The 50,910-nt window shown below is 71.0% G+C and carries 53 protein-coding genes and 1 pseudogene; 31 read left to right on the forward strand and 23 right to left on the reverse strand.

Annotated elements, in window-relative coordinates; translation table 11 throughout:
* Nucleotides 1-1,017: MBL fold metallo-hydrolase (locus ACFV2J_RS05915; protein ID WP_385437482.1), on the forward strand; the 1,017-nt coding region annotated here is incomplete at its 5' end.
* Between the two features lie 105 nt (nucleotides 1,018-1,122).
* Here ACFV2J_RS05915 and ACFV2J_RS05920 read toward each other — a convergent pair.
* Together ACFV2J_RS05920 and ACFV2J_RS05925 are read right to left on the reverse strand one after the other, a co-directional pair.
* Complete coding sequence (locus ACFV2J_RS05920; protein WP_385083307.1) at nucleotides 1,123-1,797, reverse strand: DedA family protein; 675 nt, start codon at nucleotides 1,795-1,797, stop codon at nucleotides 1,123-1,125.
* Nucleotides 1,798-1,871: 74 nt separating this feature from the next.
* Nucleotides 1,872-2,645 carry an MBL fold metallo-hydrolase gene (locus ACFV2J_RS05925; RefSeq protein WP_385083304.1) on the reverse strand — a complete coding sequence of 258 codons (774 nt, stop codon included), beginning with the start codon at nucleotides 2,643-2,645 and terminating at the stop codon, nucleotides 1,872-1,874.
* A gap of 84 nt (nucleotides 2,646-2,729) precedes the next feature.
* Here ACFV2J_RS05925 and ACFV2J_RS05930 point away from each other — a divergent pair, with 84 nt between their 5' ends.
* The 6 genes from ACFV2J_RS05930 to dnaK all read left to right on the forward strand — a co-directional run bounded on the left by ACFV2J_RS05930 (nucleotide 2,730) and on the right by dnaK (nucleotide 10,841).
* Nucleotides 2,730-3,164, forward strand: coding sequence for a hypothetical protein (locus ACFV2J_RS05930; protein ID WP_385083303.1), 435 nt, complete (start codon nucleotides 2,730-2,732; stop codon nucleotides 3,162-3,164).
* A gap of 123 nt (nucleotides 3,165-3,287) precedes the next feature.
* Nucleotides 3,288-5,351 carry an alkaline phosphatase family protein gene (locus ACFV2J_RS05935; protein WP_385083301.1) on the forward strand — a complete coding sequence of 688 codons (2,064 nt, stop codon included), beginning with the start codon at nucleotides 3,288-3,290 and terminating at the stop codon, nucleotides 5,349-5,351.
* Between the two features lie 96 nt (nucleotides 5,352-5,447).
* Nucleotides 5,448-6,509, forward strand: coding sequence for an ATP-binding protein (locus tag ACFV2J_RS05940; RefSeq protein WP_385083300.1), 1,062 nt, complete (start codon nucleotides 5,448-5,450; stop codon nucleotides 6,507-6,509).
* A complete protein-coding gene (locus ACFV2J_RS05945) occupies nucleotides 6,506-8,308 on the forward strand; it encodes a hypothetical protein (protein WP_385083298.1) in 1,803 nt (600 codons plus the stop codon). The genes ACFV2J_RS05940 and ACFV2J_RS05945 overlap by 4 nt, the downstream gene beginning before the upstream one ends.
* Before the next feature lie 93 nt (nucleotides 8,309-8,401).
* Nucleotides 8,402-8,827 carry an OsmC family protein gene (locus ACFV2J_RS05950; protein ID WP_329320403.1) on the forward strand — a complete coding sequence of 142 codons (426 nt, stop codon included), beginning with the start codon at nucleotides 8,402-8,404 and terminating at the stop codon, nucleotides 8,825-8,827.
* Nucleotides 8,828-8,975: 148 nt separating this feature from the next.
* Nucleotides 8,976-10,841, forward strand: a complete 1,866-nt coding sequence (gene dnaK, locus ACFV2J_RS05955) for a molecular chaperone DnaK (protein ID WP_385083296.1) — start codon at nucleotides 8,976-8,978, stop codon at nucleotides 10,839-10,841.
* 120 nt (nucleotides 10,842-10,961) lie between these two features.
* On the opposite strand, the gene ACFV2J_RS05960 is transcribed toward dnaK, so the two are convergent.
* Genes ACFV2J_RS05960 through ACFV2J_RS05975 form a run of 4 tightly spaced genes read right to left on the reverse strand, consistent with a single transcriptional unit; the run spans nucleotide 10,962 to nucleotide 14,100 of the window.
* Nucleotides 10,962-11,768, reverse strand: coding sequence for an enoyl-CoA hydratase/isomerase family protein (locus tag ACFV2J_RS05960; RefSeq protein ID WP_385083294.1), 807 nt, complete (start codon nucleotides 11,766-11,768; stop codon nucleotides 10,962-10,964).
* On the reverse strand, nucleotides 11,765-12,958 hold the full coding sequence (locus ACFV2J_RS05965) for a beta-ketoacyl synthase N-terminal-like domain-containing protein (protein WP_385083293.1): 1,194 nt from the start codon (nucleotides 12,956-12,958) through the stop codon (nucleotides 11,765-11,767). Before ACFV2J_RS05965 ends, ACFV2J_RS05960 begins: the two co-directional genes overlap by 4 nt.
* Nucleotides 12,955-13,803: a hypothetical protein gene (locus tag ACFV2J_RS05970; RefSeq protein ID WP_385083291.1), complete on the reverse strand. Its 849-nt coding sequence runs from the start codon at nucleotides 13,801-13,803 to the stop codon at nucleotides 12,955-12,957. Before ACFV2J_RS05970 ends, ACFV2J_RS05965 begins: the two co-directional genes overlap by 4 nt.
* Nucleotides 13,804-13,851: 48 nt before the next feature.
* Nucleotides 13,852-14,100, reverse strand: a complete 249-nt coding sequence (locus ACFV2J_RS05975; RefSeq protein ID WP_385083289.1) for an acyl carrier protein — start codon at nucleotides 14,098-14,100, stop codon at nucleotides 13,852-13,854.
* Nucleotides 14,101-14,444: 344 nt separating this feature from the next.
* Between ACFV2J_RS05975 and ACFV2J_RS05980 the strand changes: the two genes are divergently transcribed.
* The 11 genes from ACFV2J_RS05980 (at nucleotide 14,445) to ACFV2J_RS06030 (ending at nucleotide 28,415) form a co-directional block, all read left to right on the forward strand.
* Nucleotides 14,445-15,215, forward strand: coding sequence for a 2OG-Fe dioxygenase family protein (locus ACFV2J_RS05980; RefSeq protein ID WP_385083288.1), 771 nt, complete (start codon nucleotides 14,445-14,447; stop codon nucleotides 15,213-15,215).
* A gap of 12 nt (nucleotides 15,216-15,227) precedes the next feature.
* Nucleotides 15,228-16,358 carry a hypothetical protein gene (locus ACFV2J_RS05985; RefSeq protein WP_385083286.1) on the forward strand — a complete coding sequence of 377 codons (1,131 nt, stop codon included), beginning with the start codon at nucleotides 15,228-15,230 and terminating at the stop codon, nucleotides 16,356-16,358.
* A gap of 5 nt (nucleotides 16,359-16,363) precedes the next feature.
* Nucleotides 16,364-16,615 (forward strand): hypothetical protein, encoded by a 252-nt coding sequence (locus ACFV2J_RS05990; protein ID WP_385083285.1) that lies wholly within the window; start codon nucleotides 16,364-16,366, stop codon nucleotides 16,613-16,615.
* A gap of 52 nt (nucleotides 16,616-16,667) precedes the next feature.
* Nucleotides 16,668-18,074, forward strand: a complete 1,407-nt coding sequence (locus ACFV2J_RS05995; RefSeq protein ID WP_385083283.1) for an MATE family efflux transporter — start codon at nucleotides 16,668-16,670, stop codon at nucleotides 18,072-18,074.
* 30 nt (nucleotides 18,075-18,104) lie between these two features.
* On the forward strand, nucleotides 18,105-19,316 hold the full coding sequence (locus ACFV2J_RS06000; protein WP_385083281.1) for an acetyl-CoA carboxylase biotin carboxylase subunit family protein: 1,212 nt from the start codon (nucleotides 18,105-18,107) through the stop codon (nucleotides 19,314-19,316).
* Nucleotides 19,313-20,593, forward strand: a complete 1,281-nt coding sequence (locus ACFV2J_RS06005) for an aspartate aminotransferase family protein (RefSeq protein ID WP_385083280.1) — start codon at nucleotides 19,313-19,315, stop codon at nucleotides 20,591-20,593. Before ACFV2J_RS06000 ends, ACFV2J_RS06005 begins: the two co-directional genes overlap by 4 nt.
* 317 nt (nucleotides 20,594-20,910) lie before the next feature.
* Entirely contained in the window at nucleotides 20,911-24,807 is a 3,897-nt protein-coding gene (locus ACFV2J_RS06010) for an amino acid adenylation domain-containing protein (protein WP_385083278.1), read from the forward strand.
* A 74-nt stretch (nucleotides 24,808-24,881) separates the two neighbouring features.
* Nucleotides 24,882-25,586: a 3-oxoacyl-ACP reductase FabG gene (fabG, locus tag ACFV2J_RS06015; RefSeq protein WP_385083277.1), complete on the forward strand. Its 705-nt coding sequence runs from the start codon at nucleotides 24,882-24,884 to the stop codon at nucleotides 25,584-25,586.
* Nucleotides 25,587-25,801: 215 nt separating this feature from the next.
* Complete coding sequence (locus ACFV2J_RS06020; RefSeq protein WP_385083275.1) at nucleotides 25,802-26,464, forward strand: 4'-phosphopantetheinyl transferase family protein; 663 nt, start codon at nucleotides 25,802-25,804, stop codon at nucleotides 26,462-26,464.
* Nucleotides 26,461-27,300, forward strand: a complete 840-nt coding sequence (gene ddaH, locus ACFV2J_RS06025; RefSeq protein ID WP_385083274.1) for a dimethylargininase — start codon at nucleotides 26,461-26,463, stop codon at nucleotides 27,298-27,300. The genes ACFV2J_RS06020 and ddaH overlap by 4 nt, the downstream gene beginning before the upstream one ends.
* Nucleotides 27,301-27,305: 5 nt before the next feature.
* Nucleotides 27,306-28,415: a hypothetical protein gene (locus ACFV2J_RS06030; protein WP_385083272.1), complete on the forward strand. Its 1,110-nt coding sequence runs from the start codon at nucleotides 27,306-27,308 to the stop codon at nucleotides 28,413-28,415.
* On the opposite strand, the gene ACFV2J_RS06035 is transcribed toward ACFV2J_RS06030, so the two are convergent.
* The 5 genes from ACFV2J_RS06035 to ACFV2J_RS06055 all read right to left on the reverse strand — a co-directional run bounded on the left by ACFV2J_RS06035 (nucleotide 28,409) and on the right by ACFV2J_RS06055 (nucleotide 32,618).
* A complete protein-coding gene (locus ACFV2J_RS06035) occupies nucleotides 28,409-29,275 on the reverse strand; it encodes a helix-turn-helix domain-containing protein (RefSeq protein ID WP_385083271.1) in 867 nt (288 codons plus the stop codon). The two genes, ACFV2J_RS06030 and ACFV2J_RS06035, sit on opposite strands and share 7 nt — an antisense overlap.
* Nucleotides 29,276-29,386: 111 nt before the next feature.
* Complete coding sequence (locus ACFV2J_RS06040) at nucleotides 29,387-30,226, reverse strand: helix-turn-helix domain-containing protein (RefSeq protein ID WP_385083269.1); 840 nt, start codon at nucleotides 30,224-30,226, stop codon at nucleotides 29,387-29,389.
* A 129-nt stretch (nucleotides 30,227-30,355) separates the two neighbouring features.
* On the reverse strand, nucleotides 30,356-30,532 hold the full coding sequence (locus ACFV2J_RS06045) for a hypothetical protein (RefSeq protein WP_385437493.1): 177 nt from the start codon (nucleotides 30,530-30,532) through the stop codon (nucleotides 30,356-30,358).
* 6 nt (nucleotides 30,533-30,538) lie between these two features.
* Nucleotides 30,539-31,453 carry an NADP-dependent oxidoreductase gene (locus tag ACFV2J_RS06050; protein WP_385437495.1) on the reverse strand — a complete coding sequence of 305 codons (915 nt, stop codon included), beginning with the start codon at nucleotides 31,451-31,453 and terminating at the stop codon, nucleotides 30,539-30,541.
* Nucleotides 31,454-31,553: 100 nt separating this feature from the next.
* Nucleotides 31,554-32,618: an alkene reductase gene (locus ACFV2J_RS06055; protein WP_385083266.1), complete on the reverse strand. Its 1,065-nt coding sequence runs from the start codon at nucleotides 32,616-32,618 to the stop codon at nucleotides 31,554-31,556.
* Between the two features lie 249 nt (nucleotides 32,619-32,867).
* Between ACFV2J_RS06055 and ACFV2J_RS06060 the strand changes: the two genes are divergently transcribed.
* The 7 genes and pseudogenes from ACFV2J_RS06060 to ACFV2J_RS06090 all read left to right on the forward strand — a co-directional run bounded on the left by ACFV2J_RS06060 (nucleotide 32,868) and on the right by ACFV2J_RS06090 (nucleotide 37,726).
* Nucleotides 32,868-33,467 (forward strand): MarR family winged helix-turn-helix transcriptional regulator, encoded by a 600-nt coding sequence (locus ACFV2J_RS06060; protein ID WP_385083265.1) that lies wholly within the window; start codon nucleotides 32,868-32,870, stop codon nucleotides 33,465-33,467.
* Nucleotides 33,468-33,710: 243 nt separating this feature from the next.
* Nucleotides 33,711-34,442: a ferritin-like domain-containing protein gene (locus ACFV2J_RS06065; RefSeq protein WP_385091544.1), complete on the forward strand. Its 732-nt coding sequence runs from the start codon at nucleotides 33,711-33,713 to the stop codon at nucleotides 34,440-34,442.
* A gap of 43 nt (nucleotides 34,443-34,485) precedes the next feature.
* A pseudogene (locus ACFV2J_RS06070) lies at nucleotides 34,486-34,712 on the forward strand (hypothetical protein); the annotation flags it as partial.
* Nucleotides 34,713-34,964: 252 nt separating this feature from the next.
* Nucleotides 34,965-35,711, forward strand: coding sequence for a hypothetical protein (locus tag ACFV2J_RS06075; protein WP_385091547.1), 747 nt, complete (start codon nucleotides 34,965-34,967; stop codon nucleotides 35,709-35,711).
* Complete coding sequence (locus ACFV2J_RS06080) at nucleotides 35,708-36,082, forward strand: winged helix-turn-helix domain-containing protein (RefSeq protein ID WP_385091550.1); 375 nt, start codon at nucleotides 35,708-35,710, stop codon at nucleotides 36,080-36,082. Before ACFV2J_RS06075 ends, ACFV2J_RS06080 begins: the two co-directional genes overlap by 4 nt.
* Before the next feature lie 132 nt (nucleotides 36,083-36,214).
* Nucleotides 36,215-36,481, forward strand: a complete 267-nt coding sequence (locus ACFV2J_RS06085) for a DUF6959 family protein (protein ID WP_385091553.1) — start codon at nucleotides 36,215-36,217, stop codon at nucleotides 36,479-36,481.
* Nucleotides 36,482-37,102: 621 nt separating this feature from the next.
* Entirely contained in the window at nucleotides 37,103-37,726 is a 624-nt protein-coding gene (locus tag ACFV2J_RS06090; RefSeq protein WP_385091555.1) for a DUF6000 family protein, read from the forward strand.
* Nucleotides 37,727-38,039: 313 nt separating this feature from the next.
* Here the strand turns inward: ACFV2J_RS06090 and ACFV2J_RS06095 are convergent, their stop codons facing one another.
* The 6 genes from ACFV2J_RS06095 to ACFV2J_RS06120 all read right to left on the reverse strand — a co-directional run bounded on the left by ACFV2J_RS06095 (nucleotide 38,040) and on the right by ACFV2J_RS06120 (nucleotide 41,389).
* Entirely contained in the window at nucleotides 38,040-38,516 is a 477-nt protein-coding gene (locus tag ACFV2J_RS06095; protein ID WP_385091558.1) for a hypothetical protein, read from the reverse strand.
* A 159-nt stretch (nucleotides 38,517-38,675) separates the two neighbouring features.
* Complete coding sequence (locus ACFV2J_RS06100; RefSeq protein WP_385091561.1) at nucleotides 38,676-38,864, reverse strand: hypothetical protein; 189 nt, start codon at nucleotides 38,862-38,864, stop codon at nucleotides 38,676-38,678.
* Between the two features lie 266 nt (nucleotides 38,865-39,130).
* Entirely contained in the window at nucleotides 39,131-39,355 is a 225-nt protein-coding gene (locus ACFV2J_RS06105; RefSeq protein WP_385091564.1) for a cold-shock protein, read from the reverse strand.
* A 103-nt stretch (nucleotides 39,356-39,458) separates the two neighbouring features.
* Nucleotides 39,459-39,584, reverse strand: coding sequence for a hypothetical protein (locus tag ACFV2J_RS06110; RefSeq protein WP_385091567.1), 126 nt, complete (start codon nucleotides 39,582-39,584; stop codon nucleotides 39,459-39,461).
* 297 nt (nucleotides 39,585-39,881) lie between these two features.
* The gene (locus tag ACFV2J_RS06115; protein WP_385091569.1) at nucleotides 39,882-40,346 is read right to left on the reverse strand and encodes a hypothetical protein; all 465 of its coding nucleotides are present in this window, start codon (nucleotides 40,344-40,346) and stop codon (nucleotides 39,882-39,884) included.
* Nucleotides 40,347-40,642: 296 nt separating this feature from the next.
* Nucleotides 40,643-41,389 (reverse strand): hypothetical protein, encoded by a 747-nt coding sequence (locus ACFV2J_RS06120; protein ID WP_385091572.1) that lies wholly within the window; start codon nucleotides 41,387-41,389, stop codon nucleotides 40,643-40,645.
* 273 nt (nucleotides 41,390-41,662) lie between these two features.
* On the opposite strand from ACFV2J_RS06120, the gene ACFV2J_RS06125 reads away from it, so the two are divergent.
* Nucleotides 41,663-41,803 carry a DUF6959 family protein gene (locus ACFV2J_RS06125; RefSeq protein WP_385091575.1) on the forward strand — a complete coding sequence of 47 codons (141 nt, stop codon included), beginning with the start codon at nucleotides 41,663-41,665 and terminating at the stop codon, nucleotides 41,801-41,803.
* 166 nt (nucleotides 41,804-41,969) lie between these two features.
* On the opposite strand, the gene ACFV2J_RS06130 is transcribed toward ACFV2J_RS06125, so the two are convergent.
* Both ACFV2J_RS06130 and ACFV2J_RS06135 read right to left on the reverse strand, forming a co-directional pair.
* Nucleotides 41,970-42,374: a peptidoglycan-binding domain-containing protein gene (locus tag ACFV2J_RS06130; protein WP_385091578.1), complete on the reverse strand. Its 405-nt coding sequence runs from the start codon at nucleotides 42,372-42,374 to the stop codon at nucleotides 41,970-41,972.
* A 421-nt stretch (nucleotides 42,375-42,795) separates the two neighbouring features.
* The gene (locus ACFV2J_RS06135; protein WP_385091580.1) at nucleotides 42,796-43,734 is read right to left on the reverse strand and encodes an SMI1/KNR4 family protein; all 939 of its coding nucleotides are present in this window, start codon (nucleotides 43,732-43,734) and stop codon (nucleotides 42,796-42,798) included.
* A gap of 246 nt (nucleotides 43,735-43,980) precedes the next feature.
* On the opposite strand from ACFV2J_RS06135, the gene ACFV2J_RS06140 reads away from it, so the two are divergent.
* Together ACFV2J_RS06140 and ACFV2J_RS06145 are read left to right on the forward strand one after the other, a co-directional pair.
* Nucleotides 43,981-44,286, forward strand: a complete 306-nt coding sequence (locus tag ACFV2J_RS06140) for a 4a-hydroxytetrahydrobiopterin dehydratase (RefSeq protein WP_385091583.1) — start codon at nucleotides 43,981-43,983, stop codon at nucleotides 44,284-44,286.
* Nucleotides 44,287-44,291: 5 nt separating this feature from the next.
* Nucleotides 44,292-45,041, forward strand: coding sequence for a class I SAM-dependent methyltransferase (locus ACFV2J_RS06145; protein ID WP_385437503.1), 750 nt, complete (start codon nucleotides 44,292-44,294; stop codon nucleotides 45,039-45,041).
* Here the strand turns inward: ACFV2J_RS06145 and ACFV2J_RS06150 are convergent.
* The gene (locus tag ACFV2J_RS06150) at nucleotides 45,019-45,489 is read right to left on the reverse strand and encodes a hypothetical protein (RefSeq protein WP_385094898.1); all 471 of its coding nucleotides are present in this window, start codon (nucleotides 45,487-45,489) and stop codon (nucleotides 45,019-45,021) included. The genes ACFV2J_RS06145 and ACFV2J_RS06150 overlap by 23 nt on opposite strands.
* Entirely contained in the window at nucleotides 45,486-45,938 is a 453-nt protein-coding gene (locus tag ACFV2J_RS06155; RefSeq protein WP_385094907.1) for a hypothetical protein, read from the reverse strand. Before ACFV2J_RS06155 ends, ACFV2J_RS06150 begins: the two co-directional genes overlap by 4 nt.
* Before the next feature lie 135 nt (nucleotides 45,939-46,073).
* On the opposite strand from ACFV2J_RS06155, the gene ACFV2J_RS06160 reads away from it, so the two are divergent.
* A complete protein-coding gene (locus ACFV2J_RS06160; RefSeq protein WP_385094895.1) occupies nucleotides 46,074-47,018 on the forward strand; it encodes a helix-turn-helix transcriptional regulator in 945 nt (314 codons plus the stop codon).
* Between the two features lie 208 nt (nucleotides 47,019-47,226).
* Here ACFV2J_RS06160 and ACFV2J_RS06165 read toward each other — a convergent pair whose 3' ends face one another.
* On the reverse strand, nucleotides 47,227-47,997 hold the full coding sequence (locus ACFV2J_RS06165; protein ID WP_385094892.1) for a phytanoyl-CoA dioxygenase family protein: 771 nt from the start codon (nucleotides 47,995-47,997) through the stop codon (nucleotides 47,227-47,229).
* A 139-nt stretch (nucleotides 47,998-48,136) separates the two neighbouring features.
* Here ACFV2J_RS06165 and ACFV2J_RS06170 point away from each other — a divergent pair, with 139 nt between their 5' ends.
* Both ACFV2J_RS06170 and ACFV2J_RS06175 read left to right on the forward strand, forming a co-directional pair.
* Nucleotides 48,137-49,048 carry a class I SAM-dependent methyltransferase gene (locus ACFV2J_RS06170; protein WP_385094889.1) on the forward strand — a complete coding sequence of 304 codons (912 nt, stop codon included), beginning with the start codon at nucleotides 48,137-48,139 and terminating at the stop codon, nucleotides 49,046-49,048.
* A gap of 164 nt (nucleotides 49,049-49,212) precedes the next feature.
* A complete protein-coding gene (locus ACFV2J_RS06175) occupies nucleotides 49,213-49,914 on the forward strand; it encodes an SDR family oxidoreductase (RefSeq protein WP_385094886.1) in 702 nt (233 codons plus the stop codon).
* A gap of 111 nt (nucleotides 49,915-50,025) precedes the next feature.
* On the opposite strand, the gene ACFV2J_RS06180 is transcribed toward ACFV2J_RS06175, so the two are convergent.
* A complete protein-coding gene (locus tag ACFV2J_RS06180; protein WP_385094904.1) occupies nucleotides 50,026-50,727 on the reverse strand; it encodes a glycoside hydrolase family 75 protein in 702 nt (233 codons plus the stop codon).
* Nucleotides 50,728-50,910: the final 183 nt, after the last annotated feature.

Below are 50,910 nucleotides of genomic sequence, written 5' to 3' on the forward strand. Positions count from 1 at the left end.
CCCACCAAACCACCCGCCTTCCACCGGGGGGGGCCGCTCCGGCCCTCTGTCCCTCTTGCTGCTCCCGGACCGCTGGTATCGCGGCGTGTGTGGCCGAGATCGTTCGTCGACCGGCTGACCGCGCCGCTGCCGGGGCTGCGGGCCTTCGCCCGGTTCGCCCGCGAGGGCGCGCTGCGGCCCCGGCCCGAGGGGCTCGCCGACATCCCCTCCCTGCCGTTCGAGCCGGGACCGCTGCCCCGGGTGGGCGCGCGCACCGTCGCCGTCTCCTGGGCGGGGCACGCGAGTTGGGTGATCCGCACCGGCGGCCTCACCGTCCTCACCGACCCGGTCTGGTCCCGCAGGATCCTGGGCACCCCGGCCCGGATCACCCCCGTCGGTGTGGCCTGGAGCGCGCTGCCGCGCATCGACGCGGTCGTCATCAGCCACAACCACTACGACCATCTGGACGCGCCGACCCTGGGCCGTCTCCCGCGCCACACACCGGTGTTCGCGCCGGCCGGACTCGGGCGCTGGTTCCGGCGCCGCCGGTTCACCCGGGTCACCGAGCTGGACTGGTGGGAGGCGGCCGAACTCGACGGCGTGCGCTTCGACTTCGTCCCCGCCCACCACTGGTCCAAGCGCAGCCTCACCGACACCTGCCGGACCCTGTGGGGCGGTTGGGTCCTGACGGAGCCCGGGGGACAACGGGTGTACTTCGCGGGGGACACGGGGTACGGCCACTGGTTCGAGCGCATCGGCCGGCGGTATCCGGGCATCGACCTCGCCCTGCTGCCCATCGGCGCGTACGACCCCCGGTGGTGGCTCAGTGACGTCCACTGCGACCCGGAGGAGGCCGTCAGGGCCGCCGTCGACCTCGGCGCCCGCCGGATGGCGCCCATGCACTGGGGGACGTTCGTGCTCTCGGCGGAGCCGGTGCTGGAGCCCTTGACCAGGGTACGGGCGGCCTGGGAACGGGCGGGTCTCCAGCGGGCCGACCTGTGGGATCTGCCGGTGGGGGGTTCCCGGGTGCTCGGGTGAGAACGCTCGGGTGAGAGATGGGCGGGACCGCCGGGGAGAGGGCGAGGGGAGGGCTGGGGAGGGCGCGGGAGGGGAGCACGGGGGAGGGCGCTCGGGTGCGGACCGTCAGCGGCCGCCCGGGTCGCCCGCGGGGTTCTCCGTACTCCCGCCGGGACGCTCGCGCGACTCGGTCCCGCGGACACGGCGCCACAGGCCAGGTGCCAGTCCGAGAGCAACCGTCAGGACGACCGCCGCCACCACTCCCTCCCAGGGTTCGTCGAAGAGGGAACCGCCCAGTATGCCGATGACCTGGTACGTGGCGGCCCAGGCCAGGCACGCGGGTATGTCGCCGCGGGCGAAGGTGCGCAGGGGCATCTTCGCCAGCAGGCAGGCGAACATCACCGGTATGCGGCCGGCCGGCACCAGCCGGGACAGCACGAGGACGGTCACGCCGTGGTCGCTCAGCTTCTCCTGGGCCTGGGCGAGCCGGTCCTCGGGGGCGCGGACCCGGATCGCCTCCAGCCAGCGCGAACCGTTCCTGGACCGCATGCCGCGCCGGCCGAGCCAGTACAGCGCCACGTCGCCGAGGAACGCGGCGAGGGAGGCCACCACGAACACCAGCAGCAGCGCGAACGGCGCCGTCTGATGGAAGGCCACCACGGCCGCGGAACTCACCAGCGCGCCCGTCGGCACCACCGGCACCAGCGCGCCGATCAGCACCAGCAGGAACAGCGACGGATAGCCGATCGCCTGCTGCGTCGCCTCCGGCGTGACGGCCGCGCCCGTGGCGGCCAGGAACACCGTCGCGGCGCTGTTCCTCGCGGACAGGAACAGCGCCGGTGCGGTGCCCACGGCGGACAGCGACGTCACCGGTATCACCGCGCGACCTCCGGCCGCACGCTCTGACCGTGGTCGAGCCGGTGCACCGCCACCCCGGGCGCGGACTCGGCGGCCAGGCGCACGAACTCATCACCCGGCGCATGGAATTCATGGGGGCGCACACCGTCCATGCCGATCGGCCAGTACGTGCCGTAGTGCACCGGCACGGCGCTGCGCGGCATCAGACGGGCCAGCGCCTGCGCCGCCCGCCCCGCGTCCAGATGCCCCTCCCCGAGGAACGGTCCCCAGCCGCCGACCGGCAGCAGTGCCACATCGACCGGTCCGACCTCCTCGGCCATCTCGTCGAACAGCCCGGTGTCCCCGGCGAAATACGTCCGCGCCTCGCCCTCGACCACGAAGCCCAGCGCGGGCGAGCGATGCGGTCCGACCGGCAGCCGTCGCCCGTCGTGCCGGGCGGAAACGGCACGTACCACCAGGTCACCGACCTGTACCCGGTCCCCGGGCGCCACCTCGGTGAGGCGCAGACGCTCCAGCCCGCGCAGTGCGGGCACCGCCCGGCTCGCCCCCTCGGGGAGCAGCACCAGCGTGCCCGGCGCGAGCTGCCGCAGCGAGGGCACGTGCAGATGGTCGGCGTGCAGATGCGAGACCAGCGCCACGTCCGCGGCCGCCGCCTCGGGAGGGGGCGGCGCCCCGCGCCTGCGTCGCAGGTGCGCGAGCCGGCGCGCGAAGAGCGGATCCGTGAGGAGGCGCGTACCGGAGTCCTCCAGCGTGCAGGTGGCGTGCCCCCACCAGGTGATCTCCACCGGCACTTCTTTGCCTCCTTCGTGCGACTCCCCCCGAGCCTACGGGCAGGAGTAGGGTCGGCGGCGAAACCCGGAGGTGAGGGGGACGCCATGGGAAACGCGCGCAGTGCCTCCGCCGTGCCGACCACGGTGCGCGTCACGGCCATCGCGAGTCTGACGCCCCTGGAGGAGCTGGAGGCGGACCCCTTCCTGGTCGACTCCCGCAGCCAGCACGCCATGTGCGCCCGCTGGGCCGCCGAGCGCGGCTACGTCGTCACCCGGGAGCTCCTCGTCCGGGGGCTGCGGCCCGACCACCGCACGCTGTGGGCCGACGTCGAGGCGGGCCTCGTCGACCTGTTCGTCGCGCCGAGCCACCGAGTCCTGGAGCGCGCCCTCGCCTCCGTCGACGAGTTCACCGCCGAGTGCGCCCGCCGGGGCGTCCGGATCGAGACGGTCGGCTGCGCGGAACCCGCGTACGACGCCCAGATGAAGGCCCGGGTCCACCGCCGCCTGTCGATGCCGACCGCGGGGTACGACGGCCGCTGACCGGCGGTCCGTCACCGGCCCTGGCTCGTGGGGACGGGCACATCCGGCCGTCCCGGCCCGTTGTGACAGGGTGGGAGCAGGCCTCGCGGACCGGGCGGGCCCGGGACGTGAGGTGGACAGGGCGTGGGTGGCGGACGGTGGCGACGGGTCCTCAGCGGGGTCTGGCGGAGCATCGCGGTATGGGCCGTGTCCACGGTCACGATGCTGGTACTGGCCGGCGCGCTGCCCGACTTCCAGCTCCAGTCCGACAACGGGGACAGCGCCACCCGCATCGCCGTCACGGCGGCGGCCGGCGCGGGCGTCTTCGGTCTGCTGTCGTCGCTGGTGTGGCCGCTGCTCGTGCGAGCCCTGCTGCTCGTGCCCGCGCTGATACTCGGCCTGCTCGTCTTCTTCCTGAACGGGTCGCTGCTGCTGCTCGCCCTGCGCATCAACCCCTCCGGACAGAGCGAGGCCGCGCCGGAGACAGCCGTCGTCGTCGCCGCCGTGATGTCCGCGGTCGCCTCCGCCACGGGGGGCGCTCTCGCCGTCCGGGACGACGACGCCTACCGGCGCAGGCTCTACCGGCTCGCGGCCCGCCGCCGTGACCGGTCCGACGGCCGCGCCGGTCCCTCGACCCCCGGCGTCGTCTTCGTCCAGCTCGACGGCGTGGGCCACGACGTGCTGGAGGAGGCGACGGGCAAGGGCCTCATGCCGACCGTCGCGCGGTGGCTCGCCGGCACCCACCGGCTCACCCCCTGGCGCACCGACTGGTCGAGCCAGACCGGCGCCAGCCAGCTCGGCATCCTGCACGGCAGCAACCACGACATCCCGGCCTTCAGGTGGTACGAGAAGGAGAGCCACGAGGTCATGGTCTGCAACCGGCCCAGCAGCGCGGCCGAACTCCAGCGCCGGGCCATCGCGTACACCGGCGACGGGGGACTGCTCACCGTCGACGGAGCCAGCCGCGGCAACCTCTTCAGCGGCGGCGCCGACGAGCTGGCCCTCGTGCTCTCCATGGCCGCGCGCAGAGGCCGGGAGAACCGGTCCCGCTCGGGCTACTTCGCGTACTTCTCGGACCCCGCCAACGCCGTCCGCACGGCGATGTCCTTCGTCGCCGAGGTGCTCCGCGAGATCGGCCAGTCCACCCGCGCCCGGTTGCGGAAGCGCCGCCCGCGGGTCGGGCGCGGCGGCCTGTACCCCTTCGTCCGCGCCTTCGCGACCGTCGTCGAGCGGGACGTCGTCGTCGCCGCGGTGATCGGCGACATGCTCGCCGGGCGCAACGCGGTCTACGCGGACCTGGTGGCGTACGACGAGGTGGCACACCACTCCGGGCCGCGCGGCCGGGACACGGAGAAGGTCCTGGAGCGCCTCGACCGCTCGCTCGCGCTGATCGAGACGGTCGCCGAACACACCCCCCGTCCCTACCGGATCGTCGTCCTGTCGGACCACGGGCAGAGCCCCGGCGAGACCTTCCTGACCCGCTACGGCCTCAGCCTCGGCAACCTGGTCCGGGCCGGCTGCGGGCTGCCCGTGCCGCGCCGGGCGCGGGGCACGCACAGCGGTACCGAGGCGCGGGCCGCGGTCCGCGCCGCGCTGCGCCGTCCCGTCGAGGAGAGCGGCGAGCGCCACCGCCCCCCGCGCGGCTCCGAGCCGGTCGTACTGGCCTCCGGCAACCTCGGTCTCGTCTCCTTCCCGGACGTGCCGCACCGGATGAGCCGGGAGGAGATCGACCGCCGCCACCCCGCGCTGCTGTCCACGCTCGCCAACCACCCGGGCGTCGGCTTCCTGCTGGTGCGCAGCGAGGAGCACGGCGGCCTGGTGATCGGCGCGCACGGCGCGGAGGCGCCCGTCGACTCCCTCGACGACGAACACCCGGGCCCGCTCGCCGACTTCGGCCCCGGCGCCGCCGACGCCGTACGGCGCACGCACACGTTCCCGCACGCCGCCGACATCATGGTCAACTCCTGGTACGACCCCGAGGAGGGCGAAGTGCTCGCCTTCGAGGAGCAGATCGGCTCGCACGGCGGACTCGGCGGCGCCCAGGGGCATCCGTTCCTGATGTCGCCGCTCGCCCTGTCCGAGCCGGTCGACGACGGCGGCGACCTGGTGGGCGCCGAGCGGGTGCACCGCGTCCTGCGCGGCTGGCTGCGCGAGTGCGACGGACCCCAGGTGCCGCTGCCCGCGGCCGGGAGCGAGCGCGCCGCCTGAAAATGGGCTGCGGTGAACGGACCCACGCGCACACACTGGTCGTTCCGGACACCGCGCAGCCGCGCGCTCCCTCGAACACCACCCAGGAGTCCGTGCGTGCACGCAGCCGTCACCGTCACCCCCGCCCGCCTCCCGGAGCTGCTGCTCGGGCTCGCCACCGTGCGGCCCGTCTTCATCTGGGGCGCTCCCGGCATCGGAAAGTCCTCCCTGGTGCGGGAGTTCGCCGAATCGCTGGGGCTGGAGTGCGTGAGCCTGCTCGGCACCCAGCTCGCGCCCGAGGACCTCATCGGTGTCCCGCAGATCCGTGACGGACGGTCCGTCTTCTGCCCGCCGGAGGCGATCGCCCGCGACGAGCCCTACTGCCTGTTCCTGGACGAGCTGAACGCGGCGACGCCGGACGTCCAGAAGGCCTTCTACTCGCTGATCCTGGACCGCCGCATCGGCACCTACGAGCTGCCCGCCGGGTCGATCGTCATCGGAGCGGGCAACCGCGCGACCGACAACGCGCTGGCCCGCCCGATCGCCTCCGCGCTCGTCAACCGCCTCGCCCATGTGCACCTGGAGGCCTCGCCGAAGGACTGGCTGGTCTGGGCCGCGGGCAACGGCATCCACCCCTGGGTCGTGGACCACCTCACCGACCGCCCCGACCACCTGTGGTCCAAGCCGCCCAAGACCGAGGAGCCCTTCTCCACGCCCCGTTCCTGGCACATCCTCTCCGACGCCCTGCACTCGTTCGGTCCCACTCTCGACGAGGCCACCCTGGGCGTGATCGCGCACGGCACGCTGACGCCCGCGCACGCGGTCGCCTTCAGCGGCTACGTCAAGATCGTGCGCAGCCGGTTCGGCATCGAGGCCGTCCTCAAGGGCGACGCCCGCTGGCCGCACCGTCCGGAGGACCGCGACCTGCTCTACTACCTCGCCGAGTCCTTCCGCGGACGGCTGGTCAAGGAGCTGCCCGCGAGCAAGGACCACCTCTCGGCGGCCGGACAGCAGACCGCGTACCGCGCCAAGTCGCTGCTCGTGCAGCTCGCCGAGATCTCGGTGGAGGTGGCGCAGAGCGTCATCTCCCCGGACGCCGACGGCAATCCCGTACTGCCCGCGTGGTTCCTGGTCGAGACCGCCCGGGACCTGCCCCGGCTGGTGGAGGCCCGCCGGTGAGCCGCACGCGCGGCAGGGACCAGCCCAAGAAGGACCCGGCCGGCGAGGCGTTCGCGGAGGGCATGCGACTGGTCCGGTCCAACCGCGCGCTCGCCGCCATCGGGTTCAGCACCTGCCGCCAGGAGGACTGCGCCGCGTCGCCCCGCGAGGGCCTCGTCCGTGTCGACTCCGACGGCGTCCTGCACGTCCACCCCACCCGCCGGGCCGAACCCGCCGAGTGGGCCTGGGCGGTCGCGCACGGCGTCATCCACCTCGGCTTCGGCCACGTCCCCGCGGCGACGGGCCGGCGCGAACAGCCCGACCGCCACGACCTCGCCGCCCGCTGCGCCGTGGTCAACCGCTTCCTGCTCGGCTTCCCGGTCGGCACCACCCCCGAGGACCTGCCGCCGTCGTACCCCGACGGCGACGAGGAGCAGCTCGCCGCCCGCTGGCGTCGCGACGGGATCCCGGCCGCCTACGACCGCTGCGGTACGGCCGGCGCCGATCCGGACCAGCTGCTGGTGCCCTGGGACACCTGGAAGGGCGGCACCGCGCCGGACTGGCAGCTCGCCTTCGCGCACGGGCTGACGCGTACGGTGGCCACGGCGATGGACGTGGCGGGCGGCCGCCGTTCCTCCATGCGCGGCGGACCCACCCGGCTTCAGCCCTGGGAGCGGGCGCTGAGCTGGTTCGTCTCCTCCTACCCGCTGCTCGGCGGCATCGCGGCCGGCATCACGCTGGTCGCCGACGCCGAACTGGCGCGCGCGTACGACATCTCCGTCGCTGCGGTCGACGCGACGGCGGGCGAGATCTACGTCAACCCGCTGCGCGAACTCGACGACGAGGAATGGCGGTTCGTCCTCGCCCACGAGATGCTGCACGCCGCCCTGCGGCACGGCGACCGCTGCGGCACCCGCGACCCGTACCTCTTCAACGTCGCCTGCGACTACGTCGTCAACGGCTGGCTGTGCGCGATGCAGGTCGGCACGATGCCCGACGGACTGCTGTACGACGCGGAGTTGACGGACCTGTCGGCGGAGGAGGTCTACGACCGGATCGCGTCCGACCTGCGCCGGATGCGCCGCCTGTCCACCCTGCGTGGCAAGGGCGCCGGCGACATCCTCGGCGGACCGATCGGCCCGCCGCGCGACTACGTCGACCTCGACGAGTTGTACCGCCGCGGACTGGCCCGGGGCCTCGACCTGCACCAGTACCAGGAGCGCGGCCTCCTGCCGGGCGGCCTGGTGGAGGAGATCCGCGCGCTCAGCCACCCGCCGCTGCCCTGGGACGCCCGACTCGCCCGCTGGTTCGACGAGTTCGTGCCTCGCCCCGAGCCGGTACGGACGTACGCGCGTCCGGCGCGGCGGCAGGCCTCCACCCCCGACATCCCGCGCGCCGGACGGTACTTCCCGCCCGAGGAGATCGCCCGCTGCACCTTCGGCGTCGTCCTCGACACCTCCGGCTCCATGGACCGCACGCTGCTGGGCAAGGCGCTGGGCGCGATCGCCTCGTACGCCGAGGCCCGTGACGTGCCCGCCGCGCGCGTCGTGTTCTGCGACGCCGCGCCGCACGACGCGGGCTATCTGCCGGTCACCGAGATCGCGGGCCGCGTCCGGGTGCGCGGCCGCGGCGGTACGGTGCTGCAGCCCGGCGTCGACCTGCTGCACCGCGCCGACGACTTCCCGCCCGGCGCGCCGGTGCTGGTCATCACGGACGGCTGGTGCGACGTGCTGCGGGTACGGCGCGAGCACGCGTATCTGATCCCGGACGGGGCGCGGCTCCCGTTCACGGCGCGGGGGCCGGTCTTCCGCGTGCGGTGAGCCGTCATTCTGGGTGCGCGGCGTGCGGGTGTGATCGGATGGTGCGTACGGTCCCGGAACACGGGACCCACCGCCCCATCGAAGGGAATCACCGTGGCAACCACGCGCACCGCGCACACCGTGTGGGAAGGCAACCTGCTCGAGGGCAGCGGCGTCGTCACCTTCGACTCCTCCGGCATCGGCGAGCAGCCGGTGACGTGGGCGTCGCGGGCGCAGGACGCCAACGGAAAGACCAGCCCCGAGGAGCTGATCGCCGCCGCCCACTCCAGCTGCTTCTCCATGGCGCTGTCGCACGCCCTCGCGGGCGCGGGCACCCCGCCCACCAAGCTGATCACCAACGCCGACGTCACGTTCCAGCCCGGTGAGGGCATCACCGGCATCCACCTCACCGTCGAGGGCACGGTACCGGGCCTCGACAACGACGGCTTCGTGGCCGCGGCCGAGGACGCCAAGAAGAACTGCCCGGTCAGCGCGGCCCTGACGGGGACGACGATCACCCTGACCGCCAAGCTGGCCTGACACTCCGTACACCACGGTGCCGCGGTCCCTCCAGGGGGCCGCGGCACCGTCGTGTCCGGAACCGCCCGCGAGGTACGCCCCATTGACAAGACGGCACTCAAGTTTTGTGCTTGAGGCCGGGCAGCACCCCAGGCGGAAGGGGACGGACATGGCACGTGCGGTCGGGATCGACCTCGGTACGACGAACTCGGTGGTGGCCGTCCTAGAGGGAGGCGACCCCACCGTCGTGACCAACGCGGAGGGCGCGCGCACCACGCCCTCCGTGGTGGCCTTCGCCAAGAACGGCGAAGTGCTCGTCGGCGAGGTGGCCAAGCGGCAGGCCGTGACGAACGTGGAGCGCACCGCCCGCTCGGTCAAGCGGTACATGGGCGACACGGGCTGGCGCTTCCCGGAGCACGGCTCCGTCGACGGCACCCGGTACCGCGCCCAGGAACTGTCGGCGCGCGTGCTGCAGAAGCTGAAGCGGGACGCGGAGGCGTACCTCGGCGAGGACGTCACGGACGCCGTGATCACCGTGCCCGCCCACTTCGACGACGCCCAGCGCCAGGCCACCAAGGAGGCGGGCGAGATCGCGGGGCTGAGGGTCCTGCGGATCATCAACGAGCCGACGGCCGCCGCCCTCGCGTACGGGCTCGACCGCGGCGAGGAACAGACGGTCCTCGTCTTCGACCTGGGCGGCGGCACCTTCGACGTCTCGCTCCTGGAGATCGGCGACGGGGTCATCGAGGTCAAGGCCACCAACGGCGACACCCGGCTCGGCGGGGACGACTGGGACCAGCGGATCGTCGAGCACCTCGCCCAGCGCTTCAAGGGTTCCCACGGCATCGATCTGGGCCGCGACAAGATGGCGTTGCAACGCCTGCGCGAGGGCGCCGAGAAGGCCAAGATCGAGCTGTCCAGCTCCTTGGAGACCACCGTCAACCTGCCCTACATCACCGCTTCCGCCGAGGGTCCCCTGCATCTGGAGGAGAAACTGACGCGCGCTCAGTTCCAGGAGCTGACCGCGGATCTGCTCGACCGCTGCAGGACGCCCTTCGACCGGGCGGTCAAGGACGCCGGTGTGACACTCGCCGCGATCGACCACGTGATCCTGGTCGGCGGTTCGACCCGGATGCCCGCGGTGACGGACCTGGTCCGTGAACTCACCGGCAAGGACCCGCACAAGGGTGTCAACCCGGACGAGGTGGTGGCGCTCGGAGCGGCTCTCCAGGCGGGCGTCATCCGGGGGGACGTCAAGGACGTCCTGCTCCTCGACGTCACCCCGCTCTCGCTCGGCATCGAGACCAAGGGCGGCATCATGACCAGGCTCATCGAACGCAACACCACGATCCCGACGCGCCGTTCGGAGATCTTCACGACGGCGGCCGACAACCAGCCGTCGGTCGGTATCCAGGTCTACCAGGGCGAGCGGGAGATCGCCGCGTACAACAAGAAGCTCGGCGTCTTCGACCTGACCGGGCTGCCGCCCTCGCCGCGCGGTGTCCCGCAGATCGAGGTGGCCTTCGACATCGACGCCAACGGGATCATGCACGTCTCCGCGAAGGACCTGGCCACCGGACGCGAGCAGAAGATGACGGTCACCGGCGGCTCCGCGCTGCCCAAGGACGACATCGACCGGATGATGCGCGAGGCGGAGCAGTACGCCGACGAGGACCGTGCGCGCCGCGAGGCCGCGGAGACCCGTAACCAGGCCGAGCAACTCGTCCACCAGACCGAGAAGTTCCTCCGCGAGAACGACGAGCGGATACCGCCGGGCACCAGGCCGGAGGTCGAGTCCGCGATCGCCGACCTCAGGCGACTCCTGGTGGACTCCGCCGAGGACACGACCGCGCTGCGGGCCGGCGTCGAGAACCTGGCCTCCGTGAGCCAGCGGATGGGTCAGGCGATGTACGCGCAGGCCGCGCGGACCCCCCGGGACGAACCGGCCGACGAGCACGCCCCGGCCGAGGACGACGGCGTGGTGGACGCGGAGATCGTGGACGACGACAGGGGGGCGAGGGGCGGCGCGGCCTAGGGCGGTGGTGAGGTCCCGTCGTCCGCCCGGAGGGCGTGCCGGACGTCGCGGGGCCGGCGGGACTCTCGCCGGCCGCCCCGGCCGCCCCCGGGCGCCGTCCCGGACCGGTACGGGGTGAGGTCAGCGCCCTTGGTACTCCGTCTCGTGCTCCGGACCGTCCGCCAGGAACGCCGTGACGGCGTGGCGATGGTCCAGGGTGCCGGCGACGCCGGCGGCGATGGCGGGGAGGGCGTCGTCCGCGGCCGGGACGCCACCGAGGAGGTATCTGCGGACGATGTCCTTGCTTGCCTCGTGGGCGCGGGTGGGCCCGGTGGCGAGGCGCATGCCGTAGGCGCGGGCGTCGGCGTGGAAGGAGGCGGGCGGGAAGAGGGCGTTGACGACGCCCCAGTCGGCGAGCACCGTCCCGCGATAGAGGTCGCCGGTCATGACGAGTTCACGGGCGCGGGACGGACCGGCGCGCTGGGCCAGACGCTGGGTGCCGCCCATCGCCGGAGTGAACCCGATCTTCCGCTCGACGAGACCGAACCGGGCCTGCGGTGTCGACACCACGAGGTCGCAGGCCAGGGCCAGTTCGAAGGCCGCGGTCAGGGTCAGCGAGTGCGCGGCGAACACCGTGGGACAGGGCAGTGCCTCCAAGGCCTGCGTGATGCCCAGCCGGTCGGCCCAGAAGGATGCCGCGTCCTTCGCTTCGAGCCCGGCGAAGACGCGCACGTCGACACCCGCGCTGACGACCCGGCCCTCGGCCCGGACGAGGAGGGCGCGGGGCGGGTGGGCGGTCAGCCACTCGACCGCGTCCGCCCACGCGCCCCACATCGTCTCGTCGAACAGGTTCATCGGCGGGCTGTCCATGGTGAGGACGGCGAGCGGACCGTCGTGGGCCAGCCGCAGCACCGACTTCTCGCCCGTGAGCGACGAGGGGGGCGTCACGGCACGCTCCGGAAGATGCTGATCGCGTTGTTGCCGCCGAAGCCGAAGGCGTTGTTCTGGACGTGACGCAGCTCCGGCAGGGACAGCGGCTCTCCGGTGACCAGGTTGATGTCCAGCTCGACGTCGTCGGGATCGACGGCCGTGGGGGGTACCAGCCGGTGACGCAGTGCCAGGCAGGCGGCCACGGCTCCGGCCGCGCCGGCCGCGCCCATCAGATGTCCGATGGTGCTCTTGATCGCGGTGACCGCGGCCCGCGGGTAGTGCTCCGCGAAGATGCCGCCCTCGATGGTGTCGTTGGCCCGGCTCCCCGTGCCGTGCGCGAAGATCACGTCGACGTCGTCGGCCTTCAGGCCGGCCTCGTCGAGCGAGCGCCGATGACAGGCGGCGACGCCGTCGCGGTCGGGCGCGGTCGGGTGGCTCGCGTCGTTGCTGACGGCGGTGGCCAGCACCTCGGCGTACGGCGTCGCGCCCGGGCGCAGGGCGCGCTCGGTCTGCAGGACGAACATGCCCGCCCCTTCCGAGGGCGTGACATAGCGCCGGCTCCTGGTGAAGGGCTTGCAGGGGGTGCGGCCGATGGCCTGGAGGGTGTTGAACCCGATGATGTTCTTCTCCGAGTACGGGTCGCAGCCCCCGACGACGGCGGTGTCGGCGATGCCCGCGCGCAGCATCTCCAGGGCGCAGGACAGCGCGACGTTCGCGGAGGCGCAGGTGCTCTGGAGCAGGAAGGCCGGGCCGGCCGCCCCCACCGTGCGGGCCACGCCCTGGGCGATGGAGTAGCTGGAGAAGCCACCGGTCCCGCCGATGTCCCGGCGCCCGGCGACCACGTCCTCCAGCGCCTCGGCCTGTCCGTCGCTGCTGCCGACACAGACGACGGCGTTGCGCAGCAGGTCGTCCCCGGGGGCGAGTCCGGCGTCCCGCAGCGCCTCCAGCGCGGCGAACTCCGCGAAGAGCGAGGCGGCCCGTGGGCGTCGCCTGGTGACCGCGTCCACGTGGGCCAGCGCGGTCTCGCGGGCCTCCTCGGGAACGCGTCCGCCGAGGATGCCGGGCTTCATACCGGCGTAGAGCGGCGGGAGTTCCTCGAAGCGGCTGCGGCCCGCGCACAGGTCGTCCCAGAAGGACCCGACGCCCGCGCCGGCCGGCGAGATGACGCCGAGCCCGGTGATGAAGACCCTTGCTGTTCCCTGGTTCACGAAGACCTCCCGTTCGTGCTGCCCGCCGGCCGCCGGGTCACCGTCACGGTGGCGTGACGACCGTCCGGGGCACGGCATTCGAGGACCGCCCGCTCCGCGGGCTCCAGGGAGTGGACCAGGTCCAGGAAGGCGCGGGTGGCGAAGGCGCTGTTGCGCTCGGCGAAGGCGACGGGCTCCGTGGCGACGGCCCGGCCGTCGGGGGCGCCGATCCCGCACACGGTTCGCACGGGGCCCGGGTGCGGCTCGTCCGTGGTGCCGAAGCCGAACTCGGCGGTGAACCCGGTGCCCTGGTGCAGGAACGCGTGGACGACGCCGTCCCTGCAGGACATGTCCGGTGTGTCGAGCGCCGCGTCCTGGACCGCCTCCGGCGCGTAGACGTCACCGACGAGGAGCCGGCTGACGGCGGAGCGTTCCCGGTCGAGGGCCGACAGCGCCTGCCACATGGCCATGACCGGGGTGAGTACGCCCGCGTTGATCGTCATGTTGCGTCCGGTGGCCCGGGCGCGGAGATTGACGAACGCCGACGCCGAACTGGACGTCGCGTTGGGGAAGTGCTGGGCCGACAGCAGCTTCCCCTTGGTCGCCGCGTCGCGCTGAAGGCGGGCCAGTGCGGCGGTGTTGCCGTACTCGGTGCCGATCACGATGGTGTCGTCCGTACGTTCCTCGGAGGCCTCCGCGGAACCGAGGACGAGGTAGAGGCAGATCCGTGTGAACGCGTCGCGGAACTGGTCGCCGGCCGTGCCGATCACCTCGTGCAGATCGGGTGGCAGTCCCGCGCGTTCGTCCTGGCCGTCCGTCGGCCCGGGCGCGCACAGCGCGACCGAGCCCAGAGTGAACTCAAACAACACAACTCTCCGTGGCGCTGGAATCGGGTGGGCGGGGCGCGCGGGACGTCAGCCGCCGACCTGCTCGCTCACGTGCCGCTGCAGGTCCCCCACCGTCACGAGGTCACGGGAGAATTCGTCACCGAGCTCGATGTCCAGAGCCGCCTCCACCTGGACGACGACGTCGATCAGTTTGAGTGAATCAATGTCCAGATCGACCCGGAGGTCCTGATCGGCCGATATCTCGAAGGAATCGGGAAGTTCGGCGATCTGCTTCAGGATCTCGGATATACGCCCGTCGATCACGGTGGCCGACATTTGTCCCCCAGTTTTTTCAGGCTGCTTTCGATCAAGGTAATCGGGGGGCGAACGGCATGTCAACGAAACGGCTGCGAAACTTTTGGTCTGCGAATGTACAGAGCGTCCGCTTTTTTACGGTCCCTCGGCCTGGCCGAAAATGAACCCGGAAATCGCCGAGTGGTGGGTGGATTCAGCCAAAGGCGCGAGAAAGCGGCGGCATTTCGGCCATCGCAGCCAGTTTTTTCTGCCAACCGGGCCGGTATGCCAAGAATCTTCGTGACCTTCATTACATTGCGCTGCTGTATCCGTTCAACTAATCTCTGGCACTCGAAAGGCTCATTGGCAACGGGGGGATTTCTGCTGTGCCCGAAAACATTTCGAATCTCGCGCGCCAGGGATATGACCGCTGGGATCTCGGCGCGCATTTCGGTATCGACGGGGAAAGCGCTGACTACAAGGAACTCAGGGCGGCTTACGAGGACCTTCCCGAGGATCCGTACGCGATCGGCTCGGGCCGATACCGGCGATACGCGCGCGGTGTATTCCTGCCCTGGTCCAAGGAATTCTTCTGGATGCCGGCCACGGAGAGCCAGGCCCGTGAGGGGATGAACGGCTACTACCAGGGCGACAACAATCCCGAGTACGTCAACGTCACCCGCGACCTCCCCGCCATCAGCGCCGAGGTGTGCGACAACAAGCTCCTCCTGGACCTGATCCAGTTCGACTTCTCCCAGACCCACTGGGACGAGGACGACGCGGTCTGGCCGCTCTACGTCGGCGTCCACCTGATCAAGCTGCACATCGCGGACGACGGCCACGAGGCCGTGTCGTCCCCCAACGAGCTGCACCAGGACGGCGAGCCCTACGTCTTCGCCCACCTGATCTACCGTCACAACGCCGAGGGCGGGGCGAATCTCATCGCCACCCCCGAGTACCGCGGCAAGCAGCCCGAGGACGTGCCGCCCGGTGACCGGCTCGCCGAGTTCGACATGCGGCGCCCCCTGGAGGCGTACGCCATCACGGACCACCTCGTCAGCCACTACGTCGGCCCCATTCGCAAGGGCGCCGACCCGGAGCCCGGCGAGCGCGCCATCCTCCTGGCCGACTGGGTCCCCATGCGCCACCGCATCTGAAAGGGGCACCACGTGACCGGCGTGCGATACCGCTACGAACGCCCGGTGGACGCCGGGGCCGCTGACGAACTGCGCAAGGCCCTGGCGTTCCATCACGGCGACGTCACCGTGGAACGGCTGGACAAGGGCGTCGACGTCGTCGTGCCGGCCGGCCCCACCGAACGGGAACTGGGCGAGATGGTCCGCCACTTCCTGCGCGGCCACCGGGAGGTGGCGGCCACGGTCATCACCGAGTACGCGGGCCGTCCCGGCCTTTCCTGTGCGCTGCCCGACGACGACCGCATCGCGGTGGCCAGAGGCGCCTATCTGCACGGCCCCGAGTGGACGGCGGCGATGGACCACGTGCGCCGACTGTGCCGGGAACGGTTCGCGGAGGCATTCGGCGCACCCCTGCTGGCCGGATCGGCCCAGATCGCCCGCGACGTGCTCGTGCGGGCCGGCTACTACCAGAAGTTCCCGAATCTCGTGAACGCGGTCGCCCGTATCCGGGACCACTACTGGGACGGCGTCACCGTCTCCCAGCTGCGGCCCGGCCAGACCGAGGCGCTGGACTCCTTCTACGCGCCCGCCGAAACCGTCCTCACCCCGGTCACGTGTTACCACGTGTACGCGAACGCGGCCGAGCTGAAGGACCGTTACGGCACCGGGCTGTTCGCGATCGACGGGCCGGTCTTCCGGCACGAGTCGCACAACCACAGCGCCACCCGGCTGGGCGAGTTCAGGATGTTCGAACTCGTCCGGATGGGCGGCTCCGAGGAGGTCGCGCACGACTACGAGCGGATCCTGAAGGCGTTCACGGCGTTCTTCGCGGAACTGGAGGTGCCGCACCGCATCGTCAGCGCCTCCGACGCGTTCTTCGGGGACGCGCCGACCATGACCCGCGAGGCCCAGCTGCTCAACAGGAGCAAGTTCGAGGTGCGGGTGCCGCTCGGGGACGGCGAACTCTCCGTGGCCAGCGTCAACGCGCACGGCGAGGTGTTCGCCGACGCGTTCGGGCTGCGCGGCCTGGGGACCGACGCGACCTGCTGCGCCGGAGTCGGCCTGGACCGGCTCACCTACGCCCTGCTGTCGTACGGCCTGCTCGACGCTCCGGTCGCCCCGGCCACATCCCGCATTCCGCACCCTGACCCATCGAGGGAATGAACCCCATGCAAGACCTGAGGAACGTCGTCGACGAACTGCTCCGGCAACTCGCGGCCGCGCGGGACGTCCCGGCCGACGCCGAACTGTCGGAGATCATCATCAGCTCGCTGGACCAGATGCGGTTTCTGGTCGGCCTGGAGGAGCGGCTCGACGTGATGCTGGACGTCGGCGACGTGCTGCCCTTCGACCTGTCCGACCGCGACGCTCTGCTCAGGAGCGTGCGGGAGCTGCTGGTGGAGTCCGGAGTGACGCTGTGACCGGTGCCCGTCCGCCCGCCGGGCTCCGGCCCGCCGGCCGCGGCGGCCGCCGATGAGCGCCACCCGGGCACGGCTGCTCGACCTGGCCACCGTGCGCGAGGTCGTGCGCGTCTCGGTCCCGCTGATGTTCGGCATGATCGGGAACCTGATCCTGTTGCTGGTCGACCGGATCTGCCTGGCCCGCTACTCGGAGGACACCCTCACCGCGTCGGGGCCGGCCGTCTTCACCGCGACCACGGTGATCATGGTGACCACGGGGGCGGTCGGCATCACCCGCTCCTACGTGGCGCAGGCGCACGGCCGCGGAGAGCAGCGCGAGGCGATGGACGAGGGTGCCAACGGCTTCGTCCTGGCCCTGCTGTTCTGCGCGCTGCTGTTCGCCTCCACCCCGCTGCTGATGTGGGTGCCGACGCTGAGCGGCCAGCCCGCGCACATCCAGGAGCTGGAGGCGCAGTTCCTGGGCCTGTCCACCCTCTACGGCGCGGTCATGACCCTCAACATGGCGCTGTCCTCGTACTTCAACGGCATGGGCCGGACCCGGGTGCCGATGGTCGTCGGCATCCTCGGTCAGCTGGCCGGCGTCGTGATGACGGTCGGCCTGGTCTTCGGCCGCTTCGGGCTGCCGGAGCTGGGCATGCGGGGCTCCGCGCTCGGCACGCTGAGCGCGGTGTCCGTCATGTTCGTCGGATACGCCGTGTACCTGCCCAAGGGCTACGCCGCGGGCTTCGGCCGGCTCGTCCGCCAGGGCGGCCGGCGGGCCGCCGGGACACTGTGGCTGCGACTGCGGCGCGGTGCCCCCGCGGGCGGCTCCCTGAGTCTGGAGGAGCTGGGACAGACCGCGTTCGTGTGGCTGGCCGGCGTCCTGGGCCCGGTGGCGCTCGCCGCGAACAACGTCGCGCTGGCCCTGAACTACGCGGCCGTCATTCCCCTGATCGGCCTCGGCCTGGGGTGCAACATCCTGTGCGGCAAGGCCGTCGGCGCAGGCGCCCACCGGACCGTCCCGCACATCATGCGGGTCACCCTGACCATCTCGGGCCTGTACGTGGCCGTGGTCGCGTTCTTCCAGATCGTCACCCCGACCCTGCTGCTGAGCCCCTTCGGTCTGGACGGAGCCGACTCCGCCGTCACCGCCCACGCGGTGGCCACCTCCCGGGTGCTGTGGACGTACTCCTTCGCGTTCATGTTCTCGATGGTCGGCTCGGCGGTCCTGGAGTGCCTCGGCCTGGCCCGCTTCGGGTTCCTGGCGCGCGTCGTCCTCATGTGGTGCCTGTGCGTCCCCACGATCGTGGCGTTCGTGCTGCTCAACCGTGACGACGCGGACATGCTGCCGGTCATGTGGGTGATCTTCTCGGTCTTCGAGGCCGTGATGGCCGCGGTCTGCCTGTGGCGCGTCAGGCAGGCCGTCGCCAACGAGGAGAACCGGCTCCACCGCACCGAACCCGTCCGGCAGACGACCTGACCGACCACCCGACAGAGAGTGTGGCCTTCCGTGAACGTATTGATCCTCGGCCGCGAGGAAGACTGCCGCGACTACCTCGACTACGCGCACGGGCGGGGCTTCACCGTCCGCTTCTTCGCCCCGCCGCGGCTCGCCGCCGACGACCGGGCGAACTGGCGGCGGACCGTCGCCGACGCCGCGCGCGAGAGCGTCGACCTGAGCACCGTCGACGACATCCTCTCCTTCCACGACAGTTACCAGATCCAGCTGGAGCTGCTGCGCGGCGAACTGGGCATGCCCACCCGCGACATCGACACCCTGCTGTGCCTCGCCGACAAGACCCGGTTCAAGGCGCACCCGGCGGTCCGTGACCACATCACCCGCCACATCGAACTCGACACGTCGTCCAAGGCGCCCGAGGCGCTGGCGGCCGTCGACGCCGCCCTGACCTTCCCGGTCGTCGTCAAGCCGTCCAACGGCTTCTACAGCGCGGGCGTGGTGAAGGCCACGACGCCCGAGGAGTTCCCCAAGGCCTTCCTCCAGACCAAGCGGGTCTGCACGGTCCTGCGGGAGAGCTCCGGCGAGTCGCGGATGCTCGCCGAGGAGTACCTCGACGGCAACGAGTACGCCGTCGACGGCATGGTCAGCGAGGGCCGGGTCATCCCCCTCCAGATCCACCGCAAACTGCCGCCCCTGGTCGGCCCCCTCTTCCACGAAGTGGCCTACCTGACCGAGCCGTTCGACGCGGAACTGGGCCGTGACTTCACCGCCCTGCTGGAGAGCGTCGTCCCGGGCGTCGGCCTGGACAACTCCCCTTTCCACGCGGAGTTCCGCTTCGACGGCCAGGGCCGGCTGCGCGTCCTGGAACTCGCACCACGACTGTGCGGCGGCGGCACCACCACCTACCAGCAACTGCGCATCTGCACCGGCCTCGACGCGTACGACCTGCTGCACCGGCTGGGCCGTGAGGCCATCGCCCCCGAGCCGCTGCACCGCCGGGTGGCTCTGGAGTACGACGCCCCCATCGTCAGCAGCGGCTTCCTGAAGAACACCGCCCGCGCGGTCGAGGTGTGCCACAAGAACGATGTCACCACCGTGCATCTGCACCGCGCGGACGGCCAGTTCGTCCTCGCGCCGCCGCTCAACTTCGAGACGGTCCTGACCGCCTACTTCGCCCGCGACACCCGCGAAGAGGCCGAGGCACTGCTGGACGTCCTGATGACCGACTGCACGATCGACACCGAGAAGGAAAAATCCTCATGAGGCCGGAAATCAAGCGCGCCCAGCACGTCATACCCATCGGCGCCAGCTCGCCGCTGCGCGCCTGCCGCAACGTGGAGACGGCCCCGCTGGTCGTCGCCGAGGCGCACGGCCAGTACCTGCACGACATCGACGGCACCCGGTACGTCGACTTCATGTACGGGTTCGGGCCGCTGATCCTCGGACACGCGCCGGAGACCGTCAGCTCCGCCATCGCCCGTCAGGCCGCCAACGGCACCCTGTTCGGCACGTACTCCACGCAGGAGACCGAGCTCGCCGAGCGCATCACCGCGACCGCCGAGCACCTGGAGCAGCTGCGCTTCGTGTGCAGCGGCACCGAGGCCGTGATGTCCGCCCTGCGACTGGCCCGCGCCTACACCAAGCGCACCCGCGTCCTGCGCTTCAACGGTGGCTACCACGGCCACTTCGACCTGGTCCAGAACAAGGACGAGGACCGTATGCGCGACGCGGGCCTCGACCCGGACGCCATGCGCTCCAACGTCTTCGCGGAGTACAACGACGCCGAGGGCGTCGAGCGGGCCTTCGCCGATCACGCCGGCGAGATCGCGGCCGTCGTCGTCGAGCCCGTCGCCTGCAACATGTCGCTCGTCCTGCCCGAGGAGGGGTTCCTCGCCGAACTGCGGCGCATCTGCGACCGCGAGGGCGCGCTGCTCATCTTCGACGAGGTCATCACCGGCTTCCGGCTCACCTACGGCCCGGTGAGCAACCTGCTCGGCGTCGCTCCCGACCTCACCGCCTTCGGCAAGATCATCGGTGGTGGCACGCCCGTCGGGGCGTTCGGCGGACGCCGCGACATCATGCGGCTGCTCGACGAGGAGCGGGTCCTGCAGGGCGGCACCCTGGCCGGCAATCCGCTGACCATGGCGGCCGGCCTGGCCACCCTCGACGTCCTGGCACAGCCGGGCTTCTACGAGGAACTGGAGCGCAAGGGCGCCCTCCTTCAGGCCGCCGTGGAGCGCCACCGTGCCGAGAGGGGGCTGGACTTCACCTTCGCCCGGATCGGCAGCGTCTTCGCCTTCCTCTTCGTCCCGCAGGGCTCGCCGCTCCGCGTCAAGGCGGACGTCGCCGCGCAGGCCCACTCGCCGTACACCACGCTGTACGCGGGCATGCGGCAGGCCGGCTACCACCTGGCGCCGGACATCGAGGAGCCGATGTACGTGTCCGCCGAGACGACGGACGAGACGATCGAGGACTTCGCGGCCCGCGCCGTCGACCTCCTCGCCACGGACCCGAACACACCGGTGGCCACCGCGGTCTAGGCCGCGTCCGACCACGCGCGCCGGGCCGGCGTGCGGTGTCCGGCGCGGTGCGCCGCACGGCGGAGGATCTCCCGGGGACGGGTGCGCCCGGGTGATCCGGCACCGCGGTGAGATGCCGTGCCGGGCGCCGACCGCCCGACGGGAACCGCCGGACACGGTCCGGCCCGATCCACGGGTGGTGCTCTTCGGAGCACCGCCCCCGCCGCCCCGCACCGCCGTGCGGCCTCACACCACCGCACGGCACGTGCGGCCCCGGCCCCTGCCGCCCGCATCGCCGGACCTTCGCGCTGCCCGCCCCCTGCCGACGGGACTTCACCATGAACGACGAGGTCAGGAACCTCCCCCTCCTCCCCGCCCAGGAGAGCCTGCTGTTCGCGGAAGCGGCGCACGGCCGACCGGGCACCCACAACCTGGCTCTGGCACTGCGGCTCACCGGGCCGCTCGACCGGGGTGCCCTCGACTCCGCTCTGCGCGCGCTGACCGCGCGGCACGAGGCGCTGCGGGTGAGCTTCACCGAGCACGAGGGTGTACTGCGGCAGACGATCGCCGTCGAGGCGGGCGTCGCCGTCGAGGAGATCGACCTCTCCGCCCCGGACCCGGACGCCCCGGACACCGTCGATCTCGACCGGCACTTCGCCGCGGCACAGGACCGGCCGTTCCCGCTCGACCGGGCGCCGCTGCTGCGGGCCACCGTGTACCGGCTCCGCGAGCGGCAGCACGTACTGCTGCTCGTCACGCACCACAGCGTCGCCGACGGCCACTCCCTGGACGTCCTCGCCCGCGAGTTCGGCACGCTCTACGAGGCGTTCGCCGAGCACCGGCCGAACCCGCTCGCCCCGCCTGCCCTGAGCTACGGCGAGCACGTCGAGGCCACCCTCGTCGGCAACTCCGACCGCCGCCGGGCCCGGGCCCTCGACCACTGGCGCGCCGAACTCGACGGCGCCCCCGCCACCCTCGACCTGCCCATGGCCCGTCCGAGTGGCACCACCCGCCGACAGGCGGCCACGCACCGCCGCGACCTGCCCGGGCCCGTCGTGGCCCGGCTGCGCGAGCTCGCCGGCGAACACCGCGCCAGCCTCTTCGCGGTGCTCGCCGCCGGTGCCTTCGCCGTCCTGGGCCGTTACACGGGGGAGAGCGACCTCGTGCTGGGCGTACCCCTGTCCACCCGTACGCAGCCGGGCTCGGAGAGCGTGGTCGGTCTCACCGTCAACACCATGCCGCTGCGCGTCCGATACGACGCGGACGAGGGCTTCCTGCCACTGCTGCGCCATGTCCAGGGCCGAACCTTCCAGGCCCTGCGTCACCAGAACATGCCCTTCCACGAGCTGGTCCAGGCCCTCAACCCGCCCCGCTCCGCGGACCGTCAACCGGTGTTCCAGCTGGGCCTCAACCACGTGCGGACCGGTCCCGCGGCCACCCCGCGGGCCGGGCTGCTCATCGAGACGATGCCGATCGCCAACGCGACGGCGGCGTTCGAACTGATGCTGACCTTCGTGGAGTCGGACGACGACGCCTGGGTGTACGTCGAGTACGACACGGAGCGCTTCGACGCACCCGCCGTCCACGCCCTCGCCGGCCACTTGGCGAACCTCCTCGCCGAGGTCTCCAGGGACCCCGGCGTCCCGCTCGCCGACATCGAGCTGATGGACGAGGAGGAACGGCGGCGCGTCCTGCACCTGTGGAACGACACCGCGGCGCCCCTCACCGACGACACCGTCGTGTCCCTGTTCGCCCGGCAGGCCGCCCGGCACGGTGACGCCACCGCCGTCGTCTGCGGCCGGGAAAGCCTCGGCTACCGGGACCTGGACCGGCGCTCCGCACGACTGGCGCGCCTGCTCGCCGAACGCGGCGTGGCACAGGGCGCCTTCGTCGGCATAGCGCTGAACCGCTCCGCGGCCACCGTCGTGGCCGTGCTCGCGGTACTCAGAGCGGGCGCCGCCTATGTGCCGTTGGACCCGGCCTACCCCGCGGAACGGCTGGCGTTCATGGTGCGGGACGCGGCCCCCGCCCTGGTGATCACCGAGTCCTCGGCTCTCGCCGGACTGCGGACGGGTCCCGGCGCGCCCCCCGCGCTCCTGCTGGACGACCCCGCCGTGCGGGCCGCCCTCGACGCGTACGACGACACCTTCGAGCGGGAGGTGACTCCCGACCACACGGCGTACGTGATCTACACCTCCGGCTCCACCGGCCGGCCCAAGGGCGTCCGTGTCACCCACCGCGGCGTCACCAACCTCACCGCCTGGGCGGCGGACGCCTTCGGCGACGGGTTGCGGCGGGTGCTCGCCGCGACCTCCCTCAACTTCGACGTCTCCGTGTTCGAGATCCTCGGACCGCTGCTCAACGGCGGCAGCATAGAGATCGTCCGCGACCTCCTGGAGATCGGTGAACGCGGCGGATGGGAGGGCACGCTCGTCAGTGGTGTCCCCTCGGTGCTGGCCCGGCTGATCGCCGACGGCGCCCTCGACCTGCGCGTCGACCACCTCGTCCTCGCGGGCGAGGCGCTGTCCCCACAGGTGGCCGGACGGCTGCGGGCCGCCGTGCCGGGCGCCCGGCTCGTCAACGCCTACGGGCCCACCGAGACCACCGTGTACGCCAGCGCGTCCGTCACCGGCGGCCACGGCACGGGCGCCGAGGAGGACACCCCGCCCATCGGCCGCCCCCTGCGCAACACCCGGCTGTACGTGCTCGACGACCGGATGCGGCCCGTGCCCGTCGGGGTGCCCGGCGAGCTGTACATCGCGGGCGCCGGCCTCGCCCAGGGCTATCTGCACCGCCCCGACCTGACCGAATCCCGCTTCGTGACCGACCCGTTCGGGGCACCCGGCGAGCGCATGTACCGCTCCGGCGACGTGGTGCTGCGCCGCTCCGACGGACAGCTGCGGTACGTCGGACGCTCCGACGACCAGGTCAAGCTGCGCGGCTTCCGCGTGGAGCCCAGCGAGGTGGAGGCGGTTCTCGCCGAGCGGCCCGAGGTGGCGCAGGCGGCCGTCGTGCTCCACGAGGACCCGCACGGCGAACGCCGGCTCGTCGCGTACGTCACTCCCGTGCCCGGCACCACGCCCGACCCGGCACAACTGCGCGCCGCCGCCGCCCGGTTGCTCCCCGAGTACATGGTCCCGGCGGCCGTCGTACCGCTGGACCGGCTGCCGCTCTCGCCCAGCGGCAAACTGGACCGGGACCGGCTGCCCGACCCCGGCTTCGGCACCTCCGCCGGCCGCCCGCCCGCCACCCCCGACGAAATCGCCCTCGCCACCCTGTTCGCCGACGCGCTCGGACTGCCCGACGTGTCGGCCACCGACAGCTTCTTCGACCTCGGCGGCCACTCCCTGATGGCGATCCGGCTCGTGGACCGCATCCGCGCCGAGCTGCGCACCGGACTGACCGTGCGCGACCTCTTCGAGACACCGACCGTCCAGGGGCTGGCCCAACGACTGCGCCCGGACGGGGCCGTACCCGCGCACACACCGCCTGCCGGCGGCCCGGCCGACGACTTCGCGGTCCTCCTTCCGCTGCGCACCCGGGGCAGCAGGCCCCCGCTGTTCTGCTTCCACCCCGGATTCGGGCTCAGCTGGAGCTACGCCGCACTGATGCGCAGGCTCGACCCGGACCAGCCGGTGTACGCGCTACAGGCGCGCGGTGTCGCCTCGGACGAACAACTCCCGAACTCCTACGAGGAGTTGCTCGACGACTATCTGCGGCAGATCCGCGCGGTCCGGCCGCACGGGCCCTACCGGCTGCTCGGCTGGTCCTTCGGCGGTCTGGTCGCCCACTCGCTGGCCGCCCGGTTCCAGGCCGAGGGCGAGCAGGTCGAACTGCTCGCGATGCTGGACACCCTGATGGTCGGCGCCGACGAGGAACTGGAACCGGGGGAGATGCGCCGGCTCATCGAGGCCGAGACCGCCGCCGTACGTGAAGTCGTGCCCGACGCACAGCGGTTGCTGGCCGTCATCGAGAACCTGATCCGGCTGCGCGGCCAGTTCCGTCCCGAACGATTCCGTGGCGACGCGCTGTACTTCACCGCCGCGCACGAACCGGGCCGGTCGGAGTCGGTCAGCGAACCGTGGGAGCCGTACGTCGAGGGCCGGGTGGTGGAACACCGCGTCGCCTGCGCCCATCTGGAGATGATGAACGCCCGCCCCGCCCGCGAGATCGGCAACGCGGTGAGCAAGGCGCTGGACGGGCTCGCCGACGCCACACCGGAGCAGCGCGCTTAGCGCCCGCACCGCGTGAACACTCCCGGGACGCCACCCCCGCACCGCAAGCCCTGAAGACGACGAAGGAACCTCACATGCCCCGTACTGCCCTGGTCCTCGGTGGGAACCGAGGCATCGGCCTGGCCGTGGCGCGCCATCTGGCCGCCCGCGGCGACCGGGTCGCGGTCAGCCACCGTACGGGCGAGCCGCCCGAGCAGCTGTTCGGCGTGCGCTGCGACGTCACCGACGCCGAGGCGGTCACCGCGGCCTGCGCGCGGGTCAAGGAGGAACTGGGCCCGGTGGAGGTACTCGTCGTCAACGCCGGGATCACCCGCGACCGGATGTTCGCCGTCATGACCGCCGAGGACTTCGAGGCGCCGTTGCGCACCAATCTGCTCAGCGCGTTCCACGGGGTCAAACCGGTACTGCGGGGCATGATGCGGGCCCGGTGGGGACGGATCGTCCTGATGTCCTCGACCGTGGCGCTGTCCGGCGCGATGGGCCAGACCAACTACGCCGCCTCCAAGGCCGGACTCATCGGGTTCGCCCGGTCGCTGGCGCTGGAGGTGGCCGCCCACGGCATCACCGTCAACGTCGTCGCTCCCGGCTACACGGACACGGACATGGTCGCGGCCATGCCCGAGGAGCAGCGCGAGAGCCTGCTCGCGACCGTCCCGATGCGCCGGATGGCCACGTCCGACGAGATCGCGGCCGCGGTCGGCTATCTCACCGGTGAGGACGCCGGCTACGTCACCGGCACGGTCCTGCGCATCGACGGCGGCATCGGCATGGGCCACTGACGCGGCCCGCTTCCCCGCACACCACCCGGCGCCCCACCACGCGCGGCGGGACGAACCGACGCACGGAGGGACCGTCAGTGCTCACCCGACCGCCGCAGCCATCGGACACCGGCCCCGGCACACCCGCGGGACAGCTCCCGCGACCGGCCACCGCACCGTCCCCCCGATCCCCTTCGGGGCCGGCCGGCCATCTGCCGGACGACGCCCCTCTCGTCATGTTCCGCCCCACCGCGGACGTCCTGCCGCTCCTCGGCTCGGTCACCCTCGCCCGCTACGAACAGGAGCGCGCCGACCGGCTCTCCGCCGGCGCACGGGAGGACTACCTGGCCGCACACGTCCTGGTCCGGCTGTGCGCGGCGCGTCTCACCGGTGAGCCCCCGGCCACCGTGGTCCTCGGACAGCTCTGCGGCGACTGCGGGGGAGAGGACCACGGCAGGCCCTTCGTCCGAGGCCGTCCCGGCCTGCGGGTCAGCCTCTCGCACGCCCGCGGCGTGGTCGGCGCCGCCGCGGGCCCGGGCCTCGTCGGCGTGGACGTGGAGGACGCCGCGACCGCGCTGTTCGACCCGAGGGTGGCCGCCCGGGTACTGGCGCCCGCCGAACTCGCCGCCGTCCGCGCAGACCCCGACCCCGCACGGGCCTTCCTGCGGCTGTGGGTACGCAAGGAGGCCCTGGTGAAGGTGGGCGTCACGACGCTCGGCGGACTGCGCGGACTCGACCTCACGAACCCCGGCGCGGTGCCGGGCTGGCGGTTTCTCGCATGGAACAGCCCGGACGGCGGGAGCACCGCCGCCGCCGTCGCCCGCACCACGCCCGTCGCCGACGGCGCCGACGACCTCAGCCCGTCTCGTTTCCCTTACCGAGGAGAGCAGCAGACATGACCGCGAACCAGTCCGTCGCACCCGTCAGGACCCGCACGGCGACCCCGCGCCGGCTCCTGATGTGTCCCCCCGACCACTTCGACGTCACCTACTCCATCAATCCGTGGATGCACCCCGGCAAACCCGTGGACGGCGCTCTCGCGCTGCGTCAGTGGGAGGGGCTGCGCGCCCTGTACCGGGAGCTGGGTCACACGGTGCTGGAGATCGCCCCCGTCCCCGGGCTGCCGGACATGGTCTTCGCCGCCAACGGCGCGACCGTCGTCGACGGCAAGGTGTTCGGCGCCCGCTTCCGCCACGTCGAGCGCACCGCGGAGGGTCCCGCCTACCTGGAGTGGTTCCAGCGCCAGGGGTTCGAGGAGCTGTACTGGCCCGAGTACATCAACGAGGGCGAGGGCGACTACCTGGTGGTCGGCCGCCGACTGCTCGCGGGCACGGGCTTCCGCACCGACCAGCGCTCGCACTTCGAGGCCCAGGAGTTCTTCGGGCTGCCCGTCACCAGCCTCCAGCTGGTGAACTCCTCGTACTACCACCTGGACACCGCGCTCGCGGTGCTCTCGGCCGACGAAGTCGCCTACCACCCCGCGGCGTTCACCGAGGGCAGCCAGGCGGTGCTGCGCGAGATGTTCCCGGACGCGATCCTCGCGAGTGCCGAGGACGCGGCGGTCTTCGGCCTGAACATGCTCTGCGACGGGCGGCACGTGCTGCTGCCGGAGGCGGCCACGGGGCTGCGACGGCAGCTCGCCGAGCGCGGTTTCGAGCCGATCGGAGTGGACCTCACCGAGCTCCTCAAGGCCGGCGGCAGCGTGAAGTGCTGCACGCTCGAACTGCGGGGCTGACACCGATGAACAGTCACATCATCGAGCGGTACGAGCAGACCGCCGTCAACTGCCTGACCGGCAGCTACTCCGTCCTCGCCGGCATCGCCGGCCGCCCGGTCGAGGAGCAGGCCGTCTTCGAACGCGGCGACGGCTACCTGTTCCAGGCGGGCCTGGACGAGTCCGGGTACCCGGAGTACATCTTCCCGGTGGAAGAGGCCGGCGCACTCGGCATGACCCGGTCGGCCTTCACCGTGCACAAGGAACCCGTCGACTTCGACGCGACGGGCCCACAGCTCGCCGCGCTCCTGAAGCGGTACCGGGCGGTCGTCGTCTGGGTCAACACGGCCCACCTCAACTACGCCGACGTGTACCGCGACAACGCCCCTTATCTGCACGCGGTCGTCGTCGACACGATCGCCGACGACCACGGCCACGTCGAGGTCCACGACTCGCTCGTCGTCGACCTGAAGCCGTTCAGCTGCCGGGCCGTGGTGACCCTCGACGACCTGATCCGGTCGGCGGGGGACCGGATCAGGAGCGAGGCGCACGACGCCATGGGCTTCTTCTACGCCATATCCGACGACGCCACCGCGCCCCCCGGCGAAGGCCGCCCGGACGAAGCGGTGTTGAGCGGCGCGCTGCCCCGTCAGGCGGAGCGGTTCTTCGCGGAGGACCGCTTCCGGGAGGCCATCCGCCGCTACCAGGCACTGTGCGAGGAGTGCTTCGCCGGCCCACCCGAGCGCGCCACCCGCGGTGCCCGCCGCCTGTTCCACCACGCCTCGGTCCTCTACGCGGTGCCCAGCCTGAAACTGATGGCCGACTCCCTGCGCGCCGCGGGCGCTTCGCCGAGCAGCCTCGCCCTGCACGAGGAGGCCATGCGGCACTGGGAGGCGATGGGCGTCCTCGCGCTGCGCTACGAAGCGACGACCGCTCCGTCGGTGCTGAGCCGGATGACCCGGCGATTCGGTCTGCTGGACGAGGTGACCGTGAAGCTGTGGGAGTCCGTCGCGGCGGACACCGGGTCGCGCGGCGAGCCAGCGGTCCCTTCGACACGGGCCGCCGGGCAGCGGACGGCGACGACCGGAACCGCGCCGGGCGTGGGACTTCCTCCCGGACAGGGACTCCGTCAGTAGGAGTCCCGCAGCTCCCGCAGGATCTCCTTCGTACGGGGGACGGAGGCCGCCTGGGCCGACATGTGGTCCAGGACCTCCAGATGCGTGGCCACCTCGCGCCGCGAGTCGAGATAGACGGCGCCCGTCAGGTACTCGCTGTAGACCATGTCGGGCAGTTCCGGCTCCGCGAAGCGGAACAGCGCGAAGGACGTGTACGTCCCCGGATGGGGACCGCTCGCGTACTCGGCGACCTGGAGCGAGATGTCGTCGCTCTCCAACTCCCGCAGAAGCCGGTCCATCTGGTTGCGCATCACCTCGCCGCGGATGCTCACGGGCCGCCGCAACGCCGTCTCGTCCATGATCACCCAGAGGTGGGGCCGGTTCTCCCGCCCGAGCAGCAGCTGCTGCCGCGTCATGCGCAGCGTGACATGCCGCTCGATGGCCTCCGGACCGGTCTGCCCGACCGTCCCCGCCTCCAGCACGGCCCGCGCGTACTCCTCGGTCTGCAACAGGCCGGGCACGAAGTGCGGCTCGTACGAGCGGATCATGCGGGCGGCGCCCTCCAGACTGACGTGCATGCTGAACCAGTCCGGCAGCACGTCGTGGAAGCGCTGCCACCACCCCGGCCGGTTCGCCTCCTCGGCCAGCGCGACGAAGGCGGCGACCTCGGCGTCGGCCACTCCGTACGTCGTCAACAGCACCTGAAGATAGGGGATCTTGAGGGCGACCTCGGCCATCTCCATGCGCCGCACGGTGGCCGGAGCCACGCGCAGAACCTGCGCGGCCTCCTCCCGGCGCAGGCCGGTGGCCTCCCGCAACTCCTGAAGCCGCCGCCCGAGCACCACTTGCCCCACGGTGGGCGCAGCCCGCCGCTCACTCACGCCACGCCCTCCCCACGCGCCGAAGCCCCCCGAGCACTCTGTCATGTGGCCCCGGGACCTTCACGGGGTCCGACAGGACGGAAATGACTCAAACGGATCGTTGACCATTCGTCAAGACGCAAGTGACTGGAGGTATTTGACCGTCGCGGGATCGGCGGGCAGGAACGTCTCGATGGCCAGCTCGGAGACCGTCACGTCCATCGGGGTGTTGAAGGTGGAGATGGACGACACGAACGACAGGATCCGCCCGTCGTGCTCGATCCGCAGCGGCAGCGCGAAGTGGGCAACCGGTTCGGTGGCCTCGGTGCCCGCCGGCTCCGGATCCGAGGGCGGTACGGGGTACGCGGCCACCTCCTCGTACAGCGCGCGCAGCGGCTCGGAACGCCGCAGGGCGATCTGGCGCTCCATCTGCGCAAGCAGGTGATCCCGCCATTCCCGGAGGTTGCGGATGCGCGGGGCCAGGCCCTCGGGGTGCAGGGTCAGCCGCATCACGTTCAGCGGCGGCGCGAGCAGCGACTCGGGGAGGCCGTCGAGGAACATGGCGACGCCCCGGTTCGCGGCGAGCACGGTGTACGTGGCGTCGACCACCAGCGCCGGGTAGGGCTCGTAGCCCTGGATCAGCCGTTCCACGCCCTGACGCACCGCGTCCATCGCCGGGGCGTCCAAGGGGGTTTCCGGGTAGTGCGGGGCGTAACCGGCCGCCAGCAGCAGCGCGTTGCGTTCGCGTACCGGCACATCGAGGTGTTCGGCCAGCCGCAGCACCATCTCCTCGCTCGGACGGGAGCGTCCCGTCTCGATGAAGCTGATGTGCCGGGCGGAGGATTCGGCCCGCAGTGCCAGCTCCAGTTGGCTGACCCGGCGCTGCTCCCGCCAGCCGCGCAGCAGCGGGCCGACACCTTTGCCGGTGTGCGGAGTTGGGGACGGGTGGGGACCGGACGTGACCATGGGCATACGGCGACCGTAGTCGAGGAGGCGCCGGACGGGGGCCGCCGCCGCGGGGGATGTCCGGGCGGAACGAGGTGTTGAGCCGGGGTCGCCCGGGAACGTCGTGCGGTTTCTCGCCCCCGCCGCCGTTACCCGTCACCCTCCCTTCCTGTGCTGCCGGTCGAGGAAGCCGGTGATCAGCCGCTGCCGCACCTCGGGGCGTTCGGCCAGGGGCAGGTGGCCCGTGCGGATCTCCACGAGCCGGCCGGCTGCGGCCCGGGCCGCCTCGCCACCTCGGGCGGCGAGGCGGCGGCACAGGAGTTCGGGACACACGGAGGTTCAGGGAAGGAGAACGGCCTTGCCCTTGTTGCGGCGGGCCTCGATGTCCCGGTGGGCGGCGGCGGCCTGGTCCAGCGGGTACGTACGCCACACGGGCAGGTCGAGTTCGCCGGCCGCGGCCAGCTGAACCAGCTCGACCAGCTGCGGCAGGGAGTCCTCGGCCTGGTCGACGCTGCCGGCGCTGAAGCGGACTCCGTGCTCGGCGGCCGACATGTCCGCGATGGTGAGCACACGCGCGCTGTCGCCGGTCAGGGCGACCGAGTCGGCGAGGACACCGGCGCCGGACGCGTCGAGGACGAGGTCGACTCCCTCGGGGGCCGCGGCCTTCACCCGCTCCGCCCAGCCGTCGCCGTAACGGACCGCGCGGGCGCCCAGCGCGGTGAGGCGCTCGACGTCGTGCTCGCCGACGGTTCCGACGACGGTGATGCCGCGGGCGACGGCCAGTTGTACGGCGATGGTGCCCACACTGCCCCCGGCGCCGTGGACGAGCAGGGTCTGGCCGGCCCGCGCGTCCAGCTGCCGCAGGACACGGGACGCGGTCTCGCCGACCGTGACCAGCGACGCGGCGACCTCCCAGGACAGGGCCGGGGGCTTGGCCACCGGCCGTACCAGCAGGGCGTACTCGGCGTAGCTGCCGCCGACGGCGAATCCGAGGACCTCGTCCCCGACGGCCGCACCGGCTCCCTCGCCGACGGCGTCGACGACACCGGCCGCGTCCAGGCCCGGGACCACGGGGAAGCGTGCCGGCACGGCCTGTGCCATCAGCCCGGACCGGACCTTGAGGTCCAGGGGGTTCACGGAGGCGGCCCGCACCCGGATCCGGACCTGGCCGGGCGCGGGCTCCGGCGGGGTGACCTGTGACGGCCGCAGCACCTCGGGCGTGCCGTACTCGGAGAAGGCCATTGCTTTAGACATCGAAATCTCCTGGGGAGGTGTGAGAAGGAAGGGAGGGAGGCGACCGCACGTGCTGTGACGAGGTGTGCGGCTGCCTCGGCGCGGCCGGCGCGGCCGGCTCTCAGGCGGTGAGGGTCGGGTAATCGGTGTAGCCGCGGTGGTCGCCGCCGTAGAAGGTGGCCTGGTCGGGGTCGTTGAACGGGCCGCCGGAGGCGAGGCGCCGGGGCAGGTCGGGGTTGGCCAGGAACAGCGCCCCGTAGGCCACCATGTCCGCGCTCCCGTCCTCGATCAGCCCCAGCGCGCCGGGGCCGGTGACGTCGGGGTGGGTGAAGGGGTTGAGCACGAACGTGCCGGGCCAGACCTTGCGCAGCCGCGGGGTCAGCTCGCGGTTCGGCCCCTCCATCAGGTGCAGGTAGGCCAGGTCCAGGCCGGCGAGCCGGTCCAGCAGGGCGATGTAGACCTCGTCCGGGGTGTCCTCGGAGATGTCGTTGAACCGGTTCCCGGGCGAGATCCGCAGCCCCACCCGGTCGCTGCCGATCGCCTCGGTCACGGCGGTGACGACCTCGACGGCGAAGCGGATCCGGCCCTCGACGGTGCCGCCCCACTCGTCGGTGCGGCGGTTGGTGTTGGGCGCGAGGAACTGGTGGATCAGATAGCCGTTGGCACCGTGCACCTCCACGCCGTCGAACCCGGCCTCGACCGCGTTGCGGGCGGCGTCGGCGAAGTCGGCGACGGTCTGCCGGATCTCCGCCGCGCTCAGCTCCTTCGGTGTCACGAACTCCTTCGGCCCCTCATGGGTGTAGACGCGTCCCTCGGCGGCCACGGCCGACGGCCCCACCGGCACCGCCCCGTCGGGCAGCAGGCTCGGGTGACCGACCCGGCCGGTGTGCATCAACTGCGCGAAGATCGCACCGCCCTCGCGGTGCACGGCGTCGGTCACCGCCCGCCACGCCCGCACCTGCCCGGGCGTGTGCAGACCGGGGGTGTCGGGGTAGCCCTGGCCGACCGGCGAGGGCTGGATGCCCTCCGTGACGATCAGCCCGGCGGTGGCGCGCTGCGCGTAGTACGTCGCCATCAGCTCGGTCGGCTCGGCGCCGTAGGCACGGCTGCGGGTCATCGGGGCCATCACGAGGCGGTTGGCCAGGCGCTTGCCGCCCAGGGCGATCGGATCGAAAGCAGTGGTCATGGGCCTTCTCCTGCGGTGAGTAATGCTCCGCGGCCGGGCTCTCACGAGCCCGCACCAGCAGATGCCTGTCCGAACAAGTAAATCACCTGTCCGAACAGGTAACTGCCTCGAATCCATTCCCGCTCGCCCATGTGAAGCACGCGACACCTTGCTACCTGCCGGTAAATGTCCTGGTCGCGGCGTAGATGTCACCAAGGATCGCGTGGAGAGGTAGGCTTATGCTGCCCAAGCAGGAAAGTGGAGGTTCCGATGACGCAGTCCACGCCGGAAACCGGGGAGGGTCTCGCGGGGGCGGGGCAGGAGGTCACCGTCCCGGTACCCGCCGCGGCCGGCGCCGGCCCGGTCAGTCACGCGATCTTCCGCCTGGCCCGTCTGCACCGCATGTTCGCCGGACAGCTGCTGCGCCGGATCGGCCTGCATCCGGGCCAGGAGCTGGTGATGATGCACCTGTGGGAGCTCGGTCCCCAGAGGCAGGCCGACCTCGTACGGCTGATGGACTCCGACGCGGCCACCATGACCCGCACCGTCCGGCGCCTGGAGGAGGCCGGGTTCGTCCGCCGCCGCCCCTCGCCCACCGACAGACGCGCCTCGCTCATCGAACCCACGGCGGCCAGCCGTGCGCTGCGCCGCGAGGTCGAACAGGTCTGGAGCCACCTGGAGGACCTCTCCACGGCGGGCCTCTCCGCCGACGAGCGAACGGCCGCCCTGCACACCCTCGAACGCCTGGAACACAACCTCGTCCAGGCCGCCGCCGGTCCCGACGGGGCGTGCGAGAAGAATCAGCACACCGACGACCCGGGTGGCAGCAATGCCCCGGCGAGCAATGCCCCGGCGAGCAAGGGCAACTGATCACCCGTCAGCGACTGTCCGTCCTGTCGTCGGGACCCCGGATTCCCGCCGTCGCACGGTCCCTGGCCGGCTGCTTCCCGCCCGGCCCGCCGCTCGACGCCACGCCCGCCCCCACGCGTTGACAGGTCACCCGCACGGCGCGTGCGACCCGCGGCGTACCCGACGAGAGTGGAACGGTTCGGTGTCCGTACGCGTCGTCCCTCTCCGGGACACGGAGGCCGTGTCCCGGAGAGGGGAGACCGGGTGCGGACCGAAGACTTCGCCAAGTGGACAAGGCGGTTCGAGGACGAGCGCGAGCGCAGGCGCGCCCAGGGCGATCCGGACTGGGGGCAGGGTGCGACGCTGCATCCGGCGGTGTGGGCCGGCGTCCAGCGCTTCCAGGTCGGCGAGGACGGTGACGGCGCCAACCTCGTCGGCAAAGCGGACCAGGCCGGCGACGCCGACTACGCACAGGCGGTCCGCCTCTTCGTCGCCGAGGAACAGAACCACGCCCGTCTCCTCGCCCGGTTGCTGGCCGCGGGAGGCGTACCGACGTTGACCGGGCACTGGAGCGACGCGGTGTTCGTACGGCTGCGGCGGCTCATGGGTCTGCGCATGGAACTGCTGGTGCTGATGATCGCGGAAGTGGTGGCGCTGCGCTATTACCGGGCCTTGCGCGACGGCACCGACGACCCGCTCACCGTGGAGGTGGCGGGACGGATCCTGTCCGACGAGCAGCGCCACGTCCCGTTCCACTGCGAGCGACTGCACGCCTCCCTGGCGGAGCTGCCTCGCGCGACGCGCCGCCCGGTCATGGCCCTGTGGCGGCTCCTCCTGCTGGCGGTCACCCTCGTCGTCGCCGCCGACCACGGTCCGGCACTGGCCCGACTCGACATCGGGCGCCTGCGGTTCGTGGCCGATGTCATGGCCTCGTCCCATGCGGTGGTCTCCGCGGTGCTGGTGCCCAGCCCGGACGCGTGGATGAGCGCAGGCTGACGACAGACGGTGCCTTGCTGCCCGCAGTGCCTTTCAGGCTGCGAGCGGCGGCACCGTGCGCCCTCCTCACGGGGGCGCTGGAAGACGCTGTCCACAGGTCAGCAGGCCGTGAACCGCTCGCACGCGAAGATCCGCGCATGCGTCGGACAGCCCATGGCCACCCTCAAGACCCGGCGACTCCTCTACGAGCTCCGCTGCTCCAGCGTGGCGAGCGCGAGGCCGATCCGCCCGCGATCGCGCACAGCCGGGCTCGCCTCTCGGCACCGATGACACAAGTGTCGCGCGGTCGCTGATCGCCCTTGGAAGGCCTTCCGGTGTTGCCGAGACGCGACTTACTCTTGATTGCCATGTACTTTGTGTTGCAAAGTTAGATCTGGTGGGCGATCAACTGGATGTGCGCGCAAGGGCGTTGCCACGCGCCGGCCGCAAGGGGGACAGATGGGGACATCAGCGCCGGGCAACGCGGGATCGGAACCCAGGACGGCCGCGGCCGCCTTGTTGACTTCGACGGAAGGCCTCCGGGTGAGGACCATCGCGCAGACCAAAGGAGCATGGACTCCTCTCCTTGGCTTCGGGCTCCTTGCGCTGGCGGCCGTTCCGATAGCCCGGTACGCCTTCAACTTCGGAGCCCACGGGCGTTCGATCGGCTCCTATCCGGCCTTTGCCTACGCCGAACTGACCGGCCTGTGTGTCGTCCACGAACCAGGAACACCGTGTTTGAAAGGCGAGTTCGACGGAGCCGTCCTGCGCTTCGCGGCATGGGGCGTGTGGTTCGCGCTCCTCCCCGTGGCATGGTTCGCCCTCGCCCGCTGGTATCGCCTGCGCGGCGAGGTCAGGGGCGTCGTCCCCCGACGTGGCATGTGGGTCCGGGTGAGTGCCGCGTCCGCCATTGTGATCACGACAGCTCTGATGTCGCTCCTGTTCGGCAAGGACCAGTCGTGGGAGGCCGTGCTGCTGGAGAACAGCTACGCCTCCCCCTGGTACGTGGTCGGCATCGGACTTGTCGCCGTCGGAATTGCCGAACGCAGCTGGATCGCCGCGGCGGCCGGCACCGCTCACGCCCTGCTGCTCACGGGCTATCTGGGAGCCTCCTGGGGCAGTGGATGGCTTCCCTGGCGGCACCCAGCCCACCCCGGCTGGGCCGACGGGCCGCAGGTCAAGGCCCTGCTGCTCGCTGCCGTCCTGCTCCTCGCCGGTCTGTACGAGTGGACAGCGGTCCGCCGCTGCGGTGCGCCCGGTGACGCGGTCGCGGGTACGGTCGTCCCATGAGCGTCGAAGACTCGACCGCTACGCAGGACGACCAAGAGGAACCGCATCCGACCCAGACGCTCGACGACACCGTCCACCAACGCGTGCGGCTCGGTATCCTCACCGTTGCCCGCGAAGTCGAGCGGGTCGAGTTCGGCTTCCTCAAGAAGCAACTGGCCGTCACCGACGGAAATCTCTCCCGGCACCTGAAGGTGCTGGAGGAGTGCGGATTGATCACCGTGGAGAAGGGGTACGTCGGTCGTCGCCCCCGAACGTGGGTAGCCCTCACCCGCGAGGGTTCGCAGGCACTGGACGCCGAACTCCGCGCCCTACGCGCACTCGTGCTCCGCCTTGAGGCTCCTCTCCCCATACCCGGCACCCTCGACGAGTGATCCCCCAGCAGTTGGATCGAGTGGCTCTCAAACGGCTCTCGCGCCCCTACCGGTACGGCGCGTGTGATCGCTCAAGGCTGCCTGTGCACAACATCGTTGATGTCAGCTGGTCATGTCAGGTTGGATGGTCCGATGGAGCGTATCGAGGCGGAACTGTTCACAGAGGGTGGCAACGACGCCGTGGTTCGTATGCCCGGCAGGCGGTTCCCCGGGGTCCTGGTGCAGGGCGACTCACTCCACATCCTCCGCGGCGACGTGGCCGCGGTGGTGGAGGCAAGCGACCGAGGCGACCTGGATGAAGCTCGGGAGTCCGCCCGCCTTCTTCTGGCGAACCTGGATGCGCTGCTGGCCCGGTACGAGGCTGCGTTGGCCGAGCACGAGATTCCGCGGCCGTACTGAGCTTCCGGGCCGTCAGCTCGGGAAGCTGCGGTCATTTGACGGCGGCCTGGGCGCTGACCTGGATGAACAGGTTAGGTGCCGCCTCGTCGGAGGCGCCGGCTTTCACCGTGATTCCCCGTTGTCCCCCGTTCGGTCCGGTGAGCTTGTGGTGCGGGGATGAACGGAACACAGTCGAGGGGGCCGGGTTCGCAGGGTGGGTTGTCAGTGGCCACGACTATGGTCTTGGACGCGCGGTCGGCTTCCGAGGTGTCCAGCTCTGTAGAGCAGCTGCATCCCCGGTCCTGTCTGGGGGCGGCCCGGGGCAACCCGGGACCTAACCGACGGTCGGGCTTCGTCGATGGCCAAGAGAGACCTGTCAGCGCCGGCCGCGCACCAATCAGCGCCACGCGTCGACCACATGCGCACGCTTTCCAACTGGGTTGGTGGTGTGCGTCGTTCGGGGGCGTTCGCCTGGGTTCATGGGCGGTTGGCTGCAGGTGCCGGGACGGTTCCGAGTCTTGCCTGAACGGCCGTGAACAGGGCCGCATGAGATGGGAACTGAGACGGCCGGGGCCGCAGGGTTGAGGCGCCCGACCTGCCAATTTGCTGGTCTGACACCTTCGTCCATACGAGGATGCTGCCGTGCGCCGCGCAGACGAAGAGGAAGAGTCGCTCAAGTTGATTCGCCGTTACGTCACGCCCGACCGGCGGTACCTCAAACTTGGCGGCAGCCTTCTCGGGATGAGCGGACGCGACCGGACCAATTTCCTCCGCAAGCTGGGCCGTGCGGCCGGGGAGATCAGTCCTCGTGAACTGGACACGCTGCTCGATGGAGGGTGGCGCGAGCGCAAGACGGCAGCCTGGCTCGTCGCCGTGGCCGGCAGATCCGCGTTCCGGGATCGTCTCGGTGAATTCCTGCTCGCCAGTGAAGGGCCCTATGCGGGGCAGGCGTACTGCGTCGCTCTGGCCATCTTCGGCACCAGGGCTGACGCTGACTTCCTGGTCGCTTACCTCGACCGCTACCTGCGGCACCCCGACCTCTGCTACGACCAGACAGCCGCCCTCGGCGCGCTTCTGCTGCTCGACGCCAAGCTCGGTGCTGACAACACGGCCCGGTTCCTCGCGCCTCACGGACTCTGGCAGCAGTGGATCGACGGGCCGCCCAGCAAAGACCGCGAGGCACCCGGCAGCTACCGACAATTCATTGGCGATCTCTGCGCTTTCGCCGATGAGGCTGCCGAGCACTGCCCCGGCAGGCTGACATGAGCCCTCCGCTGAGGTGATCACCACCATCGCCCGGCGCGTTGTGACCTCACCTTGCGAAGTTCTTGTGCTTGTCCCTTCGTTGCCTTCGCGACTTGGAGGAGAGGCCTCTCCGACTGGCCGGTCGCCGGCGCCTTTCCGCTTTGCGTCACGGGCGGGACCTCCTCGGAACGACAGCTCCAGCTCCCGGGCAAGCTACCTTTCGCCGGCCAGTTTGCTGCGGCCGTAGGCGTTGACCGGGCCGGTCGTCCCGCAGCTCGAACCGATCGCAATGGGGATACCTGTCCCCGAGGGTTTCTTCTTGCCTTGGGACCAATCAGTGTGCAGCTCCGACGCTGCTGACCCAGACACCGAAGGGCGTGATCTCCGGCTCGGTCTCCTCCGGGAAACTCTGCACGTCGTCGAGGTCCGACCAAGCGATGCAGCCTGGCTCGCTGTCGGCCAGAAATCCCGCGACGACCGGACCCAGATCGTCGGAAGGCACATAGGCCCCATTGAACGGCAACGCGTCCGGGGGCACAGAACCGGTCGAGCACCGAAGCTGCCCTGCCTGTTGGTCGTGCCACACGTAGAACGTCGCCACTCCGGGAAAATCCATATCGCGAATGCGTTCCCGGATGGCGGCAGCAGTCCGTTCGAAGGCTGCCACGACCTCGGCGACCGACAGCGAACTTCTGTCCTCGTCCGTCGCACCCAGCGACCAGGTGTTGGTCTCCCACTCCACCCTTCGGTCAGCCGGCTCCAACACCAAGGGTTCGTCCGCTACTTCGTCGATCCGGGTCAACAGCACCACAGCAGTATCCCTGTACAGCTCGACCCGAGAACCACGGAGAGAAACACCGTCCTGGTGCGTCGTCGACCCGAGCAGGCCGCGGCCTGGCAGGCTCTGACGGGGGCCCCGGGACCTCAACTTGGGAACCGTGCGTCATGGGCGAGCAGTGCTCGGTACCGCCTATCGCTTCTGCGCGCGGTAGCGCTTCATCAGCGTGGTGATCCGCCCTAGGTCTGCCTGACCATTGAGCTCGGTCAGGAGATCGTCAGGGCACAACTCGTAGAGATCGCCCCACCATCGGCGACCTCGGTTGTCCCAGATGCGGTAGCCACCTGGCACCCCTCTGGCAACGTAACGTCTCCTGCTCACTGTCCCCTGCTCCCCGCGCAATTCGTACTGTTCTTCCTACTCGTCCCTGGCGCAGACCATACGGAGGCTGGGGCTGTCCGGCCAGGGAGGGCACGGGTTGCCGCTGGCCATCGCTTCGGGAGTTCGATCGATGGGGTGTTACTGCTTGCCGCGGCAAAGGCTGCGGCGCCGCCGCGGACCGCAGGGGACCGTGGTCGTGCGCCACCACGGACGGGGGGACAGGCCCCCAGGGCGGCACCACCGGCATCCTCACAGTCAGGGGGACGTCAGGCAGGCCGAGGCACGATGCTCACCGCGCGGTAGTCGTACCCGTCCTGCTGGAAGCCAGGAGCTTCCCAGGTGAGGTCAACCTGCTGTCCGGGCGACAGCGTGCGGAAGCCGGTCAGCTGGATGTCGGAGTAGTGGCCGAAGCAGCCGCCGGGGGTCTCGGGGGAGTCGAGCACGCCCCACCCCTCCTCGTCGTTCCACTCGCGGACTGTCGCAGTCACCATGGGCGGCAGCCTACGGGTTTCGTCTGCGCGGGCGCACGTGGTGCCTCAGGGCGGGAAGCTGCGATCATGTGCGGCTGGTTGGTTCGTCGACCGGGGCGAGCGGTCATGCCGCGGCACTGTCGGCCGCGGTGGCTTTCACCGTGATTCCCCGCTGTTCCCCGCCGGGACTGGTGCGGTAGTGGTGCGGGTGACCGTCGAGTGTCGTGCCGTCGTCATAGCTCGTCGCCACGGATTCCGGCGCAACCGCCTACGGAAGGGCCGCGTCGGCGCAGGATCATGGTTGGCGTCGTGCCAGAGCTGACGCAGGTGCCTGAACTCGTGGGCTCGCCCCGTATCTGAATCCTGCGCCGTCTCCTCCCAGAAGCGGTCGAATGGCGGTGGAAGGTTGGAGTGCGCACAGCAGTTCAGGGGCTGCGGGCTCGTGCGTCCGGTGGTCGTCGTTGGTCGCCATCGGCCACCGTTGAGCGGCCTCGGACGGCCGCAGGGACGGCCCAGGACTCGCCTGTGACGAGGACACAGAGGTGGCCTACTGCACGTCTCCGGAGGCCAACATGATGAAGCGCTCCAACGAACGTACGGCTTCGTCGTCCCTGGCGCGGAGCTGCTCGGCGCTTACGGCTCGATGCATGGCGGCAGCGGCTTCCAGCGCGCCGCGAGACGATTCGATCAGCGCTGGGTCACTGGTGACGAGTTGAACTTGGATGCCGACATGGTGCGCGATTCCCCTGGCCCGATAAGCCTCTAGGACTGCCTCGGATCCCCCGTTATCAGGGCTCCCGTGATCGCTGTGCCATCGCCTGTACTGGCATCTCCTGAACTCGGTCACAGCTCCGGCGAACTCGCTGTAGACCGCCATGCGCTCTGACCTCACCTCCCTCTGATGAGCAAGATTCTCCGCTTGCTTCGAAGACTTGAGTTGAAAGAGGTACGTCGCGGCTGAACCGAGCAGCGCGCCCAGCACTGCAACGAGAACTGGTACGGCACTGTCCATGAAGCCAGAACACCACCACGCGTCGCGTCGTTGGAAGAGCCGGGCCTGCAACGGCGCCCCGATACCAAGCCAGGGCTGGCACTACACACTCAGCTTGGGAAGCTTGGGTTCTCGGCGGGAGGCTGCTTGGCCGACCTGCGGCGGAGCGGGCGCGGAGCCTGGCTGATCGGTGGCCTGGTCCCCGCCGTTCTCCGTTGTCGCCCGCCCGATTTGGCATGGATGTGGCACGCGCGACCTTGGGGCGGTGTGTCTCTCACCTGCTGCCATGGTTCGTAGGTGTGCCGTGCGTGTATCGGTCAGAAGGGAGGTTCGAGATCGCCGCGGCCATCGCTGTGCGGCCGCCGGTACTCGGCCTCCTCCGAAAGAGGCTCCGAGCCGGGCGGATTGTGGCCCCATGCTTCGAGGGCCCTCCACGCGAGGCGACGGTTGGGGTCGTTGCTGCTGGTGTCCAGGATGCGGCGTGCGTGCACGGCGAGGTGATCACGGTGCCCGGCGAGCGCGGGGTGTTCGGCGAGGACGAGCGCGGCGATGACGGCGGCTTCCCGCACATCCGCGTGGCTGTCATGCAGGAAGGGCGCGACGGCCCTGTAGAGCATCGGCCGCAGCTCCCGGAAGGCTGCCACGGTGGTGCCCGGGGAGAGGAAGCCGGGGAAGTACTCCTCGTTGCGGGCGACGATCTCGTCGGAGGCGTCCTGAAACGTGGAAGCCAGCCAGCCCAACAACGCCGCGCGGATGGGGATGTCGCGAAAGGGCCGTCGCGTCAGGGCCGCCGGGTGGGTGAGGATGCCGGCGACGTACATGACGGCGGGGGCGGTGGCTTCGTAAATGGTGTTCTGGTGGCCGACCAGCTCACCCAGCTCACACAAGGTGGTGACCTGAACCTTGGGATCGGGCTCCAAGAGTTGCGTCAGAACCTTGGGAAGACCCTCACCGGACCCGAAAGCCGTCTGGAGCGAACCCCAGTCGGTCTCCGCCAGGACAACCTGGTAGGGCGGCAAGGCAGGCTCGAGGGGCGCCCCGGCATGGGAACGACTGTGGATCACGGGCCAAACCTAGACCAGACTTCTGACACCATCCCCCTCCACACCAGTCACTCGGTCTGCGGTCCTGCCGCGTGGCGACCCGAAAGCAGGTGAGGGCCCAGAGACGGCTCCAGCACAGCGACAAGCCCCCTACCGACGGAAAACCCGCGGGTAAGGGGCTTGATCAGTGCGTGCTACTTCTTCTTGGCCTGGGTCTTATCGGGGATCTCGAGACCCTGGAACTTTGCAGGTCAGGGCGCTGATCAGCCATGACTCAGAGGTCGTCATTGGTCGTTGTCGCCGCACGTTGAGGCAGAGCTGTTCACTGACGGCGGGAACGATGCTGTGGTCTGCCTGCCCGGCCGCCGCTTCCCCGCACTGCTGACCCGCTACTCCACGGCGTTGGAAGAGCACCAGATTCAGCGGCCGTACTGAGTGGCGGGACCCTCAGCTCGCACCGTTCGCCCGCGTTCACGGGCGGTTGACCGCCGAGGGCGGGAGGGCTGCCGGGCTCGTCTGAACGGCCCTCAACCCGGCTGGATGAGAAACTGAGACGGACGTGGCTCTTCTGGCGGGGTGGGATGACCTATCCGAGGAGGCGCTACCTCACCCGTTGGCAGCCGCGGTACCAGGAACTCGGATAGTGCTTGATCGCACGCCGGGTGTTCGGGCCGTAGACGCCGTCATCCTGGGTCCCGGCCTGGCGCTGCGCGTACTTCAGAGCATCCCTGGTGGCTCGGCCGAAGACGCCATCGGCGACGATGGTTGACCCATAGCACTTTCGAAGCGTGCGTTGTAGGGCCCGGACGCCCTCGCCGGTGTTCCCGACAAAGAGCAGACAGTCCACTCCCGACCCTGCGGCCGGCACGATCGCGCGCTGGTAGTTTTTGGCGTGGTCGCACGTTCCTGCAGCGTTTGCCGTGGTGGCGCCCACAACGATGACGCCGCCAAAGGTACTGACGAGGAGCGCGAGCGCGGTAGCAGACCGAGCGATCTTGTTCGGCATATTGGCCCCCTTGTTTGAGACCTCTAATCCAATCGGATAAGCCAGGTCAGCACAGAGTGCGAAGCCAGGCGCTCGGTTCGTACAGGCGGCGCCCGAAGCAGAGGCTCAGAGCAGATCCTGCAAGTGCGCTCCACCTGCCATGCAATCTCCAGGCTGCCTGGTACCTCTTTCGCACCAACTGCGTTTCGTGCAAGCACCGGAGGTATGGGACCCAAGCTTTGGAAGCTGGGGCGCTCTACGCTCAGTTGGTGGGCTGGACCGGGCGAACGGCTGATGCGCGGACTTGGAGTCTCGGTTGCCCTCACCGTCGGTCCCCGCTGTTTCCCGCTCGATCCGGTGCGCCTGTGGTGCGGAGTCGTGTGATGCTCAGCGGTTCGCCTTCCTGAGTTCCTGGACGCGGAGCCCCGTGGTCAGGCCGGCCTCACCGCCCCTGCGCTGTCAGGGAAAGGCCTTCGGTAGTTCCGGGACGTCGATCTGTCGCAAAGACCGGTCCCGTGTCTCCACCACCGCTTGCAGACACGGACGCTCCATGCCTCACCACGCGCATCGTGGACCCCCCTAGCACTGGCCGCGTAGCAACGGGCCCGAGCCCCATGAGGTGCCGGTCCGTCGACGTGCCGGGCAAGGCGGCCTCAGCGGACCCAGGGGCCGGGAAGTTCTTTGCGCACGATTCGAGATCAGCCGCCGTGCGTCCGCGTGCGTGGATCCAGGAGTGGTCCTGGATCCCATCTCTGCGTACCAGCCGGCCAGGTGCCGAGAACCAGGGCACAGGCGAGTCGCCCTCGCCGGCCCACAGGGGATGGTCCGGCAGGTCCACCCGGGCATAGCTCTCATGCAGGCTCGGCAACAGTGATTCCGGCAGCTCGCAGGCGTCGTAGAGACGGAGGTCGTCCGCTCCGAAGAGCGACTCGCTCAGCACGAGTTCCACCCATGCGAGGGACACTTGATCGAGGAACGGCACCGAGCCGTCCCGAGACTCCACCAGGACCGGCGGATCGTCCTGCTCGATCTCGGCCAGGGGGATTCCCCAGAAGGCGCAGTCCTGGTTCTCCTGGCGGAAGACCAGGAGGCCGCCCACACCGTCGGCGACGTACAGCCCCGTCGCCGGCACCAGGGGGTCCTGCCGTCGGGTCAGGTCCTGTCGGCGCCCGAACAGCGAGTACCCCTCACGAAGGGCAGCCGGGAGTTCGAAGCCCAGCTCGGCTTCGACGGCGGCCAACTCGCCCTCGCCGCAACCGTCTGCCGGCTCCAGCGGCCGGCCCATCCACGCGTCGGCGAACCAGCGCACGAAGTCCCAGGCGTGTGTCCGGGAGCGCACCCCGCCTCGCAGCGCCACCGAGACATCAGGACCGTCGAGCACGCTGAGGACACTACCGCCCGCGGCTCCGCGGCGAAGTGTGGGCCATGCTCTCCAAGTTCAAGAGCATGCAACTTCGGAGCTGAGGTGGAAGAGCGGAGGCGAGAGAGGGCGGAGACCCCGCTCGAGCCAAGCCCGCGTACCACCGCAGACACGGGGAACCCAGGTGATGAGACCCGGCGTGAGGGCTGTGGCACGCTGAGAAGCCGCTCGCCCGAACCCCGCACGCCGTACCGAAGGAGCCACGTCATGCCCGTCGAACCCCTGTCGCAGAAGGAGATCGAGGCGCGTCTGTCGGACCTGCCCGGCTGGTCGCTCGACGGTGACCACCTCACCCGCTCCTACCGCCTCGCCTCACACTCCGCCGCCACCGCGATGGTCGTGCACATCGCCCAGGTGCAGGAGGAACTCGACCACCACTCCGACCTCACACTCGGGTACGACACGATCAGCCTCAGCGTGAACACGCACAGCGTCGGAGGCGCCGTCACCGACCTCGACCTCGCGCTCGCCCGCCGGGTGGAGGACCTCGCCCCGGGCCACGGCGCCGTCTGACCGGCATGCTGGACTACGAGAAGGAGGCCGCCGACTACGACGCCGCCCGCGGTGGTGAACCCCGCGCCGAGGCGGCCGCGAAGGCGGTGCTCGGCCTCGTCCCCGAGGAAGCGCGCGACCTGCTCGACACGGCGTGCGGTACCGGAACGGTCACCCGCCGCCTCGCCTCCGCACGCCCACGGCTGCGGGTGACAGGCGTGGACGCCGCGCACAGCATGACCCGGATCGCCGCGGCGCGGCTCCCCGGCTCGGTGGTACGCGCCGACAGTCGCCGACTGCCGTTCCCCGACGGCTCGTTCGACGCCGTCACCAGCATATGGCTGCTGCATCTGGTCGACAGCGGCGCGGACGTCCGGGGCATCGTCGCCGAGTGCGCGCGGGTGTTGCGTCCGGGCGGGGTGTACGTCACCACCGTCGACAAGGCCGCCGCGCACGACGTGGGCAGCGACATCGACGCCGTACTCGCCCCGCGACCGCGTCGGTCCGCCCGGGACGCGGCGGACCGGGTGACGGCGTACGCCGGCGAGTACGGCCTCGTCCCGGCCGGGCGGAGCCGGTTCTGGGGCCACGGGCAGGGCCGCAGTCCGCGCGGAACGGTGGCGGACCTGCGGCGCGGCTGGTTCACCCGGCTGGCGCCCGGCGATCCGCTGACGGAGCACTTCGTCACGCTGCTCGAAGCGCTGCCCGGTCAGGACGTATCCCGCCCCGATCCGCGGTTCGCGCTGCGTGCGTTCAGGAAGGCGCCGGCCGGGTGAACTCCATGACCCAGTTGGTCACCCAGGTGCTCTCCCCGTCCACGGAGAAGGCCTGTTCCCAGCGGGCCGTGGCCGGTGAGATCCCCGACCACACGAACCGCACCCGCACGTCCTTCCCGTCGTACGTGTCGTCGCCGTGGAACACCCCGCGTCCGTCGCCCCCGAACACCCCGGTCACCGGCGGGAAGAGCTTCCCGGTCCGGCTGGAGGACCAGTTCAGCGACCACACCCGCGCGACGGGGTCGAACAACCGCAGGGTGAGCCCCTTCCAGCCCTGACCCGGCACCGTCAACTCGTCGACGTTCGCGGCCGCGTCGAACAGGCTCCAGCAGTGGCTCGTGGCCGGGAACTCCTCCCAGTCGCTGCCGTCGTCGAGGAAGTCCGCCCGGCGCCGGTTGTGGACGTTCCAGTCGCCGTGCAGGAAGTCGAAGTCGTGCGGGCCGCTCATGAACGGTCTCCTGTCGTGCCCTCGGGAAGCGAGTCGGCGAGGTAGGCGGCGAGGTCGGGGACCCTGGGGGAGAGCAAGTGCCGTACCCAGGCGTCGCGTTCGTGCAGGATCGGCGGCAGTTCCCAGACGCAGCCGATCCAGGGCATGGCGAGCGTCCCGAAATGGGTGGGGTCCCGGTCCGGGCAGCCCAGCACCGGCTGGCCCGCCGCCGCGCCCCGGAAGTGCAGGACGTTGTCCCACACCCAGCTGTACGCGTTGAGGTAGGCGCCGTCGTCGCCGCCCCGGTGCAGGACGACGAACGTCGCGGGCGGGGTGCCGTCCGGCTCCGGGAGGAGCGCGGGCAGCAGCGCGTACGCCGCCCTCTCGACGTCGGGCGCGATGCCCGCCGGGTCGGCGGTGACGTGATAGCGCTTGATCCACCGCCCGGCCACCTCGATGGGCGGCGGCACGGTCAGCAACTTCTCCCTGAAACCGGTGGGGGCCGTGGCCTCCGTGGTGTCCGTGGTGTCCGTGGCGTCCGTGGACGCGGGGGTCGTCGAGGTCATGGCAGGACGGTAGAGGCGGTCCCCTGACATCCTGTGTCAGTGAAGTCGAGCCGTCTGGTGTCCATTCTTCTGCTGTTGCAGACACGCGAGCGGATGACGGCCGCCCAGCTCGCCGAGGAGCTGGAGGTCTCGGTGCGGACCGTCTACCGGGACGTGGAGGCGCTGCACGCCGCCGGCGTGCCGCTCTACGGGGACGCGGGTCACGCGGGCGGCTACCGGCTGCTGGACGGTTACCGCACCCGGCTCACCGGACTCACGGCCGGCGAGGCCGAGGCGCTGTTCCTCGCGGGCGTGCCCGGACCCGCCGCCGAGCTCGGGCTCGGGCGAGTCCTCGCCGCCGCCCGGCTGAAGGTCCGGGCCGCCCTCCCGCGTGAACTGCGGGCCCACGCCGACCGGATCAGCGACCGCTTCCACCTGGACGCGCCGGGCTGGTACGCGGACGGCGACGACACCCCGTACCTCCCGGCCGTCGCCGACGCCGTCTGGAACGGCCGCGTCCTGAGCGTCCTGTACCGGCGATGGCGTGAACCCACCGATGTGCGGCGCCGCATGGAGCCGTACGGTCTGGTGCTGAAGGCCGGCCGCTGGTACCTGGTCGCCGGGCCGGGACCACGCACGTTCCGCGTCGACCAGATCCTCCAACTCGACCTGACCGGTGAGGAGTTCACGCTCCCCGCGGACTTCGACCTGGCGGCGTACTGGACGGCGTACCAACGGGACTTCCTCGGCCGGCTGCGGCGGGGCGAGGCGGTGATCCGGGTGGCCCCGGGGACCCGGCTCACCGGCGCCGCGGGTGACGCCCTGGCGCGCGGCGGCGTGCGGGAGCGGGACGGTTGGACCCGGGTCACCGTGCCGATCGAGTCCGTCGACCGTGCCCATGACGAGTTCCTCGCCCTCGGAGCCGGGATCGAGGTGCTGGAGCCCGCCGCACTGCGGGACCGGATCGCGGAGACGGCGACCGCGCTCGCCCGTCTGTACGCGTAGAGGCCGCCCGAACCGGGGCGTGTGTGTGCCTGGTTCCTCCTCGCGGCTCGGAGGGTGGGGGGGCAGCGACAGGCCCTGAACCGGACGGCATGTCCGGCGCGCCGCCGCACGCTCCGCTGTCCGGGCACTGGTTCTCGGCGCGGTTCCAGCAGCGGATGACGAACGCGTATCCGCCGCCGTAGGACGTTGACCCGGTGATCTGCCGGGGTCAGGCCTCCTGGGTCAGCCCCCGGCGGATCGCGGACTCCACCGCCGAGTAGCCGCCGTCCGCCCGCTCCAGTTCGTGGGGCACCGTCGGGTACAGAGGCGGCTGCGCCATGAGACGGGGGCGCGTGCCGTGGTGCGGCTGCGCCGCGTGCACCAGGAAGGGGTGGCAGAGGTACACGTCGCCGGGCCGCCCGGTGGCCAGGGCGAGCGGGCGGTGCGCGGACGCCTTCGCCACCTTCGGACCGAGTTCGAGGAACGAGGCGCCCGCCTCGCCGTACGGCGCCAGGACCGGCGGCACGTCGAGGTGCGAGCCCACCCTGATACGGGTCGGGGCGTCGTCCTCGGTGACCTCGCTGAACAGGAAGAGCATCAACAGCGCCCGGCCCCGTGAGGCCAGGTTGGAGTGGTACAGCGACTGGCCGTCGGGGAGATAGCTCCCCTCGATGTGCCAGCCCGCGTCGTCCGGCTCGTCCGGGTGCGGGAACCGCAACGGGAAACTGCCCAGCGCGTAGCGTGGCTGCCAGCGGCCCTCGCCGACCAGCAGGTCGAAGGCCCGGTGCAGTACGGGGGAGTTGGCCGCCGCGGCGAACGGACCCTGCGCCATGCTGCTCACCCAGCGCACGGGGTCCTCCCAGGTGCCGGGGTCGTCCGGGTCGTACCCCGTCTCCTTCCACAGCAGCCGCGCACCGTCCTCGGCGACGCGCGGCGGGAAGGCGCCCTCGATCCTCACGAAACCGTCGTCGAGGAACCGCTCCACCATGTCGTCGTCCATGGGGCCATGCTCGGGGAAGGCCCGCCCCGGGCGCATCGGGTTTTCCGAGCGCCGGATTTGCTGTTCGAGCAACATCGTTCGCCGTTTCCGGGAGCGGTGGAGCACGCTGTGCACGAATCCGGACGAGAGGCCCCTCACCATGGCGCACGACCACGACCACGAGAACACCCACCGGCACGGCCACGGGAACACGCCGCGGCACGCCCACGACCACATGGACTTCGCCGACATGGTGCCCATGCTGGAGCAGGAGGCGGAGCTGTTCAGCCCGCTGTACATCGAGGCGGCGGCCTGGCTGCGGGAGCAGCGGCCCGAGACCGGGCTGATAGTGGACGCGGGCAGTGGCCCCGGTGTCATCTCCTGTCTCCTCGCGGACGCGTTCCCCGCGGCGCGGGTCGTCGCCGTGGACGGGGTGGAATCCCTGCTGGAGCGCGCCCGCGCCCGGGCCGGGCGGCTCGGCGTCGGTGACCGCTTCAGCACGGTGCGGGCCGACCTCGCCGACGGGCTGGGGGAGGTGGAGTACCCGGCCGACCTGTTGTGGGCCAGCAGGTCCCTGCACCACGTGGGCGACCAGGGTGCCGCGCTCGCCGGTTTCGCGCGCGCTCTCGCGCCCGGCGGGACCCTCGCCCTCCTGGAGGGCGGTCTGCCCCCGCGCTACCTCCCGCGCGACATCGGGATGGGCCGCCCCGGTCTGCAGTCCAGGATCGACGTGGTCCACGACGAGTTCTTCAGCCGGATGCGGGCCGAACTGCCCGGAGCGGTGGCGGAGACCGAGGACTGGCCCGCCCTGCTGACGGCGGCCGGTCTGCGCCACACGGCGACCCGGACCTTCCTCGTCGATCTTCCCGCCCCGTTGTCGGACGAGGCCCGCGCCTTCGTCGTCACCGCCCTCACCCGCCTGCGCGACGCGCTCGGCGAAGGGCTCGACCCGGACGACCTCGCCACCCTCGACCGGCTCCTCGACCCGCAGGACAAGGCGGGCGTGCACCACCGCCCGGACGTGTTCCTGCTCACCGCGCACACGGTCCACGTCGCGGTGAAGCCGGAGTGACCCGGCCGGCGGGCATGCGTCCGGCCGTCCGGGACGCCGGCGTCCCGCACGGTCCGGAGGCCGGCAAGGCGTGTCGCCCGCCGTGCCGCCGCGGTCGTCCTTGACTTCGAGAGCGCTTCAAGTGATGTACTCCCGCTGTCGATCGGACTCATACGGGGGTATTGATGAACGACTCGCCTGTCGCGCTCGTCACCGGTGGTGGAAGCGGAATCGGTGCCGCGGTCGCGCGACAACTGCTGGACGCCGGGCACCGGGTGACGGTCACCGGGCGGGGCGCGGAGCGGCTGCGTGCCTTCGCCGAGGAACTCGGCAGCCCTGAGGGGCTGTTGACGGTCGTGGGCAACGCGGCCGAGTACGACCAGGTGCGGGCGGCGGTCGAGTCGACGCTCAAGGAGTTCGGCCGCCTGGACACCGTCGTCGCCAACGCCGGTTTCGCCACGCACGACTCCGTGGCCGGGGGCGACCCGGCCGGCTGGACGGAGATGGTGCTGACCAATGTGCTGGGTCCGGCGTTGCTGATCAGGGCCTCGATCGACGCTCTCAAGGAGACGAGGGGCCGGATCGTGCTGGTCGGGAGTGTGGCGGGCCACGTCCACACACCCGGCAACATCTACGGGGCCACCAAGTGGGCCGTGACCGGACTCGCCGAGAACGCCCGCCGGGAGGTGACGGAGTTCGGTGTCGGCGTGACCCTGATCTCGCCGGGCCGGGTGGAGACACCGTTCTGGGACAGCCACGGGAGCCTTCCGCCCGGCGATCTCCTGACGGCCGATCAGTTGGCCGAGTCGATCGTCTGGGCGATCGGCCGGCCGGCGGGCGTCGATGTGAACACCGTGGTGGTACGGCCGATCGGCCAGCCCAACTGACGGACGCGGAGGCCCCCTTCGGGGCGGAGGCCGGCGATCTGTTCGTGTTCGACGGGTGGGCGCCGCACCGGCCCACGACACCCACGCCCACCCGTCGAGTCTGTGTGGGCCTCAGTTGGCCTGGAGGAACTGCTTCGCCAGGGAGTCCCCGAGCGACACGGCCGCGGTGTGGCTCTCGATCGGCGACACCTGAGAGTTCTTGAACAGGATGTAGGTCACGCCGGAGTCCGCGCCGCCGGTCTCCGGGTCGGGGTCGATGCCGAGGGCCTTGGCCGTGGCGTACGAGGCCTCACCGATGATCTGCGTCGGCCCGGTGTCGCCCACGACGGCGTACTCGACCTTGTTGTTGTAGATCACCGCGACGACCCCGCCGCCCTTGATCCCGTAGCTCGTGTACTTCCAGATGCTGCTGGTGCTGGGAACCACGACGTACGGCAGCGACTCGGCCCGCAGCGGCTTGCCGTCGGACTGGTGGAAGGCGGTGTCGTCCTGGAACCAGGGGTCGGCGTCGCCGTTGCACTGGGCGGTGACCTGGCCGTCGCAGTCGATGTCCATGTCGGCCTTCCAGAACACGGCACCGTTCTTGCCGCACACGGGGACGGTGGCCGAGGTCTCGTCGTCGGTCTTGTACTTGCCGCTCGATATCTGCGAACAGGACGTCACCTTGGCGAGCAGGGCGGACGCGCTGACCGAGCCCTCCTGGGCGGAGGCGGGGGAGGCGGCGCGGGACGGGGCGGCGGTCGCCGGGAGCGCGGCGGTGGCGAGGAGCGCGGCACCGGCGACGGCCGCGAGGGTCAGTGTTCGAGAGCGCATGTGGGGGACCCCTCTGTTAGGAAAGTTTCCTTACCGGGTTGCCGTACAAGGTGGCCCTGTTTGCATGACCCCGTCAAGGCCTTCGGCGGAGTTGGTCCGGTCCAGGAATCAGGTCGGGGTGCGTTCCGGGGGCTGACGCCGGTTCAGGGGGTCGGAAAGCCGCCGGCCCGGACACGCGCGGCG

This window comes from Streptomyces sp. NPDC059668 (assembly GCF_042734135.1).
GTDB lineage: Bacteria > Actinomycetota > Actinomycetes > Streptomycetales > Streptomycetaceae > Streptomyces.

Bases quoted from the DNA above. Each gene is read 5' to 3' on its own strand.
- ACFV2J_RS06170 (WP_385094889.1), top strand. From the start codon at position 48,137: ATGGCGCACGACCACGACCACGAGAACACCCACCGGCACGGCCACGGG.
- ACFV2J_RS06175 (WP_385094886.1), top strand. From the start codon at position 49,213: ATGAACGACTCGCCTGTCGCGCTCGTCACCGGTGGTGGAAGCGGAATC.
- ACFV2J_RS06130 (WP_385091578.1), bottom strand. From the start codon at position 42,374: ATGCCGAACAAGATCGCTCGGTCTGCTACCGCGCTCGCGCTCCTCGTC.
- ACFV2J_RS06180 (WP_385094904.1), bottom strand. From the start codon at position 50,727: ATGCGCTCTCGAACACTGACCCTCGCGGCCGTCGCCGGTGCCGCGCTC.
- ACFV2J_RS06050 (WP_385437495.1), bottom strand. From the start codon at position 31,453: ATGTCTAAAGCAATGGCCTTCTCCGAGTACGGCACGCCCGAGGTGCTG.
- ACFV2J_RS05975 (WP_385083289.1), bottom strand. From the start codon at position 14,100: ATGTCGGCCACCGTGATCGACGGGCGTATATCCGAGATCCTGAAGCAG.
- ACFV2J_RS06140 (WP_385091583.1), top strand. From the start codon at position 43,981: ATGCCCGTCGAACCCCTGTCGCAGAAGGAGATCGAGGCGCGTCTGTCG.
- ACFV2J_RS06165 (WP_385094892.1), bottom strand. From the start codon at position 47,997: ATGGACGACGACATGGTGGAGCGGTTCCTCGACGACGGTTTCGTGAGG.
- ACFV2J_RS06055 (WP_385083266.1), bottom strand. From the start codon at position 32,618: ATGACCACTGCTTTCGATCCGATCGCCCTGGGCGGCAAGCGCCTGGCC.
- ACFV2J_RS05995 (WP_385083283.1), top strand. From the start codon at position 16,668: ATGAGCGCCACCCGGGCACGGCTGCTCGACCTGGCCACCGTGCGCGAG.
- ACFV2J_RS06010 (WP_385083278.1), top strand. From the start codon at position 20,911: ATGAACGACGAGGTCAGGAACCTCCCCCTCCTCCCCGCCCAGGAGAGC.
- ACFV2J_RS06150 (WP_385094898.1), bottom strand. From the start codon at position 45,489: ATGAGCGGCCCGCACGACTTCGACTTCCTGCACGGCGACTGGAACGTC.
- ddaH (WP_385083274.1), top strand. From the start codon at position 26,461: ATGACCGCGAACCAGTCCGTCGCACCCGTCAGGACCCGCACGGCGACC.
- ACFV2J_RS05930 (WP_385083303.1), top strand. From the start codon at position 2,730: ATGGGAAACGCGCGCAGTGCCTCCGCCGTGCCGACCACGGTGCGCGTC.
- ACFV2J_RS06030 (WP_385083272.1), top strand. From the start codon at position 27,306: ATGAACAGTCACATCATCGAGCGGTACGAGCAGACCGCCGTCAACTGC.
- ACFV2J_RS06115 (WP_385091569.1), bottom strand. From the start codon at position 40,346: ATGGACAGTGCCGTACCAGTTCTCGTTGCAGTGCTGGGCGCGCTGCTC.
- fabG (WP_385083277.1), top strand. From the start codon at position 24,882: ATGCCCCGTACTGCCCTGGTCCTCGGTGGGAACCGAGGCATCGGCCTG.
- ACFV2J_RS05990 (WP_385083285.1), top strand. From the start codon at position 16,364: ATGCAAGACCTGAGGAACGTCGTCGACGAACTGCTCCGGCAACTCGCG.
- ACFV2J_RS06005 (WP_385083280.1), top strand. From the start codon at position 19,313: ATGAGGCCGGAAATCAAGCGCGCCCAGCACGTCATACCCATCGGCGCC.
- ACFV2J_RS06060 (WP_385083265.1), top strand. From the start codon at position 32,868: ATGACGCAGTCCACGCCGGAAACCGGGGAGGGTCTCGCGGGGGCGGGG.
- ACFV2J_RS06020 (WP_385083275.1), top strand. From the start codon at position 25,802: ATGTTCCGCCCCACCGCGGACGTCCTGCCGCTCCTCGGCTCGGTCACC.
- ACFV2J_RS06105 (WP_385091564.1), bottom strand. From the start codon at position 39,355: ATGGTGACTGCGACAGTCCGCGAGTGGAACGACGAGGAGGGGTGGGGC.
- dnaK (WP_385083296.1), top strand. From the start codon at position 8,976: ATGGCACGTGCGGTCGGGATCGACCTCGGTACGACGAACTCGGTGGTG.
- ACFV2J_RS06080 (WP_385091550.1), top strand. From the start codon at position 35,708: ATGAGCGTCGAAGACTCGACCGCTACGCAGGACGACCAAGAGGAACCG.
- ACFV2J_RS06145 (WP_385437503.1), top strand. From the start codon at position 44,292: ATGCTGGACTACGAGAAGGAGGCCGCCGACTACGACGCCGCCCGCGGT.
- ACFV2J_RS06085 (WP_385091553.1), top strand. From the start codon at position 36,215: ATGGAGCGTATCGAGGCGGAACTGTTCACAGAGGGTGGCAACGACGCC.
- ACFV2J_RS06040 (WP_385083269.1), bottom strand. From the start codon at position 30,226: ATGCCCATGGTCACGTCCGGTCCCCACCCGTCCCCAACTCCGCACACC.